This is a genomic window from Agrobacterium tumefaciens (genome assembly GCF_005221325.1).
Taxonomy (GTDB): domain Bacteria; phylum Pseudomonadota; class Alphaproteobacteria; order Rhizobiales; family Rhizobiaceae; genus Agrobacterium.
Window position 1 is genome coordinate 1 of the sequence record NZ_CP039892.1, and the last position, 53,057, is coordinate 53,057.

Sequence of the window (53,057 nt, forward strand, 5' to 3'; positions counted from 1 at the left end):
ATGACAATCTGCATTTCAGCCGTGAGCGGCAAAGGTGGCGCTGGAAAAACCACCGCCGTGATCCTTCTCGCTGGCGAGTACGCCCTTGAGGGCAAGTCGGTGCTTCTGATCGATGCTGACGGTCGCCAGAACCTAAACGAATGGTGGAAGCGCTCAACCGAGAAGGGCAACCAACCGGATGGCATCACTCTCGTAACAGCAGCTACAGGGGGCGGTATTCAACGCATCCTCGAAACTGACGGCGAAAAGTACGACGTGGTTATTATGGACTCGCCGGGTCAAGACACCGTGACGCGGGACACGATCATTGCCGGCTCTCATGTCGTGATTACGCCCATCCAACCCAACCAGGACGAAATCTTGGCGTCTGGTCAGGCCGCTCAGGATGTGGCTGACACGAGCGATAGGGTAGGGCGGAGAATTCCGCACCTAATCTACAAGACGCGGATAAGCATGCCTTCCCGCGCTCTTGCCGCGTATCGCCTGATCCGTCCGTTCGTGGAGAACCTGAAGGAAGGCGGATACGATTCCCATCTGCTTGAAACAGAACTTGTTGAGCGCAATCCCTATCGAGAAATCCGGAGTGGCTTCGGAACGCTGCAAATGCTGGAACTCACGGATTCGATCAAGAAAGCCCGCATGGAAGTCGTCGAATTGAAACAGGAAATCGAAGCATTCGTGCAGGAACAGGTAGAGGGCTGATCTCATGGCACCAAGAGACCTCAAGCTGACAGAATTCGCTGTCGCACCACGCAAGCCAAAGCCTCCGGTAGCTGAACAGCAGGTTCAAGATACTCCGACCGCTGCGGAAACCACCAACACGCCGGTGAATGATACAGCCCCTGCAGAACGTGTGGAGGAGATCGTGGCAGAGCCTAAAGCTGCCGCTGGCCTCATTACATCAGATGAGAACGTTCAGCGTCAAAGGGCGACAACACGGGCGCTGAACAACGAAACGTCTCGCCTTCGCCTGAAAGAGCTCAAGCAGAACAAGGCACGCGAAAGCAAGCATTTCGTCAATGTGCCTCTCGACTACGACACGAAGCAGCGCCTTAGCCGAGCTTCCATTGATAACGACGTCAAAATGACGGTCATACTCAAAGCTGCGATCGACCAGTTTTTGAAGGACAACGGCTATTGATCCTTGACGCAAAGTTCCTCGTTGGCGTCGCCGTCGGCGGCGTCCTCGGCATCGCTCTCGCGCCTCACAGCGGCCAACTTGGGATTGATTTTTCCCAACTGCAAAACACCATTCTGGCGCGAGCAACAGGCGAGGGCGAAGTAACCGATAAGGGTAACTGGCCTACGGACGAAGAGGCTAAACAAGGCCTATTTGTTTTATCCAAATGGGATATAAAAAACTTCGGCAGCCAATCGACGGTTATAGTCAATAGGTGTATTAGTATCGGCGAAAATACCATTGCTTGTGAGATGAGGGCAAAACTTAGTTGGCTAAAGGAAGAAGCCCTGATTGAAGGGCTTTTTCGCGGAAAACCGGAAAATTGGACTCTGGTTTCGGCCAAGACTAGGTAAAGAAGAACCTAGAAAATACCTCGCAGAGACAGCAAGGCATCTGCCCGAAATGCGGGCACTTGCTCAACCAATTTGGTTCATTTCTCAAACATTCGACCATTGTCATATCTACCCCCAAATTGGTAGGGATTGGACCCGCGAATCGTTTTAAAATGGATAGTGCCAAATTGGTATAATTTGGTCATAGTACCCGCGATGGAGCGGAGTAGGAACCGAGAATACATGCCTGACACAACGCGGGACCTGATTAAATATAAAAGCTCGAAGGGCTTGGTCGAGACCACAGACGAAGAGGTCGACAAGCCCCTTTACCGCCGTCCTGGTTTCGAAGGTATCGTGAGCTTTAAGGAAATGGATGCGAAACTGGCGGCGTTCCTTCGGGACGCCCGTGAGAGCGAGTATCTAACCCGCGCTGAGTTTGCGCCAATTGTAGGCCTCTCCACAGCTGTCTACGGCCGTTATGAGCGCGCGTTCTCCCGAATGACGGTAACTCGCATGATCCATCTGTGCGAGCTTCTTGGTTTCATGCCAATTGACATGCTCTTTGCTGCCGCCCCCCATCTCTACGGTCGTACGCCTGAAGAGGCTAAAGACCATTTGGAGCTTTCCCATTTGATCCGTGGCCTCCCGCATGAGGCTGTTCGAAATCTTATCGGTATCGTGGCGAGAATGACACCTGAAGAGAACCCCGCCGAAAAGGCGGGAAAGCCAGAAAAAACCGGGAAGAAGGAAGGCCGCTAAGCGGCCTTTTTCTTTTCGTCACCCTGCAGCTGGTGCAGGAAGTCGGAAACAGCCTGAGCCTTGGCGGCAGCTGTAACGATCGCACGCTTGTCCTGCTTGAGGACTTTAAGCCAGCTCTCGATGTAAGTCGCTGTACTGTCGCGCGGATCATGCTCGACACCGAGATCTGCACAAACGAAAGCTGCTGAAAGTTCGGCAACGAGTTCTTCCATGGCATATGCTTCACTTCCGAAGCGTCCGGAAAGGTCTCGATCGAGACGGTGCTTTGCACCCGTCCAGTGGCCCACCTCATGAAGTGCTGTGCTGTAAAGATGGACTTCGCTCAGAAACTTGTCGCGATCCGGCATCTGAATGTCATCGAGGCCGGGGCGGTAACACGCATGCTTTCCGCCGTAGGTGATCTTGGCGCCGGTTCGCTCTAGAAAGGTCTCGACGCTTTCGAGGACCGGAACTGGCTGTAACGGCGTTTCCTCGGCGGGGCTTTTGAAGTGGTCTAGCAGGCCGTCGATCTGCTCGACGTTGAAGACCGTGTAACCCTTGAGGTAGGGGATGCTGCGATCGTCTTCGCCCTGCTGTTCCTTCGGGTTGAAGGTGCCGTACTTGACGACTAGGGTTCCTTGCTCGCCCTTCCGGACCTGGCCGCCGACTTCGAGCGCCTGACGATAGGTCATCCAAGTGTTTTCGTCGTAGCCGGCGAGCTGGCTGGAAAGCCACAACATGATGACGTTGATGCCGCGATAGGCCTCGCCGTTAGAACGCATCGGAACTGCTGAGCGGGCAACAGTCCCGCGCCATGGGCGGATCCAAGGTTTGGTGCCGGCCTCTAGCTGCGCGATGATGGAGTCTGTGATGCGCTGGTAGGTGTCCTTGCTCTGCATTGCCGTCTCCTGTTCGTTGGTTGACGGCAAAAAAACGGAGACAGTCGAATCGAGCCCATGCACCTGCAGGGCCGAAACGGAGAGGAGGACCGCGAAGCGGTTGAATGGGGGAGGGGCTGTCGTAGCTTGTCCGTCAAATCACTCAACGAACTAGAAGACGGCTGCATGGAGGGGAGCAAGGGCACTGCGCGGCCCAGAGACGGCCATACAGTGCGCCTGACGGCAAATGACGCTTAACGGTCCCGATCGTCGCCGTTACGTTGCTGCTGACGGTTTGCGGCCTGCTCCGCCTCGGCGGCCTTCAGCTCGGCATTCTGGTTCTGCTGCTGTGGCTGTTGATCAGCTTTTTGCTCGGCCTGCGGCGGCTCACGAGTTTGGGCCTGAGATTCCTGCGACTGTTCTTGGCGGCCAAGCGTCTGGAAATTGGAGCGAGCAGTAAATTTCACTTCCTCGTCGTCTGCTGGCATCCGCTCAGGTAGGTCGGCGCGGTCTACCGCAATAATCCCCTTTTCGGTTACTAGCGTTGCAACACGGTCATCGTGGCCGAACACCTGGCCTTCGATCTGTTCGCCTTGTCGCGCTGTTCGCACGTAATGCTCGAACGGTTGTTCTCCGACCTCCTTGAGATCGTTGATTGCGCCTCGCAACGCCTCGCGCCGATTGGGGTCTGCCGCATCCTCCATGACATGCTTCATCGCGGGGCTAGAAGGGTCATTGTGCGTAGCAATCGACGCTTCAATCATGCGGGTTTTGGTGATGACACTCATATCCAGCTCGTGGCCGTAGTGCCGGCCAAGTTCGGAAATGAACGTCTCCTGGGTGCGTCCGTTGCCTTCTCTGAAGGGGTGCACATAGTTCAATTCGGAAAAAGTTTTCGCGGCGCGCTCAACGAATTCTTCGCGGGTGGCGTTCCGCATGGTCGCTGGATCGCTGATCGGTTTCAGGGCCTCGTCCAGGCCCATCTCTATTCGAGCGCCATGCAGGAACTGTGAGCCGCCTTTACCCATATTCCCAATCGGTTCGACGCGCGCGCCATCGACGACAGGGCTTTCGTTGCGTGTATGTCCAGCCCACTCGTACACGTCTTGGAAGATATGGCCGTGAATTGCCTTCAGGTGCGCGGCATCAAATTTACCTTTAGGGCCGCCACCTTCGGCAATTTCTGAGATTCGATCTTCCGTCGCACGATACTCGATCGTCCTCAACTCGGATCTGGATTCGATGCCAAACTTGTTCCGGAGAACATTTTGACGGTCAGGATCGTCGGACGTGTTTGGATAGGTGTAAGAGCGATTGGGATTTTCAGCCATAAAAGCAACCATGAAAAAGCCGCCTGCGTCAGCAGACGGCTGAAAGCCTAAAGAAAATGCTGTCGATTTACGCCTTTGGCGCCGGCAAGATGCGAGCGCGATACTCTTCGCGGGTCAGATCGCCCGCAACGTATGCGGCAGATGCTTCTTCCAGAACCGGATCGTGCTGATATCCCTGTCGCATGTTCGCTGCGCGGGCTTGATCGATCGCCTTCTGGCGAGCAGCTACAGCTTCCGGGGACCGGTCGGGGCGGGGTGCATGGACGTTCATCGGCAAATCTCCAATTACTGTTCAAACTAACACGAAAAGGGCCGAAAATCCAGCATTTAAGCGGATTTCCAGCCTGTTTCGGGTTGGAAGCCCGGTCACCGACCGGGCTTCCTTGCGCGATCAACGCTGCTCCCATTCGATGATGGCCTGCAAAGTCGGATCATCCTGATTGGGGAAGCGGCCCAGGTTCGCGTTGAACCGCATCTGCTTGATCGAGATCGTGTAGTAGGGACGGCCTTCGGCGTTGTCTTTCTTCCAAATACCGCCGACCTCAAGATCGTGGCCGCCCGGAGATTTGGCATAGACGCGGTGCGTTGGAGCCAGAGGGTGGGACGAGGAGAATGGGGTCGCCGTGATCGGCAGGTCGCGTTCGATGGTAGAAATGAGGCCTTTGCCGGAAGCGGTATCGAAGTTATCGCCGTCAAACTGGATGAAGTTGGTGATTTTCATGATGTAAACTCCTCTTTGGTGGTTGCGATGAGCGTTCACAAGGCACGGCGGAAAGCGGTGCGCACCGTAGGCCGGAGCGCAGCGTAGGAGGCTGGTAGGCCGCAAAATTTGCTTCGCGAGGAAGCCGCAGGCGGGGAAATTTTACGGTAGGCCAGCTTTGCGCAAACCGCGTCGCTGTGCGAACGGGCATCAAGAGCAACCGCCCCAGAGGAGTTTGGCGTGAAAGCGTATTGCAAACCTCACCTTTGACCTGAAACCTCTACCGCTATGAGTTGCGCCAATATTATTCATCTTTAGCGGGCAAACAACCGAAAACGCTGGGTATTTTCCCGAACGTCGTTACCGATTTGGGTAAGTAAATACGCCCACTGGCAATTGAAACGCGGCAAGTTGGATCGGTCGTCAGTTTTGGTGCTGACCACGCCTATATGTTCCAGGCACCTCGATCTCGGCGGCCCACATGCCGGCTCGACGCTCGCGCGCGCTTCCTTCAGCGTTATGGTAAGCGTTCAGGTCGAGCGGGTGGCCGCTCGGGAGATATCGCAAAAGCAGCATGGCGTGACCTGCCTTGATCATCTCAAGGCCAATATCCGTTTGTTGGATGAAGCACTGACCGACGAGGCGACGGTATTGGTCTTTGTCGATGACCTTGCACGTAACGTGGCGGCCGTCGATCATTCGAGCGAGATACTGCCGCGCCTCGACACCACATGCCCATTCGGCACCATTTTTCCAGCCTTTCTGGTCGCGCTCACAGGCATCGATCGCGGCTATCCTGATCCTCTGCTGCCGGATACTGAAAGTATCGCCATCGATCACGCGCGCCTGGCCCGAATAGTCGGCCGCGGTGGCGGGTTGCTGAATGAAAAGCGCGGCAAGCAATGCCGAAAAACCGAGGTTTCTTATCAATTTAGAGCCTCCATGGAGTTGCGGGCAACCAGCCCAAAAACGGAACGGGATAGATGAAGTTCGCCGGACGCGGCCCGGTCCGTCATGGCCCGCAGGTAGCCTCCCGGCGAGCTGACTTCCTGGCGGCTGTATTTCTCGAACGTGACGGCAATGGCGACATCGGCGGCCTGCTGACCCATGCGATCGACGGCGCGCAGGCGGGCATCCTCCGACACGCCGGCCAACCGGCAAATTTGCGGCGAGAGGCGGGCCAGATCGGACCAGCTGCGGGGCGCAGCGGCAAAATAGGTACTCAAGGACGGCGCAGCCCTCCAAACATCTTCAAGAGCAACTAATCCAAGCTGCAGGCTCGATTGCCTCTTGTCTGGGCCGGATCCTCTCCACAGGCTTTCCTCAAAAGCCCTCTTGCTGGCGGAGCCAGCTCCAAACAAGTTGTGTTGTTCGGCGGTAGCCGAACGCATTTCATCTTTACCAAGGTCAAAACGATGGGGGTTTGTAATCTGTTTGTGCATGTCGTTTTCGACATTCGCGCATGTCATTTCAGCATCAAACTGAACATCGACGGCTGCATGCGCAGCCAAATGCAGGCGGCTTACAACCCATTCCAGCAAACCGGCTGCCTTGCGCAGCACATAGGCTGGGGCCTTAGAGGCTGTGCCGACAAAGGCCGCGATACGCTCGATACGGCTTTGCATCCGAATGATCTGGGCCTCTGTCTGCTCGGCTGCTGCCACAAGGCTATATCGCGCGCTACGAAGCGCATCGCGGAACCGGCGCGCTGCGGCGTCGGTGACGCGCTTTTCCTCGCGCTTCTGCCGCACGAGCTGGTCAAGCTCACGGTATCGCGCGATCAGCACCCGAAGGTCGATCCCGCAGGCATCGGAGATTTCACCTTCACCGTCGCGGATCGGGTAGCGTTTGAAATTCGCGCTGTCCTGCATGGTGATCAGGCCAGCATCGAACAGACGCGACAGGATGCGGCTCACGCGTCCAGGTGAGCGGTTAATCTCAAACCCAAGCTGATTGTTCGACTTGAAGACGATCGGACGTCCCGCCTTGTCGAAAGCGTCCGCTTTCGCGGTGTTGATGATCGTCGTCAGAAGGTGGCTTTCTGTGCTGGTGACAAGACCAGTACAAGGCAGGTTCTGTGACAAAACTGCCAACTGGGCGCGCGTCACCGATCCGACTTCCGTCGACTGGGCCAGTCGCCGGAACTCAGCTCGCTCTTTCGTCATCCTGCGGCCGGTTGGCCGCTTATATGCAAGGGTTTCCCCCATTGTCCCGTCTCCTAAGTCAGGGACCAGACAAAGCTTCGCCGTTCACCGAAATGGTGTTTTTCTTATTGACTTTTGGGAGGGGGTCTGCGAGAAAGATCGTGCTAAAGAGTTTCTCTGACAGACCGCTTCCAGATTTTTTCGGGGAGCGGTTTTTCTTTTCTGGGCCGGTGTGATCTCCAAAAATTCGGTTAGAATGTATGAGTCGGATCAGTATCTGATTCCGGTTAATTTCGATACATACCCTGATTACCCAACTTGGCGCAACAATGGTGCCTAAACCATTAGCGTGACGCGGCGTAAAAAACGCAAAAAGCGGACAAAACCGTTGTCTATCAACGGCTTTGATTGCTTTTTGCCGTCTTCATCAAAATTATCAACATTGCCAAATTGGTACAATTTGCCCTCTTCGGCCACCTTTTTAGGGTATTTCTTCCCACAGGGCGGGGAGGAGAGTTTGAGAGGAGGGGGGTAGGGCCTTCTCTCAAGAGGCGGGCGCGTCGAGCGACCGGCTCTATATCGGCCCCCACAATTACCCCCAAATTGCAGTAGATTTGCGAACGCGAAAGCGCCCGCCTTGGCTCGATGCCAGGGCGGGCGCAGCGGCACTTGATCTGGGGAGAATCAAGCGGCCCGCATGTCGTTTTGCTCAATAAAGGACGGGGGAAGGTCGAAGGCATCTAGTGCCGTATCAAGAGCGGCTTGAACATCAGACCAATCCACATGTTCAGGGTCAGCAAGATACGCTTGGATCAGCTGGCAGCAGCAAGCGGCGGCTTTGGTCGGATCGGGAGCACGGTCGAACATTTCATTTCCTCAAAAAATGGGGAAGCCGGTCACGCTGGAGGGACGTGACCGGCAGAAAGCAGCGGCGGGTTATTCCGCTGCCATCGGGAAATTGTGGGCATCATCGCCGGGTGTTTCGGCCTCAACGGCTTCTTCCGGCTTGAACCGGAGATTGGACGGCAACCAGTTTTTGCCCTTGACCGCGTTTTCAGCATACGCGGCGGCTTCGGCCTTCTTCATGCCGCCGATACCAGCGGCAAAATCTGCGCCGCGTACCTCGGCAACTGCCGCTTGAATGCTGCCGCGATTGAGCATCGAGAAATAGCTGTCTGCGGTTGTTTCGAACCACTCGCGCATATCGACATCAAGAGTGCGGCCAACCATGCCAGCGTGAGCGATTGCCTCCTTTCGGAAGCTGTGTTTCGTCTCGACGGCGTTCAGCGTGTGAGCGGCTGCGAAGGCGAGCAGCCCCAAAAGTTCGTCTTGTCGAAGGTCAAGCAGATACTCCCAAAGGTCAGCCGGATTGCCGGGGATTTGATGGCCGTAGTTTTCGGCAATGCGTTCCCACTCGACAGCAGCGCGGCAAGCTTCGGGCCGTTTCATCGAGCCTTCAAGGCGCTGATGCGTGGTGCTGATTTCCAGAGCCGTCATTCCCTTTGCCCCGTACTGGCCGGGGTAAAGGACGTTCAACAGCATGGCGTGAACAACGCTGACGAGGGCAACACCATGGTTATTCGCCAGTTCCACACGAAGGGCGGCGGTCTTCTGTGCCGTGAGGTCTTCGACCAATACCGCCGAATGGATCAGGCCCGCAGATTCGGGCTTGGCGTCATCACCCCTCTTGTCGCTGGCTGCATCGGTTGTCGGCTGCGCCTTCACGTCCTCGTCACGGATAAGGCCACGGACAATCGAGAGTTTGCCGTAGTGATCGATGGTGACATAGGCTCCCGCCGTCGCCTTGTCGTCGGCCAGAAATTCCTTTTCGCGGTTTTGGAAAACCTCCATCTGGTTTTCGACTTCGATCAACTCGGCCTCTGCGGCCTGATTGTCTTCCTCGGCGTCGATGATTGCCGCAAGTTCATCGTAACGAACGGACAGCGCATCGAGCTTGGCCTGATCGTCGTCGCAAAGCTCGACGCTCTGCGCATACACGCGCGCCATGCTCCAGATATCGGGCTGTTGTGAAGCGCACTCCACCCATTTCCAGCCCTCGGCGCGTACCGCCTCGGCTTGGGCTTCCAGCTTCTCGGCAACCAGCCTTTCCAGTAAACCGCTGTCGCAAGCGTAGCCGCCGCCATTCTCGGAAAAAAGATCACGCCGAACCGGCCCACCTGCCGCCTCGTAAACGGAAAGACCGCCGATTAGCGTCAAGCGCTTGTCGTGGGCCGGTACTTCCTCGGCGGTCAGACGGCGCTTGATCGTTTGCGCATCACGGTCCCAACTGGTGAGGCTGTTCCACACTTCCACTTGCCTTGCGTGGTCGTCGGTGATCGTGAACGCGGCAAGCTGCTCGAATTTCATTTCCTCGGCGCGGAATGCTTCAAACAGAACCGGCGCGACCTTCGCCAGCGCAAGGCGGCGATTGACGATGATTTCAGTCGTACCGAAACGGGCGGCGATATCCTTGATGGACTTGCCAGCGTCGGCCATGGCCTTGAATGCCTCGTACTGGTCGGCGGGGTGCATTCCCTCGCGCATGACATTTTCCGTCAGGCTGATTTCGGTCGCGTCGGCCTCGGCCTTCACCATGGCATTGACGGCATAGTCGGCGGCGATATCGCCACGCTCGGCCAGCAGCAGCAGCGCAGCGCGGCGACGACCGCCAGCCGTCACCAGAAAGCGGCCCTTGGTCCCTTTGCGCACGACGATATTTTGGACCACGCCATTGGCAAGGATGGACGCCGCAAGGGCTTCGACAGTCTCGCTGGTGTAGGTTTTGCGGACGTTCTTCGGGTCCGCATCAAGCTTATTGAGGGGGATGCTGATAATCTCGGTCATAGGTTTCGATCTCCAAATCTTCCCGTTTCCCTTGGGAGCAAGCCCCGCCAGTGGGCGAAGCCTCTGCCTGCGTTTCGCAGGATGTGCCCCCACATCCGGCGGAACGAAGGGGGAGGGCGTAGCCCGCTCCGTCAGGTCGCAGAGCGGGTCATGGGTCGGGAGGAGGGAAACACGGAAGGTTCGCCGCCCAGGCGGTGAAAGCCGTTTTTCCAGACGAGCGACAGCGCTTGCGCGCTTGCCCATTGGCGCGATCGGGGAGCTGTCGTAAGAGCGGATAGAAAAGATGAAATGTGCGTCCGCTTCTCGGACGCCCTCTTTTGATGCGAACCGGCAAGCCGGTTCACCGCCGATCGATCTGCCCGCTGCGCTCCGAGTGATGTGCGCTCCGCTTACCGGGCAGCTCTAAGTTCAACTAGGTCGACCATATGAGGAAGAGCGGCCCATGGCCCGCATCGCTCGGATCAACCGGCGACAGGCCGGATCCGAGAAAGACGTTGAAGAACATCGGAGGTTTCAGCATAGCGCCGGCACGCCGACAGGCAGGGCCGGGAAACCGGGAATTCTCGACACGCTTTTTGCCGGAAAAAGGGACGCCACAGGAGGCTCAGCATAGCGACCCGAAGGGGGAGCCGGGACCGACTTCCCCCCGCAAAAACGTTCCGCTTAGGAGAGTTTCACGACGTATTCAGGCTTCAGGGGAATGCCGGATTCCATATTCACGCAGCATGGAGGAATAGGGATAAGGCGACCGTCCTGCAAATGGCGGATATGGCCGCGCCTCCAATGGGGCCGGACGGTGTAGCTGCCTTCACCTCGCTTCGTCGCCGCGACCTGCTGGCTGGCCCGAACATCGATGACGATCATTGGGCCGATCGGCGCGCGACCTTTCTGCAGGCGCTGCTTGTTGAGCTTATGAGGCGCAGGCTCTTCGCGGCGAATTGCTTGCGGGGTGGCAAGCGCGCCGATCAGGGCAGCTGCCACCTCGAAACCTATGTCGGAAAGGCCTCTGGTAGATTCGTTTTTCATGTCGTTCGTCACGACCAGCTCGTGATTGCCGATGTCCTTTTGGCCGTGCTGGTTGACGAAGATAACGCCGTTGCGATGTTTGTTTTCGAACATCGTCCGGACATAGAGAGAGGCGGTCTTCCCATCGTTGCCGGCGACACGTTCGCAATGCGCGGCCATGTGAACGACCTCGGCACCAATCTTCTGATCCCAGGATATCCAGAATTCATCATGCGGTATGGGCGCTATCTGATTGTCCCAAAGCTCGTTCGAGAAATCGATGAACGTTTGCAACGTATCGTCGGCCGTCTCCGGATCGAGGAAGCTGAACGAGAATTCGGCGCACGTCGCCGCACCGGCCTGAATATGCTTCACATAGGCGTCGAGAACACCGGGCGACCATGGCTCCATGGCCCGATATCTGCCTTCCTTGAAATGCTCGAGCGCTTGATAGAGCCTCACGCCTTCAGTTCCTCGTATCTGGCGATCAATATCCGAAGGTCAATGCAGTTGGAATGACCCACTTCAGCTGCGCGTTTTCTACGGCCGCCGCGATCGCCCATGATGGTGATCAGGCCAACAGCTTCCAATCGCTCCAGCGATCGTGTTACTTGCCTGGGTCTAAGGCGAAGCTCGGCACTAAGAACGACATTGTCGTCGAAGACGAAGGGTTTACCGGACCTACCCTTTTCCTCGTCAGCAAGCGCCGTCAGATGCGCAAGGACCTCGATTTGCTGAACCTCTAAAACGCCCTCAACTGGCTCCATATCGTCTACCAGATCGACAATTTGGAAGAACGGCACGGAACTGGGATCGGCGGCTTCAGCTCGCTGGCGATAACCCACCGCCTTGGCTTCCGCCTCGGCGCTCAAAACCCATTCGGCGTTCTTGAAACGATTTTCGAAATCATCCGTCGTCATGGCGCGGACAATACGCACCGGCTGACTTCCAATCAACGGGCGAAGCAGCCCGCTAGTGAGGGGTCCGAGTATTTGCCATGATATAAGCGGCAATCTGGAAAACTCGTTCTATTGCCTCGGTAATGTCCTGCGAGGCCTGTCTGATCTCAGGTTTTGCGGCCGGGTCATTCGCGATGCCATGAAAACCCTCTCTCAGGGTTTCACATGGATCGGCAATCTCGCGCACCAGCGCCAATAATTGCTGTGTCGTAGCCATGGTTCTTTTGCCTCTGGTCTGCCACTGCGTTTATCTAGAAGCCTATAGCATGGGTTGTTAAGTTATCCCTGCTGCAATGGCTACATGACGAAGCGCCCGCGCAGACCGCCGCAACCGCTCCTGAATGAGGAAAATGCGCCGCTGCAAAGCCGGCGCGTGAAGCGGCGTGATCCCGAACAGCCGCAACTCCTGTTTGACCCAATGCCGGCGCGGATCGAACCTTGCCTTGCCAAGCTGGCGGCAAGACCGCCAAGCGGGCCGCAATGGTCATGGGATATCAAATGGGATGGCTACCGGATCGCGGTTCATCGGGAGCCGAACCGGGTCCGCGTCCTCACGCGCGGGGGCCATGATTGGACTTATCGCTTTCCAGGCATCGAAGCGGCCGCGCTTGCGCTTGGGCCGGCGACGTTCATCCTCGACGGCGAAGCTGTCATGATGGACGAGCAAGGGCGATCGGATTTCGGTCTGCTGCAGGCCACCCTTGGGGGCCGAGGCAGTAAAACGCCGGCAGGACCGGCCGTGATGATTGCATTCGATTTGCTCTATCTCGACGGGCACGATCTGACGGGCACCGAGTTTTCGACACGCCGGCATCTTCTCGATGATCTCTTAGAAGGCGAAACCGGGAGCATTCGGCTATCGGAAGAATTTCACGCGGATCCTGATGTGCTGATCGAGCATGCTTGCAAGCATGGTCTTGAAGGCATCATCGGCAAAAATCGGGACCAGCCGTATCGATCTGGCCGTACCGGCGACTGGATCAAGATTAAATGCGTTCAGCGCGAGAGCTTCGCGATCGTCGGCTTCGAACCTTCGAGGGCAGCGCCCGACGGCTTCGCAAGCCTGCTCCTGGCTGCCCTGAACGGAACAGAATACGTTTACGTTGGCAGCGTGGGGACGGGCTTTAGGGAAGCGCAGGCGCGGTCGCTGCGAAAGCAGCTCGACAAGCTTGCGCGAACGAAGGTCTCGCCGATCCGGTTCGGCAAAGGGCGCGTCGCGACCGCGCCGGGCCTGATTGCCGAGATTGAATTTCGCGGTTGGACGAATGACCGAAAGCTGCGCCATGCGGCATTCAAAGGCATTCGTGAAGAGGCGGATGCAGGGGATATCTTTTCACTTCAGGGTGATGAGACTGACGAAGGCTTGTGACGCCTGCAATCCGATAATGAAATCAGGCTCCACGACATAATGACGTGGCTCTCCTCCGGTCGTGGCGAACCCCATCCCCCTTATGCGTCACGGCCGGACAGCGCCTAATGGATGGTTCCGGCTTCGGCGGGCCAGCGGTCAAGCGAAATGAACCGGCCTCTGTTCTTCAGGCACGCGACAATATCGAGCAACAGGTGATCGCGCGGCCCGAATTCCTCTAGTATGGCCTCGATCTTTGCATTGGCGTCAGGTCGATCGAGATCGATCACGCAAAACATGTCGTCACCGATCGCCGCGATATCAGGACTGGCATCGATTAGGGCATCAACGAGCTGCGGCACGTCAGCGGCGGTCTTCAGTTTTGGCATACGGTCTCCTGTTTTACCCATCTTGGCAGCGAGCGTAGCCGGGGTCCAATAGCAAAAGTGTTAGGTTCTCGGGGTGTTTTTACGGACAGAGGCAATAAGTTCCTCCAGATCGGCATTCGAATTTGAAGCCAGCATGAGGTTATCAGCGACCTCGATAATCGCCGCCAATACCTCCGCGTCTGTCCAGCCGCGCTGCACTGCATCCTCTACCAAATCCTGCAATGGCGTCTCAACAGACATTTGACAAACAATGTGCCGGTTTTCAGCACTACCAGCCGGGGGCTTTGGAAAATTAGTCATCCCTCAAAAGTAAGTTGGTGCCCCTAGAAATCTAGGGGCTGTCCGAAAGCGGACATTTCATCTGATAGCCCTTGAAATTCCAAAGCCTCTTACCGAAATCCATGGGTGAGCGCGGTGCAAAATTCCCGCTCGTTAAACAACGGCCCCGAATACGGGGAGTCGTGCCGAGGACTGGCATCGGGACGGCCAACAAAGTGCAGTGCAGAAACAAAGTGTTGTCTACGCGTCAGAGCCGATAACTTGCTCATGACAGCCGTCTCCGCCGAGAAACCAGTCATTTCGGCCATGAGCGGTCAGCGAACGCAGCGCTTTCAAACACATGATCGAGGCCGATATGGATTGGAAATCCGTCTTGGCTCAAGCGATCGCGTGGTTGAAAGCGACTGTTGCAAGTTCGCTATTCATCCTCGCCGTTTGGGCCTTCTCATACACCGCGTTATTCAAACCCAACGATATCCAGCTTGGGGCGTTCAGCATCTTTATGAAAGCTACGTTCGTTAAGCCTGAAACACCGCCTTCTCGTGCGCCGGAGGCCGCCGATCGGTAGTTGCCGTTCGGGATCACGACAGAAAAGCCGCGCCCGTGGGGCGCGGCTTTGCCTCATTGAGGCAATTTTGCATTTCCGGCCTTGCCATCGAGTTCGACCTGATAGCTCACCTCGACCTTGGCGATGAGCGGAAGCATGACGGCGATGGAGATTTTAAGTTGGCCCTTGTGGGCCAACTTCGCGATTTGCCGGTTGATGAACTGGCGAAGGCGGCGGCCGGTTTTCTGGCAGAAGGTTACGAGCGTTTTCATGAGGTGATCCTCCTTGGTGGTTGTGCGTAATCGCAAAGCTCGAATACGGCAGGAACCGCCGAGTGCATCGCGCAGCGATCGCAACGGAGCGAAGCGAAGTGGAGAACCCCTTGGGGTTGCACGCCAAGGCGGGGCCTGACGTATCGTGCGCAGCATTAGATTACGTACAACCACCAAGGAGGAGGAGCCGGCGAACGCGGCCTTCGTAGCCCCGGCCGTCGCCTTTGCCTTCAACCGGCAAATCGCGATCCGACCGCCAGGGCGGATCTCCATCGCCGTCATGCTGCAGCGGTGGTGAGTACACATCAGGACATCTCCGGCCGGAAATGCAAAATAGCCTCAATGAGCGCCCCGCTTGCGGGGCGTCTGTCTTGAGGGGGAAGGGGAGTTTGAGGGGAGGGGCCGAAGGGGGCTCCCCTCATGGCACTTGCTCGCCGCTCAACACGGCCGTGGATTGGCCTCGTTGAGTTCAAGAGACGAAAGGCAGCGCCGATTAGCGCGATAGAAATCTCTTCAAGCTCCAGCCGGCCTTCAAAATGTAGGGCGGGAGAGCAAGCGAATAGTGCCCACAATCGACGTTCATGACGTGAGGTGACGTCCCGGCATCTTTAAGCTTTTGCAGGAAACTGCCTGACAGCTCGGGCAGGACCACCGTATCGCGCTTCGCAAGTACGACATGGAGGTCTAGGCTAGGCCGCGCCATGCGATCAGCAAAATTTTCCATGTTGAGCGGTGCCCATGCCCTCCTCAGATCACTTACCCCCATATGAGGGGCTAAGCTTTCGCGGATTGATCGGGTAGCGCGCCCAGTCCAGACCATGTCTGCGAGGCTCCCGGCCGTCAAAAACAGCGACGCTTTTGATACCGCGTGGTCGTGGGTCGCCACCAGTCCTGCGACCCAGGAACCGAGGCTCATACCGAGAACCGAGATCTTCCGATAACCCTGGCGTTCCAGCCAACGAATGATTTTTCGGCCATCCCAGACAGCTTGCCGTAGGGATTGGAGCGTTCGACCGAGATTGGCGCTCAAAATATAATCGGCATAAAAAGATCCGGGTCTGCTGCGCTCAAAGTGGTAGGGCATAGCAACTTCAACCACGGTTATGCCAAGCCTGGAGAAAATCTTGGCAATCTGGTCATTGCGAGTGGTCGCATTCCAGTGATGGAATATTACCATGGCCTGATTGAGCGATCCGCTTTCGGTGACCTTCGCCCAAACCGTGTTGTTTTCTTCTACATCCGTGGACAGGTCCGATGGAAATTTCAGCCATCCATTCTCGTACGCGAAGCCGTTTTCGCCTGCGCTCGGTGGCTCGAAAAACCGTGGATCTGCTACGGCCAGGTCGGCAAGCCGGCAAAAATCGTCGAACGTCGCGGCATGCTGCGCCTCTGGAAAGGCCAGCTCAGCACCGAGACCGAATGCCGTGTTCTTTTTGGCTTCGTCCCCGCGTCGGGCCCGGCGTTCGTCCCAACCATCAAGCCAACTATGATACACGTTGATTGCTTCCAATGTCATTTTGCCGCCAGCGTCCAAACTCCGGATCAAAAAGGGCATATGTCGCCAGCAGCGTTGCGGAACACAAAAGGATCGTAAACCCGTCAAAAGCGTCGATTAGCAGGTATGTGACAAACAGCGCCACCACGACGGCCGTCATTCTCCAAAGGGGCAAGTGGAAGCGCTTTCCGAAACAAATGGAGCCATACAAGAATCCTACACAAGACGAGATGGCGACGAGCAGACTACTGAAATGGGTAGGCATTCTGTAGTTGAAGCCACTACCGTCATCGCCAGTCATAATCAGAACTGATGACATGTCCTCAACGAACCAGGTCAGGATGTCCTCGCCGTTGGAAGCCAGGTAGGCACTTTGAGCCTTCATGCAGATTGCGACCAGAACTCCAAGAGCAGTGCAACGGAAAATTCCTTGCATCACCCTGAAAGTGACAGCGGCGGCCACTCGCTCGAAATCGTCAGCCCGCAGCTTGGTCGTGTCTTCAATGGTCCGCAAGTCATGAAGGATCGTATGGAGCAGGATAAGCCCGGCGAACAGCAGGTAGAAGCAAATGCACATGTAAAGGTATGCAAGTCCCGAAAATACGATGGACAGAGGGACAGAAACCACATCAGGGCGGATGATCGCCAAAGTGCCCCAGCTTGTCGCGTAGTCGTCGCCGCCGTTTAGCAGTGGTATCAGATTAACTGCAATCCATTGGATAACACCCGCAAAGACCACGCATATGACGAGAACCGCCCAATACGAATAGGAATAGGCGGTTAGGTTGCGCGCCCAATCGCGTGCACTCTCCTTTTGGTCTATAGGTCCAGACAGCAGCAGGCGACCTTCGCCTTTCCAATAGATCACCAGCTCAGTCACGAGCGCGAAGAACACTGGCAACAGAACCATGAAAAGGAAGGTCCAGTTTGGCGCCCAAAGGAACCCAACTTGTTTAACGACCCCATCCGACCGGGCGTAGGTGACGCTGTGAATGCCCAAGATATATGCCATGAAGCCGAGAGCGGAAGCGCCTGCAAAAACGGTCGCCGGTAAGTTCAAAGGCGACCCAGCCGTGAAAACCGTTTCAGAAAGCCTGCCAAGACCGAACGAGCGTTTTTCCTCGGACCCTTCACCTTGCGCCGCGTATACGATTGGCCCGGGCTCAGCTTCGTCCCTTGTGAAGTCCGGAACGCGTTGGCGAGGACCATCGGGCTTCTTAGAACCCCGACGTTTTGCGACCAACCGAGCTTGGGCGGCGGTAAGCTCCAGTTGCCACTCACTCGTCTCTAACGGATCGTCGCACCCAAAAATCCTCGCCAGCCAGCGAATATTCGGCGCGCTAACGCCCTTGTCATTTTCTTGAAACCAAAGCTGAACCGTTCTCAGATCCACGCCTATACTGTTGGTGTCAATCTGCGAAATCGCCTCTGCCAGTAGCTCGGGAGTCCATGAACCCGAAGGGAACCCGCTACTGTCCAACGGCCGTCCTGCACCCGCAGCAGCCAGGTGCTTGAACAATTCCTTGAAATCCCGCCCATCCTTCGGAGGGGGAACAAAAAATTTCCCGTTTTTTTCCAACGGCTTGCAAGCTCTGATTTCGTTTCGTTTCGTTGGGTTTCGTATCCTATCGTGCCTTCAATCACAAGCAATGCTCTACCCGTGCCCGCAACTTGAACGGTGAGGCATTTCTAATCATGATGTATTCTTCGTCATCTAGTTCGCAGTCATCCCGCGACTGCACTCCCAGTATTTTCGATCACGAGCTTTCGCAAAACGCCAACCTGAGTGAAATGATCGAGCATCATATTGCCGCGCTCCGTGCGATCGCAGACGCTGCTCGCCGGATGAACAAAGGCGGAGTGATCGGAAGCGATCTGATAACAATTTCCCGGAAGGAAGCAGCCACAAGGCTGGCGATAATCAATTATAGCCCCACGTGCGACGAAGAAGAAAACGATAAGCTGACCTACATGGCAGCCTACATCATTGCGACCGGCAAAGCCCTGACAGACCCGGAAATGAGTTCTGTTCTGGACGGATCTCGGGAGCGGAGGACCGGCCTATCTTCCTAGTAGGCCATGCTCTTCCAATTCGGAGGTTGCCGGCACGCTGGTGTGCCGCTGGATGCGGCACGCAAGAGATCTCGTTACCAGCCTAGATCAGTCTCTACGAAATCATTGCCCTTATAGGCAATCTTGAGCCGATAGGCGCGGGCGCAAGCATAGGTGAAGCAATCGCCCAAATTGAGCTTTGCGGGATGATTGACGATCTTGCCGAACTGCTGAGCCGCATCGAGCGCCTTGGATCCAACATCGCCAGTTATCATCGCTTCCTTGGCCTCCAGGTCAGAAGTGAACTGATCGACCATCTGGCGGGCCTTCGCTAGCATTTCAGGGGTTGCGGGCTTGTCGCGGCCTATGGCCTCCGCCATGCGCCGCGTCAGCGCCATAGCCGCCTCCATGCGAACCACTGCCGATACGTAGAATGCGCCTTCGTGCTGATCGAGCCTGTCCATCAGCTCGCCGGCGTCTTCTTCCTCGGCAAGAATGGCGACGATGACAGATGCATCAATGAACAGCATCAGTCTTCGCCCCACATTTCGTCGGTCTCGCGCTTATGGTCGCCGGGCGCGAACGGTCCCGCAGCGCGGGCCAACTCAAGCGATTTCGATAGACGTTCGCGAATAGGCCGATTGACCTTCCGAAGCGCGATCTCGCGCCGCAGCGCCATCTTCACCGCGTCGGTCTTCGTCGTTTTCGTCAAGGTGACTAGCTCGGCCGTAAGCTTGTCCACCTCTGGATCTTTGATGAAAAGTGCCATGTCCATATATCCTTCGAAGGATATAAATATATCCCAGAAAGGATATCCAATCAATGATCGGGGGTTATGCGGCGTCGTATTTGTTGCCTTCACCGGCCATGAGCCAAGCCGGATTGACGTCATGAATCTCGTGCAATCTGCGAAGAAAAGCAAACGGCATTTCTGCCGCGCCGTCTTCATAGGACGCGTAGGATTCCGGCGACACGCTGAGCATCATCGCAAAGCCGGTTATAGATTGTCCGGATTCGGCCCGCACGTTAGCAAGCCGGGACCCCATCTGTTCGGTAGTGCTTTTCATGCCTTTTTCCTTCTCTCGGGTGGGAGGGGAGTTTCGAGGGGAGGGGAAAGGGCTCCCCTCGTCCGAACCTGGGCCGCTCGATGCGGCTCGGGGTCGGCGCCCCTCAATTGATCGGCGCGGATCTCGTTGCCATCTTTGAGAACGCCCGCGCTATCGTGTGAAAGTCCTCTTCGTAGAGCGTTAGACGCTTATCGGTGTTGAGATGCACTGCGTCTGCCAAGTCCATTTCCTCGGCCTTGTCTGCTCCCTTCAGCGTCACGATAGCGCGGCCCTTCTGAGGTCGATCAGGATCAGCGGAGCATTCGAAATAGGTTTGAATGTCGTCCATGACATATCCAAACCCTTCAAGGGATTTTGGTTTATCGGTCACTGATCGTCTCTTTCCAAAAAGTTAGGGCCAGTTTCGAGAAACCGGCCCTTCAGGACAAGCATAAAATCGATAGTTAGCGAACCAAGCCCAGCCGCTCGCCAACGCTCGGCGGCGTCGGCGTTCCGGCCTCCTTGGTCATGGCGACGATGGTTTCATGGCTCAAGCCGGAAACCTCGTAACCCTTGGCGCGGGCCGTCTCTATGAGGATTTCGAGGCTTGGATATTCTTCCAAGAAACCGCCCAACCAAAGGGCGCTTTCGTCGGTTTCCTCGTCTGGAAACGCCGTGAGGAAAAATGATCGCAATGGCGGATCATATCCGATAACGGCGTTTTCGTCGGTCTTGCTACTGCTTTTTACGGTGACGGTGTGACGGCTCAATGTCGTTCCTCTCGATAACAGGGCCGCGCTTGGCGCGGCCCTCGGTTCACTTGAACAGCGGCATTGTCCGCTTTTTGGTGAGGTCGGCCCGGGCGGCTTCGAACTCGTAACCGTCCCAATCTTCCCAAGCTTCCCACCCTTTCGGGGTCGCGATCCCGTACCAGACGCGCACCCGTACCTTATCCCCTTCGAGATTTTCGACAATCTCGACGGTATGGGTCCCGCCCAATCCGGACGGGATATCGTAAACCTCGACGCTGCGACCGGTGGAACGTCCCGGCGCTGGCTTGCCTTCGCAGGTGTCGCATAGGTCTTCGCCTCGCGCCCCCTTCTCGCTTTCCCAAAAGCTGCCGCCGCAGCGCATGCAAATGGATTGCACCATGGTCGGCCTCCTAGAACCGGAAATGAGTGAACAGGCCTTGATTGGCGCGGTGGCTGGCAAGCGCGTATGCGCAAGCCTGAGCCAGAAAATCCGCCTCCGGCTCTATCGGCATCCGCTTTGACCGCTCAATGATATCGGCGGTCAAGTCCTCGTCGCTGGTGCCAACATGCATATTTCCGACGATCCAGCGGAGCTGCGCGACAGGAATGCGCTCGTCATATCTGACGGGCAGGACGGAAACCGTACCCTTGCGGGTGCTGGCGGCGTCACCGGCCTCCTTGGCTTCCTTCTCGGTCGGGAAATAGGCTTTCACGTGCTGGCGGCGCTGCGCGTCCGCTGCACTCATGAATGCGCGTTCCTGTCCCTCGACGACATAGAGCGACCAATCGGCGGCATTGCCGCCGAATGCCGGGTCTTTGTCCCCCCAAAATTCCATGACGGTGAAAATCTGCTCGGTCATGTCAAAACCTCTCGATGATGGGAAGGGTCAGGCCGCAGCAGGTGCGGCGCCGGTTTTGGAAAGGACGGTTTTCGCGGCGTATCGGCCCGCCTCGTTCAGATGGCGTTGCCATACGCCTTGCGATGGCGACCAGCGGAAGCCATGCCCTTTCAAGATGCGGCGGGTTTCCTCGTCCGGCTTGCCGGGGAACACCAGTTGGATGCGTGCAGCCTCGGCGTTTTCCTTCACCTCGACCTTACCCGCCCCCGTTTCCACTTCGCTGGAACGGTCGCCGCGTTCCTTCATCTTGGACAGGTGAGAAAGCCGCTTTTGCATGCGCCGCAACTCGGCGCGGGTGTTGGTCGTGTCGAAAGAACGGCGGCGCTGCCAAGAGGTCAACGCGACGCCGCGAACAGCCCGCGCCTCGTCCATTCCGGTTTTTGCCATGACTTCAGCCAGAATTTCCGCCTCAGTCGCTCCCTTCTTTTCCATCCGGCGAATTATCACGTTCGCGGCCTTCATCCGGTCTATGGAAAGGGCCAGGGCCTCAATTCGCGATGCGATGCGCTGCAATGCCTCGGGGTCGCCGGATCGTATCGGTTCGCCGTCCGCACCATGCGGATAGGCTTTCCGCCGTACCGACTTGCGGGCGCTCTCAATGTGGGCGCTGATATCGGAATAACGGACGTCCGAAACCTTCATCCGCTTTTCGTTGCGAGCAACGGGAAAGCGGGCGGGGCCGGTAATCATCCAATTGGCGCAACGGCTCTCCGCTGCCCAATATTTGCGGGTCAGGGCAATATGCCGTGCAGCGAACGTGCCGATTTCCTCGCCGGGAATGAAGTTTGGAGCCTCGGCCCAAAGCTCCATGACGAACCGGCCGAAATCATTCAACCGCTCGGCCAGTGCTTCGATTTCCCGCAAGGCGCGGCGCTCTGGTGTGTGGGTCAACCAACTGAAATTGTGCTCGATACCCTTCGCCGCGATTTCCGCGACGAAGGTATCAGCAACAGCTGAGAAAACGCCGTCTTCGACAACTGCAAACGTGGGGCGCATATCAGTTCCCCCGCTTGATAACGGTCGGCGTGTGGCGCTCGATCCGGGTTTGCATGCCGACCAGCGCACCGGCCAGAATAAGACCTGCTGCGGCGTTATCGTCCATGTCGGCAAACACCGGATCAAGGACCGGCTTGCAGCATTGGAAAGCCATTGCGGCATCTTCCAAGCTGATTTGAGGAGCGGCGAAGTCCGCGCCCATAAGCACGATCTTTCCGGCCAGCGGCTGCGGGTAACGTTTGAAAATGGAAAATTCAGTGAGGCCGTCGCGCAAACCTTCCTCGTCAGTGACAAGGCTATGGAATGTGTCGAACGGGATAACCTGCACCAGTTCGCAGCCAATGAGCGTATAGGTCTGAGCGAACGCGCTGCGCGCCTCGATCTCGACGGCCTCAATAGTCGCGGCCTTGGGGTCCAGCAGATAAACGGTTGCGGTTTTGGTCATAGTCTAGCCCTTTCTCGGTTCAGCGAAGCGGTTTTCTCGTGCCCGTCGCGGGCAGGAGCCCCGCTCCTGCTCCCGAGTTCGCGCGGAGCAGCGGGAGAGAGGGTGGCAAGGGAACAAAAACGGAGGGGGTTCACCCGCCCGAGGCGCAGCCGAAGGGGCGGCGCAAAGCGCCGATCCTGCACGAAGGAAGGACGGGGAGACCGTTTTTTTCCCTTGTGAGGGAGAGACGGGCAGCGTCCTCTTTCCCTCAACCAGACAGATGGAGAGACGCCATAGGCGTCACCGTTATTCTATTCTTAGCCCGATTGCGCCGCGCCAGCGGGCGTTCTAAGCATCGATCAGCTGGAGGACATTTCTATGACGATCGCCGCCCTTGCGCTGGCCCTTATTGCGGCCTTCCCTGTGCCCGTTTATGCCGAGATCGATGGAAATGACGGCCATAGTCTTTGCCGCGCGCGAAACGGTTCGAGCATGATGCTGGGCTACGTGATGGGATGGCTGGAAAAGCATAACGCTGATGCCGAACTGTTTGATTTGGCCGCTGGCACCATCGGCAACGCCGATGTTAGAAAGCACATCCGTTCTTACGCAGGCCAAGCAGGCGCGGCGCGCTGTATTCCTGATAACACGACAATTGAGCAGGTGACGGATGTGCTTTGCAAGTTCCTGGATAGTAACCCAGAAATGCGAGTAGAGCCGCTGAACAATCTGATGAACTATTCGCTCAGGCGCACATGGGAATGCCCGATTCCGGGGTAAGCTGCCCGTCCTGATACGAAAAGGCCGCCCTGCTGCTACAACAGAGCGGCCCCGCCGGCACATGGCAGGAAGGGCTAGCGACCTGACACGACCTGACTTGATGTTACGTGCAATATGGTTCGCAAGCGCTCAAGTGTAAATGGCTGGCATGATACCAAAATGGATCAGATTTCTCAGATCGAGCGGCATCGCCGCGATGCGCAACCGATCGTAACCCCTTGGGCTAAGACGCTTTCCAAGCGGCTTAGTGCCGCAGGCATAGAGCGGGGTCGCGAAGCGATGCGCCAAATTTAACACCAAACACTTGTTTGTGGGTTCTCATCACACACCCAATTCGGTTACACATACGCGAAGATTACAACATGGTAAGGTAATGGCAGGTCCTTCTATTGAAAATTGGGTCGATCATCTCGGCCTGAAAGAGATTCAAGATCCCGACATTGATAAACCGGTGTATCGCAAGCCATATAACGGCGCGGTTCCTCTCAACGCAGAAGTTGAGGACAAAATCAGCACTAGCATTCGGGTGGCTCGCGACAAGCGGTCCTTGTCTCGCTCTAAAATTGCTCCCCTGCTCGGTCTAAGCGACGCTGTTTATCAACGCTACGAAACCAGCACTTCCCGTCTTACCGTCCTCAGATTGATCCATATTTGCGAAGTTCTGGGCGCTACCCCGGAAGAGCTACTTGCGCCGGCCGCCCCCCATCTTTGGGGCGATAATGAAGATCACTCGCGACTGATGCGCGATACCATCTCCCAAATCCGGCAGCTCGATCACGAAGGTTTGGAACAGATTTACAAGCTGCTGGCCTCGATCAATCAGAAGGCCTCGAACACGAAGGCGGACCGCTGAGATAGTGGCGCGGCGATAGCCGCGCTGCTATTTCGGTCTCAGTGAGTTGGATCGCTGTGGCCGCCTAGACCGGCCAGCTTCACGCAGGATCGCCACGTTGCCAACCACTCTCAATCCTATCGAAACCGAAGCCGCCACAGGCGTCCATAGGAACCGGCTGCATGCAGCCGCATGAAATGGTCATTGTCGCGGCCGCCGCCATTCTTGCGGCCGCTCTGCTGTTGCGACGGCTGCTGCGGCCGTCTGGCCGCGTGCGCCGTCACCGCCGCAAACAGGACCAGGCTCGCCGGGTCCTCGAAAAGATCAACACCATTCCGAACATGCCGCAGCGGCTCGCCTACCTTCGCAAGATCAACCCGCTCACATTCGAGGAGCTTCTATTGGAAGCCTTCGAGCGGCGCGGGCACCAGGTCACGCGAAACACCCACTATACGGGCGACGGCGGCATAGATGGCGCGGTCATCATTGCCGGCGAAACATACCTCCTGCAGGCCAAACGCTACGGCAAGCACATCAACCGCGCCCATGTCGCGGCCTTCAGCGCCGTACTTGCGGCGAAACGCTGTAGCGGTATTTTCATTCACACCGGCCGCACTGGCGCCGGTGCGAAAGAGCTTGCCGGCCTCGATCGCAATCTGACGATCGTCAGCGGGCAAAGGCTGCTCGACTTTCTCAATACGGGCGATATCGAGAAATACAGCGATCACGGCAGGACCTGAAGGTGACGAGTAACAACACGCCGACGGACGAAGACGCCAAGATAGGCGAGCGCATTCGCAAGCGTCGCGAGGCGTTGAAGGTGACGCGCAAGGACTTCGCGGCCGCCTTCTCGATCAGTCCGGGCCAGATCTCCAAATACGAGCTGGGCACGAACCGCGTGCCAGCTGACCGGATCTATAAGTTTGCCGATTACCTCAAGGTGCATGTGACCTACTTTTTTGCGGATTTCGTGAGCGTCGAGGAGGTTGACCGCCTCACGGCGTTCGTCGGATCGCCGGAAGGGGTCGAGCTGAACACGGCATTTCTGCGTATCGGAAGTGCCACGACGAGAATATCGGTCGCCGCTCTGGCGGCCGCGATCGGCGGCTAAGGCAATAGATCGATCTGCCCGCTGCGCTCCGAGTGATGTGCGCTCCGCTTACCGGGCAGCTCTAAGTTCAACCAGGTTGACCATATGAGGAAGAGCGGCCCATGGCCGCCACGCTCGGATCAACCGGCGACAGGCCGGATCCGAGAAAGACGATGAAGAACATCGGAGGTTTCAGCATAGCGCCGGCACGCCGACAGGCAGGGCCGGGAAACCGGGAATTCTCGACACGCTTTTTGCCGGAATAAGGGACGCCGCAGGAGGCTCAGCATAGCGACCCGAAGGGGGAGCCGGGACCGACTTCCCCCGGCAAAAACGTTCCGCGTGCAGTAACAAAACCTACACCAACGCCAGGTAGAGAGCCGCTATAGGGGTTATAGGGGTTCGGAATGTTAGCAGACGTCGAAAAAATCATTGCTGCCTTCGGCAAAACTGGTCTTGCGGTCGCCGCAACGGCAATCATAGTACCCGCTTTGTCGCTCGGCTCAAAACTTATTAAGCTGAAAAGCACGACTGAGTTGGCGCGGAAGGATCGCGAAGCTAAATTCTTCAGCAAAGAATGGGCGAAGACCGCTCTTTTGCAATTAGAGTTCGAACGAGCTTTCGGTACGTCCGCAACCGTTCCAGAAATCAAAGCAATTCTAGCGCATGAAACTGATATTCTGGGGATGGCGCGTGCTTTTGGTCGCGGCTGCGCGCATGTAGAATGGGACGGCACTTGGTTCAGTTTCAACGAACCTGGTGCCTTTGACCGTCAGCGTGTACGCGCATCATGGTTCTTCGTTCTTACCGCGCTATGCGCTGTAGCAGTACCTATCGTCGCCGTCTGGTCATTCCTTTTGGGAGAGAAGGGTCTGGTGACGATCGGCGTCGCTGGAACACCATTGATGCTGATGGCTGCCTATATCCAGTTTCGTGACCTACTTGCCTTTAACGCCGCACGCCAACTGGTGAAAGGGAAACCCCAGCCCAGCGGAAATCCACCGGCGTCCTGATTTCTCGCAGTGGCTGCAGCGAAAATTAGTATCGCGTAATCTTCCGTCTTGATTTTCGCTGCGCTATGTGTTCCCTATTTGTTCCTTTCGCTTGCGTATCGTGGAAGGTATCCGGAATGCTCGCCGCCCTGAAAATCGAGGCAGAAGTCTATGTGCCTCTCATGCTCCCTGGGCTGTGCGCGGGCTTTCCCTCTCCTGCAGATGACTACATTGAGGAATCTATCGACCTCACGCGACTGCTGATCCGCAATCCGCCTGCGACCTTCCTGTGGAAGGTCGACGGCAATTCTATGCGAGATGCCGGCATTTTCGACGGTGACCTGATCGTGGTTGATCGGAGCGTCAGGCCCGTCGACGGCGATATTGTCGTTGCCAGTTCACGGCGAACGTTCGCTAAAGCGCCTCCGCATGAACGGCGGTCGCCCGCGGCTGATGTTCGAGAACCCGGACATGCCGCTCTTCGACCTTCCGGAAATCGCGGAAGTCGAAATCTGGGGCGTGGCACTGTGCAATGTCCATTGGCTGCGTCCGAGGAAGCGGACATGACCTCGTTCGCGCTGATCGACGGCAACTCATTCTATTGTTCCTGCGAGCGGGTCTTTGACCCGAAAATCGCCAAGCGCCCGGTCATCGTCCTATCCAACAATGACGGCTGCGCCGTCGCAAGAACGCCGGAAGCCAAGGCGCTCGGGATTGGCATGGGTGAACCGTACTTCAAGATCCGCGATCTCTGTCGCGATAACGATGTGGCGGTCTATTCCAGCAATTTCACGCTCTACGGCGACATGTCGGCACGCCTGAACACGATCTATCGGCAATGGTCGCCAGATGTCGAAGTCTATTCGATCGATGAAAGCTTTCTCGATATGACCGACATCCGGCCTGTCGATCGCGCCACCTTCGGCCGCGATCTGCGATCCCAGGTCCAGCAATGGACCGGGATTCCGACCTGTGTTGGCATTGGCCCGACAAAAACGCTCGCCAAGTTCGCCAACCATGTGGCGAAGAAGAATGCGGAGCTTGGCGGCGTTTGCGATCTGACGGATGCTAAGGTCCGGCAAAGCTGGCTCGATCGTATCGAGGTAGGCGAAGTGTGGGGCGTGGGTGCCACCTCTGAACGCAAGCTGTTTGGCCTCGGCATCGAGACGGCCGGGGACCTGGCCCGCGTAGATGCGCGGCTTGCCCGTAATCTCCTGAGCGTCGTTGGCGAACGCACGGTATTGGAGCTGCAGGGCATATCATGCCTGCCGCTCGAGGACGTGCCGCCACAGCGGAAAGGCTGCGCCGTGACCCGTTCCTTTGGAACGCCGGTCACGGATCTCGCCGGAATGCTCGAGGCGGTTTCCGCCTATGGCATGAGGGCAGGGGAGAAGCTGCGCCGGCACGGCCTCGAAGCGACCCACATGGCCGTGTTCATGCACACGTCGCGCTTCAATCAAAAGGACAAGCCGCACTCGGCGCAAACGACGGTGCATTTCGCTGAAGCATCGAACGACTCGTTCGATCTGATCCGCGCCGCCCAAAGCGGCGCGCGCAAGATCTTCAGGAACGGCCATCGCTACGCGAAGGCCGGCATCATCATGAATGATCTTGTCCCGGCACGATCGCAGCCGCGGCCTCTGTTCGACGCACGCGACCGCGACCAGTCGGACAGGCTCATGGCTGCGCTGGATGCAGTGAACGGCAAGTTCGGGCGCGGCTCGCTTATCCCGGCCTCGGCCGGCATCAAGCGAGACTGGCAGACGAAGTTCGATCGCCGCTCGCCGCGCTACACCACCAACGTCAAGGAGCTGCCTATCGCCACGGCACGATGAGACAATGACCAGGAACGTAAACCCGGAAATTCTCGCGGACCTTCAGGAGCGGATCGACCAGATTGCGGGCGGGTCCGCGAAAAAGCGGCCGCATCTCCCGTTCGGAGTAGACGAGATCGACGCTCGCCTACCAGGCGGCGGGCTTGCCTATGGCTGCACCCATGAAATTGCAGGGGGTGGAGCGGACGCAGTGACCGGCGCGGTTTCGTCCCTTTTCGCGGCGGGTATCGCCGCCAGGACGAAAGGGCCGATCATCTGGTGTCTGCATCGATCGGACATTTTCGCGCCGGCGCTTCAACAGGTCGGGCTCGATATGGGCCGCGTGATCTTTGTCGAGACCGACAAAGAAGAGACGGTTTTGGAGAACGCCGAAGAGGCCCTTCGCTTCGGTGGCATTGGCGCTGTGATCGCGGAAACAGTACGCCTGCCCATGGTGGCATCGCGACGCCTTCAGCTCGCCGCTGAGCAGACCGGTACGCTTGGCCTAATCGTCCGGCGCTGGCGCCGGCAAACCGAAGCAACCGATTACGGCCAACCGACCGCATCCGTGACGCGCTGGCGCGTGTCGTCGATGCCATCTGAGCCGCTTCCGGTTCCAGGGCTCGGCCGGCCACGTTGGCTGATCGAGCTGATGCGATCGCGAGCGGGTGAGGCGTTTGATGTCGAAGTAGGGGCCTGCGACGAGGCGGGGCGTATGGCAAGCATCGATCGGCATCAGAACGACTGGCCGGAATGGAGAATGGCGCAATGACGAGGCCGCGGCTGAAGGATTATCGCGCGGAAAAGATCGATATGGATTGCCGGCGCTGCGATCGGTACGGCGTCTATGACCGCAAAGCTCTGGTGAAGAAGTTCGGGGCGTCGATCGAGTTTGTCGAGATCCGCCGTCGACTTGCGATTGGCTGTGATCGGCGCGGATCCGACAAATGCGAAGCACGCTTCCCTTGCCTTTTGGACCGCGGCGTGCTCATTGAGCCGAGATAGTAGAAAGCGTGAGGCGCGTTTCTCCAGGCTTAAATAGCGCGTTTTCCGAAAAAACGCCGTCAATTGGTCCACAAGGGTCACGTTCATGGACTACTTTAGGTCCATATATGGACGCCGCGAAATTAGAATAACCTGCTGTTTTTAAAAATGAATTTACCACATCCTTTTCGACGTTCTGCAAAACTGTCTCTAGATAAGATCGTTGGAGAAAGCTTATTTTTTGGCACGATAAAATTTCGGAGCCAGAAAAATGGAAGCGGTTATCGAGTTAGTAAAAATCATTGCGGGCCTTTCGCCTGATAAATTCATGCCAATTGTGAGCTTGAGTGGCATCGCACTCGCGGCATTCGCGATCTATGTGATTCAGAAAGGGAGGGGGTAATGAAGTCACGTCGGTTGGAGTGGGTAAAATTTCCCACACATTGGATCGAGGCCAAAGGGCTGAAATCGATGAAGTGGTCTGCGGGCGTAGGGTCAGCCAACATTGCGGCCTTGCTGGCCTATATTGCGCTCTCACATCAGCTGGAAGGTGATGTTGAAGTGCTAGGCTCTAGGCCTTCCGAAGAATGGGGGCGGGTTCGGATGACTTATGACGCGCTGACCACCGCGACGTCGATCAGTCGGACGAAACTTTCGCAAGGATTGCAGGTACTCGAGCAGTTCGACTTGATTAAACGAGATCGCCGCTCACAGAGTACATACGATATTTGTGGTTATGATCCCTTTCAAAGCTGGGCGAAGCTTCCATGCCGGTTCTTGTATCGCGGCGATGTAATCACTGCTTTTCGCGACTTCCAGCTGAGGAAGGCTATAGAGCTGCACGCGTTGAAGATGTACCTTCTTCTTGTGTCGCGAAGAGACCGGCGTTCTAACCTCGTCAACATCAGCTACAATACGATCATGGAATATGCTGGGATCCCGCGTCAAAACATCCGCCCTGCAATAAACGTCCTCTTATATGCGGGGCTAGTTCATATTGAGAAGGTACAGAGCTGGGACCACGACGGCGTTGCCAACGCGTATCGCTTGGCACACGTTGATTCGTATATCCATCCCGCAACTACCTTCGGCACTGAAGCACCGGATATAACTGATTACGAAATATCAGTTTAGCAGTTGCCTTAAAGTGGGAACAGGACATTTAACGGACCCAACGGCTCACGAAAATAACAATGGCCCCTAAGGCGAAGACAGGCAGAGAATAGGCCAGTGCCGAAGGATATTTCCACGGCCAGGTCGGGATATTGCTGCAGCCGCCTGCCCCAGAAAGGCCGCAGGCCAGCCCTGAGACAAAATACCAGAAGCCAGCTGCGAATACGCAGATGGTCATTCCTGAAAAGAGAAAGACGCGCCTCATGGCGCGACAATATCCGAGAGGCTGAAGAAAGATAGAGCCGCCCTCAATGGGGCGGCTCGGCGGCAATCAGCGCTTCGAAAGCTGCCTCTTCCTCGGCTAGCTTTGCCTCGGCCCTCGCGATCTCGGCTGCGATTTCGCGGCGCTCGGCCTGGTCGATAGATGCTGTAAGTTCGGCACGCAGTTCCTGGATGTGATCGTAAGTGGTCATCGTCAGCTCCTTTGAATGAAAACAAAGGTCGCCAACCGATAAGGGAGGGGCTGGGTCAATGACGGCCAAAGGCCGCCTCCGGGGCGTGGGGGAACCGATTTCGTTGCGCAGCGGCGAAATTGGCGGGACCGCGCATCATTGACGCAGGTCTTTCCGTTCGGTGTAATTGGGCCATGTTGAGAGAGATAAAACCTCTCCGTATTCCGCCCTCTTATCTTCGATCTGCTATGACCATCACGCGCCAGACCCTTCGATATCATGCCGCCCCCAGCCGGGTTTATGCCGACACATGGACTGTGATCGACATCTTCACCGGCCTTCCGATCGTCGTTGGGGGCATCGTCATGGACTGCCTTTCGGCCGAACACGTCAACGAAATGGTCGATGAGCTGAACTACGAGGATCTGGATATGCGCGGCAAACTTCGGCCCGACGCCTGACCATGACGCTATTCTACCGCTCCTATCTGATCACTTTCGGGATTCTGCTCGGCGCAATCGCGGGCTTCGTCATCTATCTTGATCAAACCGGCGCGATCGCGCTGCATTGGGGCTTCACGGCGCTGGCTGCTATTGCCGTCGTCGCTGGCTTGATCCTCTTCCTGACGGGCGCGATCGGGAAGCCGGCGACGGTGGACCGATGGGCTGACAGTGCATCTTGCAACGCCGAAGGCACGGCTTACGTGGCGCTGCTGGCCCTGCCGGTCTACGGGCTTCTTTGGTTCTTCAGCGGGAGCGACCGGACTTCCACAAGACCTATTACCGAAATGCGAAGAAAACGGGCAAAGCGGCGTAGGCCATAAGTCGTTTAGGCGTTAGGATTCAATGTGCTTCCAGCTTTGCACGCAGATCCCGGAGTTCCTGTCTTTCGCGAGCAGATTTATACAACTCGCTTAGTAGGAGATCGGGTTGGAAAGGCTTGTGCACAAGGTAGCCGATTGGCCGCGGCTCTCTAAGGAGGAGGTCGTGATGAGCCGTGACAATGATGATGTCACAATCGATAGTCTCTGAAATCTCTATGAGCATCTGCTTCCCGTCGGTCCCATCCTTGAATTGGATTTCCGACACAACGAAATCGGGAGCATGGCGCACCGCAAGTTCGAGTCCTTCGGCACCATTTTTCGCGACACCCACAACCTTGAAACCAGCGTCGATAAGCAGATTTTCGAGATCGAGCGCGATGAGCGGTTCGTCGTCGATGATCAAAACACGCCCCGATCCAGTCAGCTTCTCAAGCTTACCTCGCGCAACAGCTGTTTCTGCCTGTTGTTTTGCCAGCTTCTCGGCAAGCTCTCGTAGTTCCCGGTCCTGATTTTCTATTCGGGCTTCAGCGTTTTCCAGTATGGTCCTTTCAACGAGAGACCGCCCTGGTAGTAAGTCGAGGACCTTCGGCAGCTGCTGCTTCCACCTTTCACGCTTCTCGTCCCAAGTCTGGGGCGAACGGAACTCAAGGCTTCCCTCCGTCAAAGCATGAACGATAAGTTCGCGAAGCTTCAATAACCCTTCGGGTTTTGTGATCTCCCACGACTGGGTTAGGCCCAACGTTCGAGTAACGTCGGTGTAGTCGACCGGAGGGATTACGATCGGAAGTGCCTGATGAGAGCGAACCCAAGTTGCCCCAAGCTCCATAAGACAAAAAGGCCGTTCCAAATAGGCAGCTGACATGAGAATGATCACCAACGCCGGCTCATCAATCTTGTTTTTGATGTACTGGTTGAAGTCGGAAGCGAACGGGATATCGTGGCCTCCTAGACTGGAGCAGAAAATTGTCCGCTCCGGCACCCCTACCGCCTCTTTGAGGAAATCAACAAGTAGGCGAGCTAACGCCTGATCGGCCGTAGCATGACTGATGAATATCGTTGGCATGTTCGCTCCGCGCACTTTTTCGTCGCGGAAAATAACGTTGTTCCCGATTCGATTTCTACACAGATTTAGTGCCGAGTTGCCGAAAGATCCTGGTCGACCTCGGATAGAAGCCTCACAGCTTCAAGCACGGTTGCGGCCGCGCCTTCGAGATCGTCGGCGATCACGGCATGATCGCGCTCGATGCGTTCGCCCAGCTGGTCCATATCCTGCCAGCGATCGTAGGCAACAGCGCGTGAGGCCAGCGCCCTGAACCGCAACGCCTTGCTTAATTCCTGAAGAACCGCGTCACGCTCAGAGGCGTCCATATCTGAAAATACCTTGCGGCTCTGACCGCGCAGCTCCTGTGCCATACGCTCCACTCCTTGGCCAACTCCAGTGAAACAACTCAGCGCTGACACGGGTTCCGTCACATTATTCATGGTTTCTAATGTATTAATGCGAGATTGACTATAATTCCTATGGAACAATGACATATCGCTCCGCAGGGATATGTCCTGCACATGAGCAAACATGATGATTGGCTTAAAGCTGCAGAAGATGCCTGCAGCTATCGACGCATGTACGCGTTGGCCTTGGAAATTTCGATCGAAACCATCGATCCGCAACTGAAGGCGGCTGCGGATGGGGTGGTGGAAGTCTTGAAGGATGTCGTTGGCTTAGCTCTTGCGAGCTCGGACATCCTAAAGGAAGCGCGGCGGCGCTTTACAGTCCTAACAAACGCCTTAGCCGGCGCTCCTGAAATGGAACAGTTTGTCACCTCTGCTGGTTCTCCTGCGGAACAGGTAGAGGAGCTGTTATGTCAAATTCTGGAAAAGGTCGCGAGCAGGACCGCGCACGAGTTGCCGGCAATCAGGACCATGAGGTCCGATATGAAGCCGACAAGGAGGGCGTCTCCAAGGGGATGGTGAAGGACACCATCAAGGAAGTCGGCAATAGCCGGGAGAAGGTCGAGAACGAGCTGGATCGTAAAAAGTGAGACATCATGTCCGTTCACCCCCTCGAATTCCTTTCACTTGCGTCGAGCCAGATGGTGCGCAGCGCAGTCAGACAACAGTCCGGCTACCAGCCGCCAGAGAGTGATGGCGCGTTTGCGCTCCTGCTCGATCGATTGGCCCAAGCGGAAAATGGCCTGGGCCGTACCGATATCAGGGCAACCAGCCCTTGCCGGGAAAGTGAATAGTGCTCATATGCGGGTAAGCGGTTGCGCCCACTGTCCCCCGGGCGCCAGCTGTTCCCCTCTGGAGGTTTCGACCTTCCAATTTTAAGGGCCGCGATCTCGCCGGCCCTTTTTTCTTACAACGAATTGACCAGCGGCTTCTTCGTATCGGTCCCGTCGTAGCGCGACGAGTTAACGTCTCGGCCGACGCGGTGAAACACCAGGTCATCATCAATCTGGTGATCGAGCAACAGTGCTTTGGCGTCCTTTCCCTGAAGGTCAGTATCAAGCCAGTCGTCGTAGCTACTCTGGTCGAGGATCACTGGCATCCTCGTATGGATATGCGCGATGTGCTGAACGGCCGGCGCGGTGATTATGGTACAGCTGGTTACGCCAAGCTTTTCGTTGTGCGCCCAGAGGCCGGCAAAGGAGAACCCTTTGCCTTCCGGCATCTGCAGCAGCCATGGGTCTTTTTTGCCGTCCTCGGCATTCGTCGTCCATTCGAAATACCCATCAGCCGGGATGAGACAGCGCTTCGACTTGAACGGTTCACGGAACGCGCCAGAGGTATCGACAGTCTCGATGCGGGCATTGAACATCGTCGCCTTCGGCATTTCCTTGGCGAAGAACGGCACGAGCCACCACCGGCCGTAATCGACCTCAAGCGCGCCGGTCTTGTCCTTATGGGCAAAATAAACGCTCTGCGTGGGCGCGATGTTGTATTGGGGCGGCATGTTGGATGGTGGCGGGGCAGCGTTGTGGATGCTGTAGAGCGCGTGGATCTCTGCCCAGGTCATTTCATTGGTAAACCGTCCGCACATTCGGTCTCTCCTTTTTGAGCTGGAACGATATGTCAAAATCTCTGTTCCGTCGAAAAAACGAACGGTGTTGGTATGGCGCGATACTACTTTCAAATCCGAAACAATGGTTTGCTCGAAGAAGATCAGGAAGGAACAGAACTAGCCTCAGACGACGCAGCACAACTTGAGGCAATAGCAGGCGCGCGAGAGGTCGTTGCAGATCGGGTGAAACGGGGCGAGACGATCGGAACCGATGCGTTCGAGGTCGTGAATGAGCGTGGCGAGTTGATCCACACGCTACCGCTCCGGTCGGTTCTAAAGTTGACCTGAGCATAAAGCATGGAACGATGTCACGGCCGACGTGTTGAATCCGCAAGCGGGTCGATGAGCGACCGAAGATGGACCTACCCGGCGTGATGACCTGATGGCGATTTGCAGACGCTCCACCGCTGCAATGAAGGAGATAAGAACATGAGTTCGACAACCGACAAGATTTCCGGCAAGGCTAACGAGCTGACCGGCAAGGCCAAGCAGGCCGTTGGTGACGCGACCGACAATCGCAGCATGGAATCCAAGGGCGCAGCCCAGGAAGCCAAAGGCGATGCGCAGCAGGCTAAGGGCCATGCGAAAGACGGCGTGAAGAGTGTCGTCGACAAGGCCTAGCAGCTAATGTGCCTCCCAGCACGGACCCTGGCCCGCTCAGTGAGCGGGCCTTTTTCGTGAAGATCCCAACAATTCATCAATCGCGGCTTTAGCTCGCTCCAGGCAAACCTCCGGCCCTTCTAGCCGTGACGCCTCTGGCCGACCTGCGGGAAAGGACATCACAGCGTTTCCGCCGGGCGGCGTCACCACAGCAAAATGGTCACCCGGACTGTAGATGGCGATCCGGTGGTTTTTGTAATGTTCAATATGGGCTGGCATATCGTTCCACCTGCAAATCTGCACATTGCTCTCAGAGAGAAATCGCATGATTTTTGTCTTCCGATCTAGGAGGACGAACCATGATTGACGCGAATCCATACCGCGAGGACGACCCCGATCTTCTCGAAAATACGAACTTGCCGAAGAGTTTCGTCAGGCGTCTACGCAATGCCTACTATACTAGGTTGTCAGACTTTGACGAGCTGACCGACATTCAGATGTTGCGTGAGCCCGGAATCAGCAAGCGGATAATAAAGGCCGTAAGGACTGAACGGCAACTTGCGCAAGGCGTATTGGCTTATGGTCCGCCACAGGAAGAGGTTATGGTGAAACCGGCTTTCGATGAGAACTTTCACCTCTCTGAGGCCGGTCATTTTATAGCGACCGCAGCAATGTATGTTCGATCGGCTCGAATTATACGGGAAAGCGAGCGATGGGATTATCAATCCTCAATGCTCGCACGTCCGACACTTCATTTGCTATCGCACGCCATAGAGATGCTTCTCAAATTCCCTTTGATCTATGCAGGAAACACGCTCGAACAGGTGAAAAAGAACTACGGCCATCGATTGATCGATCTTTGGCGCGAGGACGAGAACCGACATATTCGAGAAACGGTCAAAGCGCACGCCCAGAAGCATTGGACCTACGCCCGCGACAGCGGCAAATGGCCGAATGATGACTTTTCACCTAATCCCGTCGAGGTCGTTGACAAAGCCCTCCTGCAACTCGGTCGCCTTAGCACCAAGGATACATCGTTTGCGCTCAAATATATCTACCCTGAAAAAGAGCCCGCACCGCGATCGGCGTTCTTGATTGACGTGTTCGGTGACACGATCGAGGACGGGGTGGGCAATCCTCGATCTCTTCTTCAGGGGTTGACGCTCGAACAAGATCTCGATCCAAGGTGATCTTTCTCGCCCACTGGTTCAATAGGGTTGCTCCTCTGCGCCTAGCCAATTAGAGTTGTCGTTTCATATAATGCGCCTAGCTCGTTAGCTAGGCCCATTGGACTATACTCACGCTGGCCCCTCAGAGCCCGATAATGTTGGCGCAGTGACATCGCGCAATCGAGGCAACGGATTTCTGTTCCACCTCGATCAATCAGGCGCGCATGTGCCACTTGCTCGGGACTGAGCGCATCTGGCGGCTCGAATCAGAAGCCATTGATCTTTAGTGGCGGCCTAGTTCGACCGAAATCACTGTCCTGACACAGCCGAACATAAAGATCCCTTTGCGGCTTCGTCCACAACCCAGAGAAAGCAATTAACGTCGCGTTAACCAACCGACGGTAACAATTTTCCCGTGCAAGCTACCCTACGCACAATTACGTCCAGCTTTTGAATGCCACTTAAATCTCATATTGCGGATTGTTTTGAATGTCTGTCATCTCTCGCATCATGGCTATCAAAACAAGGGGCCACGTTAATGCTTCCGCCAAAGGTGCGAAGCACTTTCGCCATCAGGGTATCGTGATAAAGCGCCAAGCGAACGCCCGCCAGCGCTTGGCCATCCTAATCGGCGCATTCGCCGTGATGTTCGTGGTAATCGGAGGTCGGTTGATCCAGTATGGGATCGCCAACCCTATTGTAACTGGGTCTATACCTCCCCAAAACGCGGTAGCCTCGAGACCGGACATCATCGACCGTAATGGCGAGCTTCTTGCTACTGATCTTAACATGGTCTCCTTATATGCGGACCCACGCAAAATCGTCGATCCCGACGAGGTAGTAGAAAAGCTAGCGGCCGTTATCCCCAATCTCGACTGGGGTGACACACATAAGAAGCTTCGTTCCAAGACTGCCTTCCAATGGCTTCGGCGCCAACTAACCCCTCGTCAGCAGGCGGACATCTTGGCCCTCGGCATTCCGGGCGTAGGCTTCCGTCCCGAAAAGCGCCGGTTTTATCCTGGCGGGGTCACCGCTTCCCATATCGTAGGTCATGTGAACGTCGACAACCAAGGCCTCGCAGGCATGGAAAGATATCTGGACCAACAAGGCTTTTCCGACCTGCGTGATGCAGGCATGACGAGCAATATCCCGCTCGAGCCGGTTAAGCTGTCGATCGACGTTCGCGTGCAAAGCATTGTTCGCGATATCGTCCAGAATGCTATGACGAACTACAAGGCTGAGGCTGCGGGCGCGGTTATCATCGATGTGGAAACTGGCGAGATCCTCGCGATGGCGTCCGTCCCGGATTACGATCCGAACCAGCCGTCACGCACCCTTGCCGATGGTAGTATTGATAAAGAATACGAGAAGGGTTGGTTCAACCGCATCAGCAACGCGACGTTTGAAATGGGATCGACCTTCAAGAGCTTCACGCTTGCCATGGGCTTGGACGAGGGAAAAATCAATCTGAACTCGGTCGTGGACGCCTCAAGGCCTATTCGCATGGGCGGCTTTACCATTAAGGATTTCAAGGGCAAGAACCGCCCTTTGTCCATTCCTGAAGTTTTCCAGTATTCGTCAAATATAGGCACAGCCGCGGTCGCTGACCGAGTCGGGATCGAGGGTCATCAACAATTCCTGACCAAGCTCGGCCTTCTCAGCAAAGTTGAGACAGAAATGCCCGGCGTAGCTATTCCGACGCAACCCCGCGTCTGGAAGAAGATCAATTCGGTTACCATCTCGTTCGGGCATGGTGTCGCTACTACCCCGCTACAAACCGCCGTTGCGGCCGCTGCGCTGATGAACGGCGGCGACCTTATTCCACCGACATTTCTCACCCGCTCGAAGGATCAAGCAGATGGGATCAAAAAGAAGGTCATCAGGGACCAAACCAGCGCTGACATGCGTTATCTTTACAACTGGAATGGTTTGAAAGGTTCGGGCCGAAGCGCTCAGGTCGAAGGCTTCCATGTCGGAGGCAAGACCGGAACAGCTGATAAGGTCATCAACGGTCGTTACGCCAAAGACATAAATTTCAACGCCTTTGTTGCCGCATTCCCTATGGATAAACCCCGATACGTAGCGCTTTCGATAATCGATGCGCCGATCTCAGGCGAGCATGGGGGCCGCACGGCAGCCTCGACGGCCGCTCCCATGATGAAGCAGATCATTGGCAGAACGGCTGCGCTCTTAGGCGTTACGCCGAGGTTCGGCTCTCCTGACGCCCAGAGCCTACTTGTAAATTATTGACGGCCAAGCTCAGATGCGGGTCAGCCTCTACGCGCGCAATACGCTCCAGTTCGGTTGCGAGAAGGCTTGTCCCCGCCAAGCTCAGTACAGATTCCGGGTGGAATTGCATCGCTGAAAAGAAATCACCTCGCAGGGCGTGAACCTGACCGGTTGTTACATCGCGAGCCACACTGACTGACATGCCGGCCGTGCAGAAGGAATCAAACGAGCAGCGAGCCGCGAAAGTATTGTAAAACCCTACCACTGCGCTGCGTCCGAAGTAGTCAATCTCGCGCTGCACGCCTTGGTTCGGGTGGGGCAACCTCTCGACTTTTAATCCCAGATACGCGGCTAGGATCTGATGGCTAAGGCAAACTGCCAAGAACGGCGTTCTGTCCGCGATGCACCTGGTCAAAGCGTGTTTCATGTGGACCACGCGTGAATCTCGGTCATCCAACGGATTTCCAGGACCGGGCCCCAAAAGCACAAGGTCGGATTGCTCGTAACCGGTCCTCCATTGACTGGCAGGAAGCACTTGAGGTTCCAGTCCTAGTGCTTGCAACTGGTGGGCCAACATTCGTGTGAAATCGTCTTCCGCATCGAGGACAAGAATTCGCTTTCGTGCCAATCTAGTGGACTGTAGTCGGGCACCACCAGACAACCAAAAGCTAGCTACTCGGTTATTCCTCTCCCGTAGCGCGGCTTGTATCCGGGCGTCATGACCGATCGTATTTCGTGCTGCTCCGAGAAAAGCGTTGAGCAAGCCATTTGCTTTCGCTGTCGTCTCCGCAGCCTCAGCCATCGGATCGGAGTGGCGAACGATCGTAGATCCGACCGAAATTTTTACGCGTCCACCGGGAGCAATATCGGCGGTCCTGATTAAGATCGCCGAGTCCAGCGCTTCTTCGCCAGCCTCATCTACGCCCAACAGCGCGGTAACTCCGGCGTAATAGCCGCGTCCTTTTGGCTCATATTTGGCGATCACCCTGCAGGCGTTCTTGATGGGACTACCTGTGACAGTGGGCGCCAGCAACGTGTCACGCAAGAGCGTCGATGCTCCGGCTCGCGTGTTTCCCTCGATATAGTACTCTGTATGAGCGAGCTTCGACATCTCCTTGAAATAGGGGCCTTTAAGCCGCCCCCCTGTCTCACAGAAGCGGCCGAACATCTTAAGCTCTTCATCCGCAACCATGAAAAGTTCGTCAGTTTCTTTTGGGTCGTTGAGGAAGTCGAGGGCTTGATCGACTTGGGGACCGCTTGCGGGATAACGATATGTCCCGCTGATCGGGTTCATCGTCGCCACTCCGCCGATCAAAGTTATCTGCTGTTCCGGACTAGCCCCAATAAATGCACGACCTTCGAGCCAGATCATAAATGTCCAGTACGCCCCCGACTCCTTGGCCAGGAGCTCACTAAACAGCGAGAGCGCGTGGGCTTTGGAAAAGCCTTCGATGTCTGCGTAGAGGGAGCGCGACAAAACGAAATTGGACCCTTCCCCCCGGCCGATCTCGTCATCAATTATTTTCTGAGCTGTTGCCGCGTAGGCTTCATCGCTGAGGTCGAAGCCTATTCCACGAAGGTCCACGGGAACTTTGGGTATCCGAGCCACGGTTTCCGCGACGGACAGCACTTCGTGATGCGAGATTTCAATTGCCTGCAAGGCTTCGCCGTCATCTTGATAATCGAACCCTACTTCGCGGACCTGTCTGTAGGGGATCATGACCAGGTACTTCAGCAGAGGTGTGCTCGCCGACAGATGCGAAGTTGCCGAGATTTCTTCCAATTTGGAGAAGGAAACGCCATGGCCGGACACGACATCGACCGCTAAATCACTATCGGGCGACTTGCGCCTGGCAATCAGCGCGAAAGACGCGCTTGATCTTGTGTCTATAAGCTTTTGTAAAAGTGTCGACTGCATGATCAACCTCTCTATGAAATCATCCGCTCAACAGTTGAATCGAAATTCTGCGTAACAGCGTCGGCTGAACAGGCGTTATCACCCCCGATCCCTTTGCCCACGAGGACAGATTGTCTATTACGAGCTGCCACATGGCTTCGCGTGTCCGTGTGGTTGCCGATGCCACGTGCGGTTGAAGGACCACATTTTCCAAGCTCAAGAAGGCTGGATTGATTGCGGGCTCATGAGCGAAAACATCGAGACCCGCTCCTTTGATCGACCCACTGCTCAATGCTGCGAGCAACGAAGCCTCGCAGACCACACTCCCACGCGAGACGTTGATCACGTATCCATTTTCGCCGACCGCACTGAGTATGGAAGCGTCAACCAATTTGTCGGTCGAAGGACCGCCCGGTATTGCCAGCACAAGTATGTCTACGTCTCTCGCGATCGAAAGGAGCGAGCTATGATAGAGGAAAGGCAATTCTGGCTGAGGATTGCGCCCATGGTAGGAGATTTCGACGTTGAACGCAGTTAGTCGACGCGCAACCGCCTTTCCGATCGCGCCCATACCGACAATACCAACCTTCTTTCCCTGCAAGCTCTCTCCAGTCAGCGGATACGGCCTTGAAGACCAAAGCCCCTGACGGACGAATGCATCGGCAGCTGGTATTTGCCGAAGCGTAGCGATCATGAGGCCAACGGAGAAGTCGGCAACGTCTTCGGCGTGAACCTTGGGCGTGTTGGTGACCGTAATTCCACGTCTCCAGGCAGCCTCGACATCTATGCGGTCATAACCCGCTCCAAAGCCGACGATCACCTCCACAGCCGGCATCTGATGAAGCAAATTGGCGTCTATGGTTCTATTACCGGAAGTGTCGGAACCGGAGATTATAGCACGGGTCTCATGACCGGAGGCCAGCTGAGAAGATAGGCAAAACTGACCCCCAAGCCTGTCCTTTACCCAAGGCGGAACATCATCTGCGACGAATACCTCTATCTTTCGCTTCTTCATGCGAACCGCTCCGCCGAGTAGGGCGTTGGATCTGTAAAAGGTCTCAGGCCCTTGACCATTTGCGCCAACAGGCGTCCGGATGCTGCTGCAAGCGTCAGACCGTGATGGGCATGTCCAAAGGCGAACCATAATCCACGCCGATGGGGGCTTTCCCCGATTACAGGCAGCATGTCAGGTAAGCAGGGTCGGCTTCCGACCCACGGAACTGCCTCGATCTGCTCCCCAAGCGGAAAGAACCTTCTCGCTAAAGGGATAACGCGGGCGAGTTGGACATTCGACGCGGCAGCATCACGAGCGGCGAACTCTACGCCGGTATTGAGGCGGATGCCTTCCTCCATGGGAGAAAGGCTGTATCCGCCGTCAGCATCTGATGTCGAATGATGAAGCTGGGCTCCCGGCTGCGCATTGAAATGCACCGCATAACCGCGTTTGACAAAGAGAGGGATTTTAATCCCGAATTTTCGTAATAGATCATCTGCCCATGGCCCCAGGCAGACAATAACCTTATCCGCGGTAACCCAACCGTTCTCCGTCTTCACTGAATATCTCCCGTCCGGATCGAGTGTCAAAGACGTCGCATCCGCCTTGACGAAGTGACCGCCGTTTTTGAGAAAGAGCCGGAAGTAGGCCTCAGTGAGCTTCAGGGGGCTGGAAAGACTAAGCTGATCAATCAGCCGAACCGCTCCGACCGGTCTAGCAAGAAGGTGAGGTTCGAGACTGAGAATTTGTGCCGGGGATAGAATGTCTGCGCTGACACCATGACTTTTGAGGCCACCGATCTTTGCTACGTAATCCTTGAACGAAACCTCGTTTGTGAAAACACGCGTCCAGCCCTTGGGACTGAATTGCTCAGATACGCCGGCCAGTTCAGCCAATTCCATGTGTGCATCGACACTCGCGGCGAATAAGGGAATATTCGCTGTCATGGTACGTCGCGCGGATGCCGGCGCGCTCTTATGCCAGTATTTAACCAAGGCTGGGGCTAGGTGCCCCAGGGCTGAGGTTTGGTAGACGCAGTCGCGCCGACGGTTAGAAGCGTATCCAAGGATCGACCGGACATCTCTTGGGAAGAGGATAGGCGAAAAGCCGTCCGGCTGAATTAGTCCAGCATTGCCGTATGAAGTTTTAAGACCGGGAGATGCCTCCCGATCGATCAGCGTCACTTGGAAGCCTTCACGTTGAAGCTGAAGCGCGTTGCACAACCCCACAATTCCTGCCCCAAGCACTGCGATTTCAGTCTTTTCGCTCATAACGCCTCGACGTAATGGACCAATATCTGCCGGCCTGTCCTCAGGCAGCGGACGCGGCGAGCCATTTCGCTGCACGCTTTTCACTCAGGAACGACCTGAGGGTTTCTGTTGCAGGTCTCTCATCGTACAGAATCTGGAAGACACACTCGGCAAGTGGCATCTCTATGCCGGCAATTTCAGCGAGCTTTCTACTGGCAAAGACGGCGTTAACGCCTTCGGCGGTTTCGTTTGCTGCATCTAGCGCCGCAAGAAGATCAGGGAGCTTTGCTCCATTGGCGATATCCACCCCGATCATGTGATTTCGAGAGTGCTTACTTGTCGAGGAAAGGAACACCTCTCCTATATCAGCGAGACCGCCTGAACTATCGGGCCTCGCACCCAGCCTCTTTGCCAGGGCCTGGATTTCGGAAAGCCCAAGTGAGATAATATAGGAGCGTGCGTTGTCTCCAAGGTTGATTGCCAGTCCGGCTGCGATCGCGACGATGTTCTTGACGACACTCAGCGCCTCGATCCCCTTCAGATCGGTGCTACCGAATACCTTGAGCGATTGACTTTCGAGGTGGTTACGGCCCACGTTTATGGCATCGACATCCTCAGCTGCCACCAGAATAGCAGTCGGCGCGTCGTCCATGATATCGGTCGTGATGTTCGGGCCAGATATGATCCCGACTCGATTACTTCTCAGCTCTTCACGTATGACGCCCGACATGAAGCGATATGTCTCGATCTCTACGCCTTTCGTCGCCGATAACATCACCGAGTTTCCCTCGAAGCTGTCGCGTGCGAGGCGGGCTGTCTCCGCTACACTCCCGGACTTTACCGCCATAATCACCAAGCCAGCTCCGTTTAAAGCCTGCTCAATGCTTTCGGTTGCGGACAGCTCATGAGGAAGCCCGTAGGATGTGAAATGAAGCGGGTGCCTATGCTCTTTATTTATTGAGGCAACGACTTCTGGTCTCTTCGACCACAAAACCGTGTGGATTTCATTTTTGGCGATGCGTGCCGCAAGCGCGGTTGCCATCGTGCCGTCCCCAAGGACAACAGCATGTTGTTTCATGACAATGCCTATCCGTTGCCCCAGCTCCTGCAGGAGCGTGGTAGCTAAACGCCTGTTTTGTGGAGAGCCAGTGAGACCACCCCGCAGGGGTGGTCTCAGCGCAAATCACGCAACGTCAAACTGCAACCGGTTATCCTGAAGGGCCGGCGTTTTGTTGCTGTAGACGTCGTAGTAAGCACGAAGTTTGCGTCTCAGCCACTCATTGTCAGACATGCAAACCAGGACATCCGGCGGCGGCGTGATCGTCCCGTGCAGGTCGTTGAGGGCATCCTGATATTTCGTCGTCAGGAGATCAGCAATGCGCGCCGGCCAACGGGTAGAAACACGCCACTCCGCCTCAAATCCCACAGCCAGGGCGTGCTCAACAGCGGTCGCAATGATCGCGTCCCTTCGTCCGCTTTGTATCGGCGCCCGAACCGGCGCAAAGGAGTCGAACAGTGGGTCGTGCTTTCCATCGATGAGCGCGTCAGCCACGCGATCGGCCAAGAAAGGCGACTGATGGAACCCGTCGCGGTAAGTTCCTGTCAGCATCCAGATACGGCTATCCGGAATAGCGCCGATCAGTGGGAAACCATCAACCGGAACTGGCCTGTTGCCGACGTTGACGGCTAGCACCCCGCTAGTACCAAAGCCAGCGTGCATCTGTCGCATTGCCCGTTCAAGCAGAGCATGCAAATCCGGAACATGCGCAAAAACTTGGGGCTTTTCCTGAATTTTGTTCGTCGCACCAACGTATATTCCATCTTCGCGAGGTACCGCGTGAAGACCGCACGCAAACGCACGATTCGGCGTCCGTATGACACTGGGCGGCGGGGGTACGACGCCGTGGCTCAAGAGAACAGATGCCCCGTACCCGCTTGTTACTGGCGGAACATATGGTCCAACGTCTGGCAGTGCTGAAGCCAGAAGCTCATGGCTGAGCGCCCCAGCTGCAAGCACAAGGTGTTCCCCAACAACGCTTTTACCGTCGCCAAATTCAACAGATGCGACCGAAGTCGCCCCCTTTGAAATGACATTCTCAACCGTACCGTCAATCAGTATACCACCGGCATTTACGAACGCCTTTTCTAGCGTTCTCATGTAAACCGGGGTTATGATCGAATGCTCATCAGGAATGTGGAGGCCCTGGAATGGGCGATTGCCACCCTGCGCGGTTACCCAAGGAACTTCATGACCTTCGAGCTGCTGAAAGCTGCGACCGTACTTGGTAAGGGCTTCCCGAATTGCCACGAAATTTTCTGTATCGACAGCGTCTGTACCACCGCCATTCAAAATAATTGTTGTGCCATCTTTCCGTCGAAGGGCGTGGCTTTCGCCGGCCATGCTTACGATTTCATCGCACCAACTGTCCCATACGTCCGTAGCTGCGATATCGAGCTCTAACTTCTGCCGACCATGGGAGCTCGACAGGAGGTCGCGCGTGACTTCACCGAAGGTTCCATTCATTGCGCCTGCAGCCTGGGAGGCGCTGAAGCGTCTTGTTGAAGGGCCGATCACGGCAACCCGCTGGCGACGTTGCGTGAGGCGAAATCCGAGCGCCAACCCCAGGGCGCCATTTCCGACAATCACAGTATCAAAAATTGCCACATCATTCATAAGCCTTGGAACTCCATAAATATTGCTTGAACCTAGCGTCACCCCCGCAAGCGGAGGGGAAACTGAGCGGTATCTGCGCCAAATCGGTTCTCCGCAGCTATGCCCGCGGAGCTCATTCACCATGCTTTAGAGAAGTGGAGCCTCCCCATATTTAAGTTTGCATCGCATCATAGGTGTACGATTTCGGTTTGCGACGCAAGCGCGAAAATACTACTTTTGATTGGTGAGTTGGAATTTTTGATATTGCCATTCCGAAAGAAATGATCAAAGCTTATGTTCAACCGGCGCGATTACGTCGTACGATCATCTCTTCGCAACTCACCTAAGGAGATGCGAACGCGATGACACCGGAATTCGCGTTATGGATAAATATTTGTATTTATATCAACATGTTATCGGATCGCATTGATGGTGGTGATATCAAATAACGCGGACCTTGCCTCCGCAAAGATTTGCGAGATAGCGAGCCGTTTCAATCTCGATCATATTCTAAATAACACCAAAGGTAGCAACCGGTCCCTGAGAACGGTCCTAGACCAGTTCCCGGTAATTACAAAGCAGGGTTTAGTACAATTCCGCGAAGATAACGCTGAAAGCTATCTCGAAGAGGCGCTGCTGTTTGCGGAAACCTCAGGCACCACTGGGGTCCCACTGCAAATTCCTCGAACCAAATTCGATCTTGTCAGCGGTGTAGCAAATTACTGGCTTGCCTATAAAAGATATCTCAGTCCAGGGCGTGATCGAGTGGCATTTTTCCACCCGTCATTTCTAAGCCCACTCAGAGATCTTACCGTGAGGACTTTACAGGATCACGACATCGGAATCATGACGGTATTTCCGATACCGAACCTGTACACCTACGACAGAATTCATGCCGCGTTGGTTAACAACAGGGTAACAACATTGATGAGCTCTCCTTCGAGCATTCATCAAATCCTCTACAACTTTTATATGCTCGGCCTAACTTTCCCTTCGTCCATAGAGCGGATCTTTGTGACTGGAGAGTATTTCAGCCGCAGCCAAGCCAACAACATTAAGCGCTTGATTGGCCGCGATCTTGAAATTGTGCCTATCGTGTATGGTGCCAACGAGATCGGCATGATGATGTACGGCGATGCTGATTTAACCTATCAGGGTTTCACGGCCGATTTTGTGTTTGAGAGCGTCCCAATCCCAGATTATTCAGAGCATATCTCAGCTCTGCCTCTCGGTGCGCATCTAGGCGAGTTATTGGTAACGAGTCTGACGCGCTCCGCTATGCCTATAATCAGGTACGCAACAAAGGATCTTTTCGTCTTCACACCTGCTGTCAACGGCTCGTGGCGCTTCAATCATGTAGGTAGATCCGAAAACCTTCCGCTAAACTTGCGGACACGGAATTTGATCGATGATGCGATGTACTCTCTCGATCATCCAGTTTTCCATTTCAAAATCCAACTTTCGACAGAGGGGTCGGGACTTGCGGTTCAGGTCCTTCAGTCAGAGAAGGGCGCAAACTCGGTTTCTTCAATCATTGAAAGACTGGGGCAGATCGTCCCCGATCAACCGATAGCGATTGAGAACGAATATGCTGGCGGTTTCCGTCTTGGAGAATGCGTATCCAAGATCAGTCGTTTTGCTGTCGCCGCTTGCCCTTGAGATGGTCGCGCGAGCTTCGTCAATTAGGAGGATATGATGACTACTCGCACTGGTGAAATGCATCTTGGCGCATTCCTTTATTTAACCGGTCATCACGTTGCTGCATGGCGACACCCTATGACATGGGCCGGGGACACCTTCTCCCACTATGCCGATTTCACTAGGAAAGCCGAAGCTGCAAAGTTTGATGCGATTTTTATAGCCGACATCGCCGCTGTTAGATTGGATAAAGCTGAGGCCGCTGCTCACTCAGCCCATAGTGGTATCTCACATTTTGAGCCGCTGACCCTGCTTTCCGCACTTGCGGTCGTAACACAACGCATCGGCCTGATCGGTACAGGCTCAACATCCTTTAACGATCCCTACAATTTGGCGCGCCAGTTTGCCTCGCTTGACCATCTTAGCAATGGACGTGTCGGCTGGAACGCTGTGACCTCATCCGATCCTAATGCAGCCCCCAACTTCGGGCATGCACAGCACATAGAACATTCGGACCGATACCAACGAGCAGAAGAATTCGCTGACGTCGTGCTGAAACTGTGGGACAGTTTTGACGATGATGCCTTCACTCGTAACCGTGAAACCGGTGAATATTTCGATCTCGGGAAAATGCATGCAGCTAATCATAAAGGCACCCATTTTTCTGTTGCCGGCCCGTTGAATATCCCTCGCTCTAGTCAGGGCCGCCCTGTCGTAGTTCAAGCTGGCTCATCCGACGCTGGAAAAGACCTGGCAGCCCGGACCGCCGAAGTGGTTTTCACCGTTCAGTCGACTCTTGATGGTGCGCGAAGCTTTTACAGTGACGTAAAGTCGAGGGCTGCCGCATACGGGCGAAATCCAGAAAAAATAAAGATAATGCCTGGGCTTCTCCCGATAGTCGGAAAGACACGCGAAGAAGCGCAAGGCAAATATGATGAACTCCAGTCTCTTATATCACCTGAGGTTGGATTAAGCCTCTTGGAAGGACTGGCCGGTCGAACAATTAAACTCTCAGATTTTCCACTGGATGGTCCACTACCGGAACTGCCACCGACAAGTTTTCAAAAAAGCAGGCAAGCTGTTGTACTAGAGGTCGCCCGTCGAGAAAATCTCACTATCCGGCAACTTTATCTTCGACTAGCTGGGTCAAGAGGTCATTTGACTGTGATCGGAACGGCTCAAGACGTCGCCGATCAAATGCAAGCATGGTTCGAAGACCGTGGTGCTGACGGTTTCAACGTGATGCCTGCCACCATCCCAGGGGGTCTGGACGACTTCGCTGAGCTTGTCATTCCTGAGCTTCAACGCCGAAAGCTGTTCCGGGTAGACTATCAAGGCGAAACGTTACGCGATCACCTCGGGCTTGACTTCCCGGAGCCAATAAGAGCGTCAAGAAAAATATCGGCCTAAGCCGGAAAACCGTTCTGCAGTAGAAGTTGGGTAATTTCCGCCGAACCATCAAGTATCCTCATTCTGGCCCGTTCAGAGCACGGTAAAGCGTTGCTCGATGAACACCGAACAGCCGCGCGATCGAGGTGACAGATTTCTGTTCTGCCTCGATCAGCTGCCGGGCATGTGCGACCTGTTCCGGACTTAGCGCGTTTGGCGGTCCGAAACGAACACCGCGGGCTTTCGCAGCCGCTCGCCCGACGCTTGTTCGGTCCAGGATCAACGAGCGCTCGAAATCCGCTATGCCGGCGAAAACAGTCATGATCATCTTCCCGGCAGGGGAAGTCGTGTCGGCCCAGGGCTCGGCCAAAGAGCGAAGGCCGGCTTCCTTCTCTTTGATCCGATCAACGATATGGAGTAGGTCGCTTGTCGATCGAGCCAGACGATCAAGCCGGGTGACGTTAACAACGTCACCTGGTCGAAGGTGATCGAGCATTTTTGCTAACTCCGGCCTGTCTTTTCGAACCCCTGATACCTTCTCCTCAAACACCCGCTTGCATCCGGCAGCCAGCAGGGCGGCGCGCTGTTGTTCGAGATCCTGCCCTTGTGTCGAAACTCGCGCGTAAGCGATGTGCATATGCTGTCCCCTTGTCGCAAATCATGTCGCAAATCATTTAGCATTTGCGACAGACTTATGCGACACCGAAAACCGTTGAACTGCCGCTCATCGCCATAGTGTCGCATTACTTAGGAATTATGCGACACCATGCCGCCGATTCATAAGGCGACAACCTCAGCGGCAATCACATCATGAAAGCCATTGGACGATAAGCACAGCCGCAACCTGTACCGTTACATGAAACGCCACTGCGGCAAGAAGATTCACAAGAGATGAAATGGCCATTCGAACTGGGCCTCCATATGAGAGACCTCGGGCTCACCAGCGCTGGCCCTGAAGCGGGCCGGCAGACCCGAGGTCAAACTCGGATGAAGACATGAAGCGAGCGTTGGCGGCCGGTGTTGCATCCGCTCGACAACAATAAGATGGGTGCAGCGAAGCTGCCTCGCAATACCCTGTGAATGAACCAACCTCAGAAAAAATCAACGTAATGAGAGGGGAGAAAGGCGCTTAGCCCTCTCTCCCCCACAAGCACTAAACCGGTCTCCCCATGCTTCGGCCTTCGGCCTGCAGCACTGCTGCGCTGCCCTGCGGGTGGGTGATCCCCCTCCGGTTTAGCGCTTGTCCCCCTCTCTCCAACTGTTCCGCACGAGCTCGGGAGCAGGACCGGGTCCTGCCCTCCCTTCGATTTGGGAGGTCAAGCGGCCATGGCCGTTTGCTGAGCAAAGGGACAAAAGATGAGAGAAACGAACGATCCAGGCACATCACTGGTGGAAAAGATGGAACGCCATCTAGCAGCGCAACGGGTGACGACGAGGGTTGTGAGGGAGTGGGATGAACGTCGTGCCTCTGAAGAGGTGAATGCCGTTCTCTACGCGGGTGCCATATCAACCGCTTCCCAAGCGGAAAGGGAAGCCCGCCTCTCGATCGTGTTGCATGAGCCGTCAGATCGAGCGGAACAGGATCGGAAGCTTGAGTACCTGGCCGCGTTCATTCTATCGACGCGGGGGCCGCTGGATCCCATGGAAATGGAAATGATAGAGCGAATTGCTGACCGCCAGATGTGAAAGAGGGGGCCAAAGCCCCCCTCACACATCAATAGTTGGTCGCCACCCATTCACCAGAAGCAGACTGACTATAGCCGATCACTCGGTTGATGGGCTGTGCGGCCGGAGTGAACTTGATCGCGGTCACACAGGAAACACCTGGGCCTGGCGAGCTTTTGTCGCAGTCACCCAAGTTGATGGTAAGTTGATGTTCGGCTCCGCGTGTTCTCATCGGGTTAGAAGAATACGCTTTCCGATATGCGGCCAACGCTTCAGCCTCGCTCGGCACGACAAGCGCCGGAGGAGGGGGAGGAGGAGGCAATAAAGACGGGTCCGCTGCGATAGCCGCCACGATCTCATCTTGCGTCGGTGCGCGAACCTGCGGTTCAGCTTCAGGCATGAACACATAAGTTCCACCGGCACCAGCGATGATGCCGGCTCCAGTCGCAAGAACAACAATAATGTTCTGGTTCATCAATCAGGGCTACAGGTTGAGGTTAAACCAATGGCTCTGCTTAACGCCTTGATCGTTCGGGATGTCAAAACGATAAGGGTCTTTACGCAGCGGACGGGGCTGCGACACCTGAACCATGCAGCTGTCGTTATTATCGTTATTTCCACCGAGGCTGCGAACTGTGACGTTGGTGCGTTCGTTTTCACGAGTGTTGCCGTACAACGTACGGAATTCTGCGCGGTTGCGGCATTGATTTACGGTTTTGGTGCACATGTTTCCACCACCAAGGCCACCTAGCCGGCGACCACCATTCCCGTCGTCAGAATTGGATACCTGAAACCCGGCAGGGCAATCCTCATAAGGCTCGTAGGCGGGTTTCCCGGCTTTTGCCTCGTGGCAAATCGGCCACGAAAAACCTGGCTTCTTCATAGCCGAAATCAGTTTTTTCATAGGCGGAACGCAGTACGCAACACCCTGCCAAGAGGGGCTGGATGACGCCGCGCATAGCAGAACCTGGCATCCCCACGATGCATCTTGAGCCTTGACTGATGGAGCCATTGCAAGGGCCGCAACTGTCGCGGCGGCGAAATACATTGCTTTCATATCGGGTGTCCCTCTCAATCGATCATGCGGAAATCGCCGGCTCGACCACGGCAGTCTGGGCCGGAATAGGAAGCTGTGGTTCGCGATAGGCGGCGAAGATCAATGCCGCGACGACAGTGCAGGCGGCGAACCACAAAATGCCCACGCGATAGAGCAATGGTCGGTTCGGGATATCCCTGCACACGGCAGCAAAAGCGAAGAAGCCTACGAGATAGCTGTCGAAAGCCAGATGTCTCGGTTCGTGGTAGATCACCGAGACGACGAGGAACGCGAGTGCAACCGGGGCATGGATCCACCACACCCGCTCGCACGGAATGATCAAGGCGAGCGAAAAAGGGATGACGAGCAATAGCCCTGCCAATGGATCGGTAGCGATCGAATTCGCAATATGGGCGAGATCCGGCAACTATCGGTCTATCCTCTTCGGCTTGTTTCTGGCATCAGCGAATGGTGGTGAGATTTCGCTTCGACGTTCGGCAAGAAGCACAAAATCTGCCATGGGTCGGCGGTTGACTGTTTTATCTACCGCCTTCCGGCGCCACTCGTTCATATCGAGAACGTAAGTGCCCCACATGCCATAGCGGGCAGCCATCGCGTCTGTTTGCAGATCAAGATAGCGCTGGCTGGCATAGGGGCTGTCAACGCGTGCCCAACCAACCCGGAGCATTTCAGCAGCGATGTCGCGTCCTTTGACCGTACATTGTGCGAGCGGAATGCCATCATTGCCATAAACGAGTGTCGTGCATTCGGTCACTCTGTTGCCGATCGTGCGCTTCAGCCACGCTTTTGCAAGCGGCCCACACGGCACAGGCATTGGCGATTTTGTCTTGTCACGATCCGACCACTCCGGATCATACCCCCACTGCGGAAGCTCGCAGGCGTCGACATTCGCAAGTCTGACTTTGTATCCTCTTCCAAGAGTCCCGTACCAAACTGTGCGACCATCGAGAACCGTGACAACGCCTTTGAAGATAGGCAGTCGAACAGGTGCGACCTCGGTGCGAGCTGCACTCTGGGAGTTCCAATATTGAAGGTCAGCAGCCATTGCGGGGGATGCGAGGCCAGCAATCAGGGTCGCTATTGTGATGGTTTTCTTCATTGGGCTGCCTTCTGCGCGCGCTGATTTGCTTCGCGGCTCAGCGCGATCGACGGATGCTGCACGTCCTTGAACTGCCAAAGACCGGCTTTATTCTGCTGCGCCATCTGCTCAGCGACAGAATATGGAACGTGATACGGGAGACCGTCGGTCTTCAATGCTGCAAAGGCGTAACCGCTGCTCACCAGAACTTGGGCCAGGTCAAGGCGCTGGTTTCCTACGGTGGCGTAGCAGATCACATAAGAGATGTTGTTGGTCTTCGCGACGGGCGCGCAAATCGGCTTCGTATCTTTGATATACGCCGCGAGAACAGCTAGAGACGCCTCACCGCAATCCTTCTGGTTGCCATGAGCGTCCGTATAGTTCGTTCCACGCAAGCACGACTGGATGCCGTACAAACGGAAGCGTTCGCCGTTTGAAACCCAGGTATCACCGGTTTCGAGCGTGATACCCGGCTGAAGATCAAAATAGCCTTCCGGGGCCGCCAGCGATGAGGTCGGCAGCAAGGCCGCGATAACTAACGCGACCTTTCTCATTGAGCCTTGACCCGAGGATCGGCCCACATGCCAAAGTTCCCTTTTACACCGATCTGCTCGGCCTCTTGAAGATCGGGGCGCTCAAACGAACCGTCCTGCTTCTTAGTGAGGCGAACAGCACCGAGAGAGAGAAGCTGCTCTTCCAAGTTATCGACACTGTCCAGTGAGCCGGGGTAATTATAGTAGCCGTAGCACGTTGCGTTCTGCGTCGGGGCACTTTGCTCACTCAGAAAGGCTCGGCAAAACAAAACCTTTGGGCTTTGCAACATAGTCTGTAGCTGCGTCACTCCGAAATCTTCGCAGGTGCCGGCATAATCTTCCTGCCGGTTA

General features: G+C 55.9%; 67 protein-coding genes (1 of these 67 running past the window's edge). 25 read left to right on the plus strand and 42 right to left on the minus strand.

What is annotated here, in order from left to right; translation table 11 throughout:
- From CFBP5499_RS28385 to CFBP5499_RS28400, 4 genes are all read left to right on the plus strand, one after another.
- Positions 1-702: a ParA family protein gene (locus CFBP5499_RS28385; protein WP_080831188.1), complete on the plus strand. Its 702-nt coding sequence runs from the start codon at positions 1-3 to the stop codon at positions 700-702.
- A gap of 4 nt (positions 703-706) precedes the next feature.
- A complete protein-coding gene (locus tag CFBP5499_RS30275) occupies positions 707-1,141 on the plus strand; it encodes a hypothetical protein (RefSeq protein ID WP_080831190.1) in 435 nt (144 codons plus the stop codon).
- Positions 1,138-1,533: a hypothetical protein gene (locus CFBP5499_RS28395; protein ID WP_080831191.1), complete on the plus strand. Its 396-nt coding sequence runs from the start codon at positions 1,138-1,140 to the stop codon at positions 1,531-1,533. The genes CFBP5499_RS30275 and CFBP5499_RS28395 overlap by 4 nt, the downstream gene beginning before the upstream one ends.
- A 222-nt stretch (positions 1,534-1,755) precedes the next feature.
- Positions 1,756-2,274, plus strand: a complete 519-nt coding sequence (locus CFBP5499_RS28400; RefSeq protein WP_080831193.1) for a helix-turn-helix transcriptional regulator — start codon at positions 1,756-1,758, stop codon at positions 2,272-2,274.
- On the opposite strand, the gene CFBP5499_RS28405 is transcribed toward CFBP5499_RS28400, so the two are convergent.
- From CFBP5499_RS28405 to CFBP5499_RS28455, 11 genes are all read right to left on the minus strand, one after another.
- Positions 2,271-3,152, minus strand: coding sequence for an ArdC family protein (locus tag CFBP5499_RS28405; protein WP_080831195.1), 882 nt, complete (start codon positions 3,150-3,152; stop codon positions 2,271-2,273). The two genes, CFBP5499_RS28400 and CFBP5499_RS28405, sit on opposite strands and share 4 nt — an antisense overlap.
- A gap of 233 nt (positions 3,153-3,385) precedes the next feature.
- Positions 3,386-4,474, minus strand: coding sequence for a Fic/DOC family protein (locus CFBP5499_RS28410; protein ID WP_371507066.1), 1,089 nt, complete (start codon positions 4,472-4,474; stop codon positions 3,386-3,388).
- Between the two features lie 55 nt (positions 4,475-4,529).
- On the minus strand, positions 4,530-4,733 hold the full coding sequence (locus CFBP5499_RS28415) for an antitoxin VbhA family protein (protein WP_080831198.1): 204 nt from the start codon (positions 4,731-4,733) through the stop codon (positions 4,530-4,532).
- 120 nt (positions 4,734-4,853) lie between these two features.
- Entirely contained in the window at positions 4,854-5,183 is a 330-nt protein-coding gene (locus CFBP5499_RS28420) for a DUF736 family protein (RefSeq protein WP_080831201.1), read from the minus strand.
- A gap of 402 nt (positions 5,184-5,585) precedes the next feature.
- The gene (locus CFBP5499_RS28425; protein ID WP_337729471.1) at positions 5,586-6,002 is read right to left on the minus strand and encodes a thermonuclease family protein; all 417 of its coding nucleotides are present in this window, start codon (positions 6,000-6,002) and stop codon (positions 5,586-5,588) included.
- An 86-nt stretch (positions 6,003-6,088) separates the two neighbouring features.
- Entirely contained in the window at positions 6,089-7,369 is a 1,281-nt protein-coding gene (gene repC / locus CFBP5499_RS28430) for a plasmid replication protein RepC (protein WP_080831203.1), read from the minus strand.
- Positions 7,370-7,990: 621 nt separating this feature from the next.
- Positions 7,991-8,173 (minus strand): hypothetical protein, encoded by a 183-nt coding sequence (locus tag CFBP5499_RS28435; protein WP_080831206.1) that lies wholly within the window; start codon positions 8,171-8,173, stop codon positions 7,991-7,993.
- Positions 8,174-8,242: 69 nt separating this feature from the next.
- Positions 8,243-10,150: a ParB/RepB/Spo0J family partition protein gene (locus CFBP5499_RS28440; protein WP_080831209.1), complete on the minus strand. Its 1,908-nt coding sequence runs from the start codon at positions 10,148-10,150 to the stop codon at positions 8,243-8,245.
- A 663-nt stretch (positions 10,151-10,813) separates the two neighbouring features.
- Complete coding sequence (locus CFBP5499_RS28445) at positions 10,814-11,617, minus strand: hypothetical protein (RefSeq protein WP_080831213.1); 804 nt, start codon at positions 11,615-11,617, stop codon at positions 10,814-10,816.
- On the minus strand, positions 11,614-12,093 hold the full coding sequence (locus CFBP5499_RS28450) for a helix-turn-helix domain-containing protein (protein ID WP_130932639.1): 480 nt from the start codon (positions 12,091-12,093) through the stop codon (positions 11,614-11,616). The genes CFBP5499_RS28445 and CFBP5499_RS28450 overlap by 4 nt, the downstream gene beginning before the upstream one ends.
- Before the next feature lie 34 nt (positions 12,094-12,127).
- Positions 12,128-12,331, minus strand: a complete 204-nt coding sequence (locus CFBP5499_RS28455; protein WP_080831217.1) for a hypothetical protein — start codon at positions 12,329-12,331, stop codon at positions 12,128-12,130.
- 84 nt (positions 12,332-12,415) lie between these two features.
- Here CFBP5499_RS28455 and ligD point away from each other — a divergent pair, with 84 nt between their 5' ends.
- A complete protein-coding gene (ligD, locus tag CFBP5499_RS28460; RefSeq protein WP_080831219.1) occupies positions 12,416-13,483 on the plus strand; it encodes a non-homologous end-joining DNA ligase in 1,068 nt (355 codons plus the stop codon).
- 104 nt (positions 13,484-13,587) lie between these two features.
- Here ligD and CFBP5499_RS28465 read toward each other — a convergent pair whose 3' ends face one another.
- Together CFBP5499_RS28465 and CFBP5499_RS28470 are read right to left on the minus strand one after the other, a co-directional pair.
- Positions 13,588-13,851 (minus strand): hypothetical protein, encoded by a 264-nt coding sequence (locus tag CFBP5499_RS28465; RefSeq protein WP_080831221.1) that lies wholly within the window; start codon positions 13,849-13,851, stop codon positions 13,588-13,590.
- Between the two features lie 60 nt (positions 13,852-13,911).
- Complete coding sequence (locus CFBP5499_RS28470) at positions 13,912-14,091, minus strand: hypothetical protein (RefSeq protein ID WP_080831223.1); 180 nt, start codon at positions 14,089-14,091, stop codon at positions 13,912-13,914.
- Positions 14,092-14,470: 379 nt separating this feature from the next.
- Between CFBP5499_RS28470 and CFBP5499_RS28475 the strand changes: the two genes are divergently transcribed.
- The gene (locus CFBP5499_RS28475) at positions 14,471-14,698 is read left to right on the plus strand and encodes a hypothetical protein (protein WP_080831225.1); all 228 of its coding nucleotides are present in this window, start codon (positions 14,471-14,473) and stop codon (positions 14,696-14,698) included.
- Positions 14,699-14,751: 53 nt separating this feature from the next.
- Here the strand turns inward: CFBP5499_RS28475 and CFBP5499_RS30280 are convergent, their stop codons facing one another.
- The 3 genes from CFBP5499_RS30280 to CFBP5499_RS28490 all read right to left on the minus strand — a co-directional run bounded on the left by CFBP5499_RS30280 (position 14,752) and on the right by CFBP5499_RS28490 (position 18,023).
- Complete coding sequence (locus CFBP5499_RS30280) at positions 14,752-14,949, minus strand: hypothetical protein (protein ID WP_158523340.1); 198 nt, start codon at positions 14,947-14,949, stop codon at positions 14,752-14,754.
- 493 nt (positions 14,950-15,442) lie between these two features.
- Entirely contained in the window at positions 15,443-16,444 is a 1,002-nt protein-coding gene (locus CFBP5499_RS28485; protein ID WP_080831247.1) for an alpha/beta fold hydrolase, read from the minus strand.
- The gene (locus CFBP5499_RS28490; RefSeq protein WP_080831227.1) at positions 16,434-18,023 is read right to left on the minus strand and encodes an RcgA family putative transporter; all 1,590 of its coding nucleotides are present in this window, start codon (positions 18,021-18,023) and stop codon (positions 16,434-16,436) included. The genes CFBP5499_RS28485 and CFBP5499_RS28490 overlap by 11 nt, the downstream gene beginning before the upstream one ends.
- Before the next feature lie 116 nt (positions 18,024-18,139).
- Here CFBP5499_RS28490 and CFBP5499_RS28495 point away from each other — a divergent pair, with 116 nt between their 5' ends.
- Positions 18,140-18,517, plus strand: coding sequence for a hypothetical protein (locus tag CFBP5499_RS28495; RefSeq protein ID WP_130932640.1), 378 nt, complete (start codon positions 18,140-18,142; stop codon positions 18,515-18,517).
- A 74-nt stretch (positions 18,518-18,591) separates the two neighbouring features.
- On the opposite strand, the gene CFBP5499_RS28500 is transcribed toward CFBP5499_RS28495, so the two are convergent.
- The 9 genes from CFBP5499_RS28500 to CFBP5499_RS28540 form a co-directional block, all read right to left on the minus strand.
- Positions 18,592-19,026 carry a type II toxin-antitoxin system VapC family toxin gene (locus CFBP5499_RS28500; RefSeq protein WP_080831231.1) on the minus strand — a complete coding sequence of 145 codons (435 nt, stop codon included), beginning with the start codon at positions 19,024-19,026 and terminating at the stop codon, positions 18,592-18,594.
- A complete protein-coding gene (locus CFBP5499_RS28505; RefSeq protein ID WP_080831249.1) occupies positions 19,026-19,265 on the minus strand; it encodes a type II toxin-antitoxin system VapB family antitoxin in 240 nt (79 codons plus the stop codon). The genes CFBP5499_RS28500 and CFBP5499_RS28505 overlap by 1 nt, the downstream gene beginning before the upstream one ends.
- Positions 19,266-19,329: 64 nt before the next feature.
- Positions 19,330-19,563, minus strand: a complete 234-nt coding sequence (locus CFBP5499_RS28510; protein ID WP_080831233.1) for a helix-turn-helix domain-containing protein — start codon at positions 19,561-19,563, stop codon at positions 19,330-19,332.
- Between the two features lie 103 nt (positions 19,564-19,666).
- Positions 19,667-19,933, minus strand: a complete 267-nt coding sequence (locus CFBP5499_RS28515) for a hypothetical protein (protein ID WP_137081383.1) — start codon at positions 19,931-19,933, stop codon at positions 19,667-19,669.
- 73 nt (positions 19,934-20,006) lie between these two features.
- On the minus strand, positions 20,007-20,312 hold the full coding sequence (locus CFBP5499_RS28520) for a hypothetical protein (protein WP_080831091.1): 306 nt from the start codon (positions 20,310-20,312) through the stop codon (positions 20,007-20,009).
- A gap of 46 nt (positions 20,313-20,358) precedes the next feature.
- On the minus strand, positions 20,359-20,694 hold the full coding sequence (locus CFBP5499_RS28525) for a hypothetical protein (protein WP_080831094.1): 336 nt from the start codon (positions 20,692-20,694) through the stop codon (positions 20,359-20,361).
- A gap of 10 nt (positions 20,695-20,704) precedes the next feature.
- Positions 20,705-21,154 (minus strand): hypothetical protein, encoded by a 450-nt coding sequence (locus CFBP5499_RS28530; protein WP_080831096.1) that lies wholly within the window; start codon positions 21,152-21,154, stop codon positions 20,705-20,707.
- Between the two features lie 27 nt (positions 21,155-21,181).
- Positions 21,182-22,189, minus strand: a complete 1,008-nt coding sequence (locus CFBP5499_RS28535) for a hypothetical protein (RefSeq protein ID WP_233284556.1) — start codon at positions 22,187-22,189, stop codon at positions 21,182-21,184.
- Between the two features lies 1 nt (position 22,190).
- Positions 22,191-22,634, minus strand: a complete 444-nt coding sequence (locus CFBP5499_RS28540; protein ID WP_080831098.1) for a DUF3846 domain-containing protein — start codon at positions 22,632-22,634, stop codon at positions 22,191-22,193.
- A 357-nt stretch (positions 22,635-22,991) separates the two neighbouring features.
- On the opposite strand from CFBP5499_RS28540, the gene CFBP5499_RS28550 reads away from it, so the two are divergent.
- The 7 genes from CFBP5499_RS28550 to CFBP5499_RS28585 all read left to right on the plus strand — a co-directional run bounded on the left by CFBP5499_RS28550 (position 22,992) and on the right by CFBP5499_RS28585 (position 28,893).
- Positions 22,992-23,393, plus strand: coding sequence for a Rap1a/Tai family immunity protein (locus CFBP5499_RS28550; protein ID WP_080831101.1), 402 nt, complete (start codon positions 22,992-22,994; stop codon positions 23,391-23,393).
- A 373-nt stretch (positions 23,394-23,766) separates the two neighbouring features.
- Positions 23,767-24,246, plus strand: a complete 480-nt coding sequence (locus tag CFBP5499_RS28555; protein ID WP_175416945.1) for a helix-turn-helix domain-containing protein — start codon at positions 23,767-23,769, stop codon at positions 24,244-24,246.
- A 161-nt stretch (positions 24,247-24,407) separates the two neighbouring features.
- Positions 24,408-24,965 (plus strand): restriction endonuclease, encoded by a 558-nt coding sequence (locus CFBP5499_RS28560; protein ID WP_080831105.1) that lies wholly within the window; start codon positions 24,408-24,410, stop codon positions 24,963-24,965.
- A 2-nt stretch (positions 24,966-24,967) separates the two neighbouring features.
- The gene (locus CFBP5499_RS28565) at positions 24,968-25,336 is read left to right on the plus strand and encodes a helix-turn-helix domain-containing protein (RefSeq protein WP_158523336.1); all 369 of its coding nucleotides are present in this window, start codon (positions 24,968-24,970) and stop codon (positions 25,334-25,336) included.
- A gap of 386 nt (positions 25,337-25,722) precedes the next feature.
- Positions 25,723-26,328 (plus strand): hypothetical protein, encoded by a 606-nt coding sequence (locus CFBP5499_RS28570; protein WP_080831110.1) that lies wholly within the window; start codon positions 25,723-25,725, stop codon positions 26,326-26,328.
- A gap of 116 nt (positions 26,329-26,444) precedes the next feature.
- A complete protein-coding gene (locus CFBP5499_RS28580; protein ID WP_337729469.1) occupies positions 26,445-28,142 on the plus strand; it encodes a DUF4113 domain-containing protein in 1,698 nt (565 codons plus the stop codon).
- Positions 28,143-28,146: 4 nt separating this feature from the next.
- Positions 28,147-28,893, plus strand: a complete 747-nt coding sequence (locus CFBP5499_RS28585; RefSeq protein WP_080831113.1) for an ImuA family protein — start codon at positions 28,147-28,149, stop codon at positions 28,891-28,893.
- On the opposite strand, the gene CFBP5499_RS30860 is transcribed toward CFBP5499_RS28585, so the two are convergent.
- Positions 28,857-29,213 carry a hypothetical protein gene (locus CFBP5499_RS30860; RefSeq protein ID WP_158523337.1) on the minus strand — a complete coding sequence of 119 codons (357 nt, stop codon included), beginning with the start codon at positions 29,211-29,213 and terminating at the stop codon, positions 28,857-28,859. The two genes, CFBP5499_RS28585 and CFBP5499_RS30860, sit on opposite strands and share 37 nt — an antisense overlap.
- Before the next feature lie 294 nt (positions 29,214-29,507).
- Between CFBP5499_RS30860 and CFBP5499_RS28595 the strand changes: the two genes are divergently transcribed.
- On the plus strand, positions 29,508-30,239 hold the full coding sequence (locus CFBP5499_RS28595) for a hypothetical protein (protein ID WP_080831117.1): 732 nt from the start codon (positions 29,508-29,510) through the stop codon (positions 30,237-30,239).
- Positions 30,240-30,526: 287 nt separating this feature from the next.
- Here the strand turns inward: CFBP5499_RS28595 and CFBP5499_RS30290 are convergent, their stop codons facing one another.
- Positions 30,527-30,691 carry a hypothetical protein gene (locus CFBP5499_RS30290; protein ID WP_175416946.1) on the minus strand — a complete coding sequence of 55 codons (165 nt, stop codon included), beginning with the start codon at positions 30,689-30,691 and terminating at the stop codon, positions 30,527-30,529.
- A 227-nt stretch (positions 30,692-30,918) separates the two neighbouring features.
- Here CFBP5499_RS30290 and CFBP5499_RS28600 point away from each other — a divergent pair, with 227 nt between their 5' ends.
- Both CFBP5499_RS28600 and CFBP5499_RS28605 read left to right on the plus strand, forming a co-directional pair.
- Positions 30,919-31,131 carry a hypothetical protein gene (locus tag CFBP5499_RS28600; protein ID WP_080831119.1) on the plus strand — a complete coding sequence of 71 codons (213 nt, stop codon included), beginning with the start codon at positions 30,919-30,921 and terminating at the stop codon, positions 31,129-31,131.
- A gap of 2 nt (positions 31,132-31,133) precedes the next feature.
- Positions 31,134-31,493: a hypothetical protein gene (locus tag CFBP5499_RS28605; protein ID WP_080831121.1), complete on the plus strand. Its 360-nt coding sequence runs from the start codon at positions 31,134-31,136 to the stop codon at positions 31,491-31,493.
- 19 nt (positions 31,494-31,512) lie between these two features.
- Here CFBP5499_RS28605 and CFBP5499_RS28610 read toward each other — a convergent pair whose 3' ends face one another.
- Entirely contained in the window at positions 31,513-32,556 is a 1,044-nt protein-coding gene (locus tag CFBP5499_RS28610) for a response regulator (RefSeq protein WP_080831123.1), read from the minus strand.
- A 65-nt stretch (positions 32,557-32,621) separates the two neighbouring features.
- Positions 32,622-32,906 (minus strand): hypothetical protein, encoded by a 285-nt coding sequence (locus CFBP5499_RS28615; protein WP_080831124.1) that lies wholly within the window; start codon positions 32,904-32,906, stop codon positions 32,622-32,624.
- A 446-nt stretch (positions 32,907-33,352) separates the two neighbouring features.
- Between CFBP5499_RS28615 and CFBP5499_RS28620 the strand changes: the two genes are divergently transcribed.
- Positions 33,353-33,532, plus strand: coding sequence for a DUF3606 domain-containing protein (locus CFBP5499_RS28620; RefSeq protein ID WP_080831126.1), 180 nt, complete (start codon positions 33,353-33,355; stop codon positions 33,530-33,532).
- Positions 33,533-33,849: 317 nt separating this feature from the next.
- On the opposite strand, the gene CFBP5499_RS28625 is transcribed toward CFBP5499_RS28620, so the two are convergent.
- Positions 33,850-34,533, minus strand: coding sequence for an SOS response-associated peptidase (locus CFBP5499_RS28625; protein WP_080831128.1), 684 nt, complete (start codon positions 34,531-34,533; stop codon positions 33,850-33,852).
- A 72-nt stretch (positions 34,534-34,605) separates the two neighbouring features.
- Here CFBP5499_RS28625 and CFBP5499_RS30950 point away from each other — a divergent pair, with 72 nt between their 5' ends.
- The 4 genes from CFBP5499_RS30950 to CFBP5499_RS28640 all read left to right on the plus strand — a co-directional run bounded on the left by CFBP5499_RS30950 (position 34,606) and on the right by CFBP5499_RS28640 (position 38,573).
- Complete coding sequence (locus CFBP5499_RS30950) at positions 34,606-34,842, plus strand: DUF6894 family protein (protein ID WP_080831130.1); 237 nt, start codon at positions 34,606-34,608, stop codon at positions 34,840-34,842.
- 141 nt (positions 34,843-34,983) lie between these two features.
- Positions 34,984-35,175 (plus strand): CsbD family protein, encoded by a 192-nt coding sequence (locus CFBP5499_RS28630; protein ID WP_080831131.1) that lies wholly within the window; start codon positions 34,984-34,986, stop codon positions 35,173-35,175.
- A gap of 338 nt (positions 35,176-35,513) precedes the next feature.
- Positions 35,514-36,344, plus strand: coding sequence for a hypothetical protein (locus tag CFBP5499_RS28635; RefSeq protein WP_080831133.1), 831 nt, complete (start codon positions 35,514-35,516; stop codon positions 36,342-36,344).
- A 468-nt stretch (positions 36,345-36,812) separates the two neighbouring features.
- A complete protein-coding gene (locus tag CFBP5499_RS28640) occupies positions 36,813-38,573 on the plus strand; it encodes a peptidoglycan D,D-transpeptidase FtsI family protein (RefSeq protein ID WP_080831135.1) in 1,761 nt (586 codons plus the stop codon).
- Here the strand turns inward: CFBP5499_RS28640 and CFBP5499_RS28645 are convergent.
- The 5 genes from CFBP5499_RS28645 to CFBP5499_RS28665 all read right to left on the minus strand — a co-directional run bounded on the left by CFBP5499_RS28645 (position 38,521) and on the right by CFBP5499_RS28665 (position 45,367).
- Positions 38,521-40,470 (minus strand): anthranilate synthase family protein, encoded by a 1,950-nt coding sequence (locus tag CFBP5499_RS28645; protein WP_080831136.1) that lies wholly within the window; start codon positions 40,468-40,470, stop codon positions 38,521-38,523. The genes CFBP5499_RS28640 and CFBP5499_RS28645 overlap by 53 nt on opposite strands.
- Before the next feature lie 19 nt (positions 40,471-40,489).
- On the minus strand, positions 40,490-41,464 hold the full coding sequence (locus CFBP5499_RS28650) for a 2-hydroxyacid dehydrogenase (RefSeq protein WP_158523338.1): 975 nt from the start codon (positions 41,462-41,464) through the stop codon (positions 40,490-40,492).
- A complete protein-coding gene (locus CFBP5499_RS28655) occupies positions 41,461-42,714 on the minus strand; it encodes an NAD(P)/FAD-dependent oxidoreductase (RefSeq protein WP_080831140.1) in 1,254 nt (417 codons plus the stop codon). Before CFBP5499_RS28655 ends, CFBP5499_RS28650 begins: the two co-directional genes overlap by 4 nt.
- Before the next feature lie 40 nt (positions 42,715-42,754).
- The gene (locus CFBP5499_RS28660; RefSeq protein ID WP_080831141.1) at positions 42,755-43,771 is read right to left on the minus strand and encodes an NAD(P)H-dependent glycerol-3-phosphate dehydrogenase; all 1,017 of its coding nucleotides are present in this window, start codon (positions 43,769-43,771) and stop codon (positions 42,755-42,757) included.
- Positions 43,772-43,876: 105 nt separating this feature from the next.
- Positions 43,877-45,367: an NAD(P)/FAD-dependent oxidoreductase gene (locus tag CFBP5499_RS28665; RefSeq protein ID WP_158523339.1), complete on the minus strand. Its 1,491-nt coding sequence runs from the start codon at positions 45,365-45,367 to the stop codon at positions 43,877-43,879.
- Positions 45,368-45,775: 408 nt separating this feature from the next.
- On the opposite strand from CFBP5499_RS28665, the gene CFBP5499_RS28670 reads away from it, so the two are divergent.
- Positions 45,776-47,005: a hypothetical protein gene (locus CFBP5499_RS28670; RefSeq protein ID WP_080831145.1), complete on the plus strand. Its 1,230-nt coding sequence runs from the start codon at positions 45,776-45,778 to the stop codon at positions 47,003-47,005.
- Positions 47,006-47,041: 36 nt separating this feature from the next.
- The gene (locus CFBP5499_RS28675; protein WP_080831239.1) at positions 47,042-48,394 is read left to right on the plus strand and encodes an LLM class flavin-dependent oxidoreductase; all 1,353 of its coding nucleotides are present in this window, start codon (positions 47,042-47,044) and stop codon (positions 48,392-48,394) included.
- A 58-nt stretch (positions 48,395-48,452) separates the two neighbouring features.
- Here CFBP5499_RS28675 and CFBP5499_RS28680 read toward each other — a convergent pair whose 3' ends face one another.
- A complete protein-coding gene (locus CFBP5499_RS28680) occupies positions 48,453-49,010 on the minus strand; it encodes a recombinase family protein (protein ID WP_080831146.1) in 558 nt (185 codons plus the stop codon).
- 719 nt (positions 49,011-49,729) lie between these two features.
- On the opposite strand from CFBP5499_RS28680, the gene CFBP5499_RS28685 reads away from it, so the two are divergent.
- Positions 49,730-50,059 (plus strand): hypothetical protein, encoded by a 330-nt coding sequence (locus CFBP5499_RS28685; protein ID WP_080831148.1) that lies wholly within the window; start codon positions 49,730-49,732, stop codon positions 50,057-50,059.
- Between the two features lie 28 nt (positions 50,060-50,087).
- Here the strand turns inward: CFBP5499_RS28685 and CFBP5499_RS28690 are convergent, their stop codons facing one another.
- The 6 genes in view from CFBP5499_RS28690 to CFBP5499_RS28715 are tightly spaced (at most 22 nt apart) and all read right to left on the minus strand, a layout consistent with a single transcriptional unit that may run on beyond the window.
- The gene (locus CFBP5499_RS28690) at positions 50,088-50,513 is read right to left on the minus strand and encodes a hypothetical protein (protein WP_080831149.1); all 426 of its coding nucleotides are present in this window, start codon (positions 50,511-50,513) and stop codon (positions 50,088-50,090) included.
- A 9-nt stretch (positions 50,514-50,522) separates the two neighbouring features.
- Positions 50,523-51,095 carry a hypothetical protein gene (locus CFBP5499_RS28695; protein WP_080831151.1) on the minus strand — a complete coding sequence of 191 codons (573 nt, stop codon included), beginning with the start codon at positions 51,093-51,095 and terminating at the stop codon, positions 50,523-50,525.
- A 22-nt stretch (positions 51,096-51,117) separates the two neighbouring features.
- Positions 51,118-51,501, minus strand: a complete 384-nt coding sequence (locus CFBP5499_RS28700; RefSeq protein WP_175416947.1) for a hypothetical protein — start codon at positions 51,499-51,501, stop codon at positions 51,118-51,120.
- Positions 51,502-52,194, minus strand: a complete 693-nt coding sequence (locus CFBP5499_RS28705; RefSeq protein ID WP_080831153.1) for a thermonuclease family protein — start codon at positions 52,192-52,194, stop codon at positions 51,502-51,504.
- The gene (locus CFBP5499_RS28710; RefSeq protein WP_080831154.1) at positions 52,191-52,727 is read right to left on the minus strand and encodes a thermonuclease family protein; all 537 of its coding nucleotides are present in this window, start codon (positions 52,725-52,727) and stop codon (positions 52,191-52,193) included. Before CFBP5499_RS28710 ends, CFBP5499_RS28705 begins: the two co-directional genes overlap by 4 nt.
- Positions 52,724-53,057, minus strand: partial view of a hypothetical protein gene (locus tag CFBP5499_RS28715; RefSeq protein ID WP_080831241.1) — the 3' portion only. It continues 275 nt past the right edge of the window; the window shows 334 of its 609 coding nt (coding positions 276-609); its start codon lies off the right edge, out of view; it ends in the stop codon at positions 52,724-52,726. The genes CFBP5499_RS28710 and CFBP5499_RS28715 overlap by 4 nt, the downstream gene beginning before the upstream one ends.

Bases quoted from the DNA above. Each gene is read 5' to 3' on its own strand.
- CFBP5499_RS28385 (WP_080831188.1), top strand. From the start codon at position 1: ATGACAATCTGCATTTCAGCCGTGAGCGGCAAAGGTGGCGCTGGAAAA.
- CFBP5499_RS30275 (WP_080831190.1), top strand. From the start codon at position 707: ATGGCACCAAGAGACCTCAAGCTGACAGAATTCGCTGTCGCACCACGC.
- CFBP5499_RS28400 (WP_080831193.1), top strand. From the start codon at position 1,756: ATGCCTGACACAACGCGGGACCTGATTAAATATAAAAGCTCGAAGGGC.
- CFBP5499_RS28405 (WP_080831195.1), bottom strand. From the start codon at position 3,152: ATGCAGAGCAAGGACACCTACCAGCGCATCACAGACTCCATCATCGCG.
- CFBP5499_RS28410 (WP_371507066.1), bottom strand. From the start codon at position 4,474: ATGGTTGCTTTTATGGCTGAAAATCCCAATCGCTCTTACACCTATCCA.
- CFBP5499_RS28415 (WP_080831198.1), bottom strand. From the start codon at position 4,733: ATGAACGTCCATGCACCCCGCCCCGACCGGTCCCCGGAAGCTGTAGCT.
- CFBP5499_RS28420 (WP_080831201.1), bottom strand. From the start codon at position 5,183: ATGAAAATCACCAACTTCATCCAGTTTGACGGCGATAACTTCGATACC.
- repC (WP_080831203.1), bottom strand. From the start codon at position 7,369: ATGGGGGAAACCCTTGCATATAAGCGGCCAACCGGCCGCAGGATGACG.
- CFBP5499_RS28435 (WP_080831206.1), bottom strand. From the start codon at position 8,173: ATGTTCGACCGTGCTCCCGATCCGACCAAAGCCGCCGCTTGCTGCTGC.
- CFBP5499_RS28440 (WP_080831209.1), bottom strand. From the start codon at position 10,150: ATGACCGAGATTATCAGCATCCCCCTCAATAAGCTTGATGCGGACCCG.
- CFBP5499_RS28455 (WP_080831217.1), bottom strand. From the start codon at position 12,331: ATGGCTACGACACAGCAATTATTGGCGCTGGTGCGCGAGATTGCCGAT.
- ligD (WP_080831219.1), top strand. From the start codon at position 12,416: ATGACGAAGCGCCCGCGCAGACCGCCGCAACCGCTCCTGAATGAGGAA.
- CFBP5499_RS28465 (WP_080831221.1), bottom strand. From the start codon at position 13,851: ATGCCAAAACTGAAGACCGCCGCTGACGTGCCGCAGCTCGTTGATGCC.
- CFBP5499_RS28470 (WP_080831223.1), bottom strand. From the start codon at position 14,091: ATGTCTGTTGAGACGCCATTGCAGGATTTGGTAGAGGATGCAGTGCAG.
- CFBP5499_RS28475 (WP_080831225.1), top strand. From the start codon at position 14,471: ATGATCGAGGCCGATATGGATTGGAAATCCGTCTTGGCTCAAGCGATC.
- CFBP5499_RS30280 (WP_158523340.1), bottom strand. From the start codon at position 14,949: ATGAAAACGCTCGTAACCTTCTGCCAGAAAACCGGCCGCCGCCTTCGC.
- CFBP5499_RS28495 (WP_130932640.1), top strand. From the start codon at position 18,140: ATGATGTATTCTTCGTCATCTAGTTCGCAGTCATCCCGCGACTGCACT.
- CFBP5499_RS28500 (WP_080831231.1), bottom strand. From the start codon at position 19,026: ATGCTGTTCATTGATGCATCTGTCATCGTCGCCATTCTTGCCGAGGAA.
- CFBP5499_RS28505 (WP_080831249.1), bottom strand. From the start codon at position 19,265: ATGGCACTTTTCATCAAAGATCCAGAGGTGGACAAGCTTACGGCCGAG.
- CFBP5499_RS28510 (WP_080831233.1), bottom strand. From the start codon at position 19,563: ATGAAAAGCACTACCGAACAGATGGGGTCCCGGCTTGCTAACGTGCGG.
- CFBP5499_RS28525 (WP_080831094.1), bottom strand. From the start codon at position 20,694: ATGGTGCAATCCATTTGCATGCGCTGCGGCGGCAGCTTTTGGGAAAGC.
- CFBP5499_RS28530 (WP_080831096.1), bottom strand. From the start codon at position 21,154: ATGACCGAGCAGATTTTCACCGTCATGGAATTTTGGGGGGACAAAGAC.
- CFBP5499_RS28535 (WP_233284556.1), bottom strand. From the start codon at position 22,189: ATGCGCCCCACGTTTGCAGTTGTCGAAGACGGCGTTTTCTCAGCTGTT.
- CFBP5499_RS28540 (WP_080831098.1), bottom strand. From the start codon at position 22,634: ATGACCAAAACCGCAACCGTTTATCTGCTGGACCCCAAGGCCGCGACT.
- CFBP5499_RS28550 (WP_080831101.1), top strand. From the start codon at position 22,992: ATGACGATCGCCGCCCTTGCGCTGGCCCTTATTGCGGCCTTCCCTGTG.
- CFBP5499_RS28555 (WP_175416945.1), top strand. From the start codon at position 23,767: ATGGCAGGTCCTTCTATTGAAAATTGGGTCGATCATCTCGGCCTGAAA.
- CFBP5499_RS28560 (WP_080831105.1), top strand. From the start codon at position 24,408: ATGCAGCCGCATGAAATGGTCATTGTCGCGGCCGCCGCCATTCTTGCG.
- CFBP5499_RS28570 (WP_080831110.1), top strand. From the start codon at position 25,723: ATGTTAGCAGACGTCGAAAAAATCATTGCTGCCTTCGGCAAAACTGGT.
- CFBP5499_RS28580 (WP_337729469.1), top strand. From the start codon at position 26,445: ATGCTCGCCGCCCTGAAAATCGAGGCAGAAGTCTATGTGCCTCTCATG.
- CFBP5499_RS28585 (WP_080831113.1), top strand. From the start codon at position 28,147: ATGACCAGGAACGTAAACCCGGAAATTCTCGCGGACCTTCAGGAGCGG.
- CFBP5499_RS30860 (WP_158523337.1), bottom strand. From the start codon at position 29,213: ATGAACGTGACCCTTGTGGACCAATTGACGGCGTTTTTTCGGAAAACG.
- CFBP5499_RS28595 (WP_080831117.1), top strand. From the start codon at position 29,508: ATGAAGTCACGTCGGTTGGAGTGGGTAAAATTTCCCACACATTGGATC.
- CFBP5499_RS30290 (WP_175416946.1), bottom strand. From the start codon at position 30,691: ATGACCACTTACGATCACATCCAGGAACTGCGTGCCGAACTTACAGCA.
- CFBP5499_RS28600 (WP_080831119.1), top strand. From the start codon at position 30,919: ATGACCATCACGCGCCAGACCCTTCGATATCATGCCGCCCCCAGCCGG.
- CFBP5499_RS28605 (WP_080831121.1), top strand. From the start codon at position 31,134: ATGACGCTATTCTACCGCTCCTATCTGATCACTTTCGGGATTCTGCTC.
- CFBP5499_RS28610 (WP_080831123.1), bottom strand. From the start codon at position 32,556: ATGCCAACGATATTCATCAGTCATGCTACGGCCGATCAGGCGTTAGCT.
- CFBP5499_RS28615 (WP_080831124.1), bottom strand. From the start codon at position 32,906: ATGGCACAGGAGCTGCGCGGTCAGAGCCGCAAGGTATTTTCAGATATG.
- CFBP5499_RS28620 (WP_080831126.1), top strand. From the start codon at position 33,353: ATGTCAAATTCTGGAAAAGGTCGCGAGCAGGACCGCGCACGAGTTGCC.
- CFBP5499_RS28625 (WP_080831128.1), bottom strand. From the start codon at position 34,533: ATGTGCGGACGGTTTACCAATGAAATGACCTGGGCAGAGATCCACGCG.
- CFBP5499_RS30950 (WP_080831130.1), top strand. From the start codon at position 34,606: ATGGCGCGATACTACTTTCAAATCCGAAACAATGGTTTGCTCGAAGAA.
- CFBP5499_RS28630 (WP_080831131.1), top strand. From the start codon at position 34,984: ATGAGTTCGACAACCGACAAGATTTCCGGCAAGGCTAACGAGCTGACC.
- CFBP5499_RS28635 (WP_080831133.1), top strand. From the start codon at position 35,514: ATGATTGACGCGAATCCATACCGCGAGGACGACCCCGATCTTCTCGAA.
- CFBP5499_RS28640 (WP_080831135.1), top strand. From the start codon at position 36,813: ATGTCTGTCATCTCTCGCATCATGGCTATCAAAACAAGGGGCCACGTT.
- CFBP5499_RS28645 (WP_080831136.1), bottom strand. From the start codon at position 40,470: ATGCAGTCGACACTTTTACAAAAGCTTATAGACACAAGATCAAGCGCG.
- CFBP5499_RS28650 (WP_158523338.1), bottom strand. From the start codon at position 41,464: ATGAAGAAGCGAAAGATAGAGGTATTCGTCGCAGATGATGTTCCGCCT.
- CFBP5499_RS28655 (WP_080831140.1), bottom strand. From the start codon at position 42,714: ATGAGCGAAAAGACTGAAATCGCAGTGCTTGGGGCAGGAATTGTGGGG.
- CFBP5499_RS28660 (WP_080831141.1), bottom strand. From the start codon at position 43,771: ATGAAACAACATGCTGTTGTCCTTGGGGACGGCACGATGGCAACCGCG.
- CFBP5499_RS28665 (WP_158523339.1), bottom strand. From the start codon at position 45,367: ATGAATGATGTGGCAATTTTTGATACTGTGATTGTCGGAAATGGCGCC.
- CFBP5499_RS28670 (WP_080831145.1), top strand. From the start codon at position 45,776: ATGGTGGTGATATCAAATAACGCGGACCTTGCCTCCGCAAAGATTTGC.
- CFBP5499_RS28675 (WP_080831239.1), top strand. From the start codon at position 47,042: ATGACTACTCGCACTGGTGAAATGCATCTTGGCGCATTCCTTTATTTA.
- CFBP5499_RS28680 (WP_080831146.1), bottom strand. From the start codon at position 49,010: ATGCACATCGCTTACGCGCGAGTTTCGACACAAGGGCAGGATCTCGAA.
- CFBP5499_RS28685 (WP_080831148.1), top strand. From the start codon at position 49,730: ATGAGAGAAACGAACGATCCAGGCACATCACTGGTGGAAAAGATGGAA.
- CFBP5499_RS28690 (WP_080831149.1), bottom strand. From the start codon at position 50,513: ATGAACCAGAACATTATTGTTGTTCTTGCGACTGGAGCCGGCATCATC.
- CFBP5499_RS28695 (WP_080831151.1), bottom strand. From the start codon at position 51,095: ATGAAAGCAATGTATTTCGCCGCCGCGACAGTTGCGGCCCTTGCAATG.
- CFBP5499_RS28705 (WP_080831153.1), bottom strand. From the start codon at position 52,194: ATGAAGAAAACCATCACAATAGCGACCCTGATTGCTGGCCTCGCATCC.
- CFBP5499_RS28710 (WP_080831154.1), bottom strand. From the start codon at position 52,727: ATGAGAAAGGTCGCGTTAGTTATCGCGGCCTTGCTGCCGACCTCATCG.